General features: G+C 72.0%; 48 protein-coding genes (1 of these 48 only partly in view). 20 read left to right on the plus strand and 28 right to left on the minus strand.

The annotated features are described in order from the left end of the window. Nucleotides 1-796 precede the first annotated feature (796 nt). The 4 genes from Mam01_RS06850 to Mam01_RS06865 form a co-directional block, all read right to left on the minus strand. Complete coding sequence (locus tag Mam01_RS06850; protein WP_204284548.1) at nt 797-1,537, minus strand: hypothetical protein; 741 nt, start codon at nt 1,535-1,537, stop codon at nt 797-799. Continuing rightward, nucleotides 1,530-2,663: a DUF559 domain-containing protein gene (locus tag Mam01_RS06855; RefSeq protein WP_204284549.1), complete on the minus strand. Its 1,134-nt coding sequence runs from the start codon at nt 2,661-2,663 to the stop codon at nt 1,530-1,532. The genes Mam01_RS06850 and Mam01_RS06855 overlap by 8 nt, the downstream gene beginning before the upstream one ends. 120 nt (nt 2,664-2,783) lie before the next feature. Further along, nucleotides 2,784-3,482, minus strand: coding sequence for a hypothetical protein (locus Mam01_RS06860; RefSeq protein WP_204284550.1), 699 nt, complete (start codon nt 3,480-3,482; stop codon nt 2,784-2,786). A 176-nt stretch (nt 3,483-3,658) separates the two neighbouring features. Beyond that, nucleotides 3,659-5,422: a bifunctional metallophosphatase/5'-nucleotidase gene (locus tag Mam01_RS06865; protein ID WP_204284551.1), complete on the minus strand. Its 1,764-nt coding sequence runs from the start codon at nt 5,420-5,422 to the stop codon at nt 3,659-3,661. Between the two features lie 121 nt (nt 5,423-5,543). Here Mam01_RS06865 and Mam01_RS06870 point away from each other — a divergent pair, with 121 nt between their 5' ends. Beyond that, complete coding sequence (locus tag Mam01_RS06870) at nt 5,544-6,548, plus strand: DNA polymerase ligase N-terminal domain-containing protein (RefSeq protein WP_239101098.1); 1,005 nt, start codon at nt 5,544-5,546, stop codon at nt 6,546-6,548. Nucleotides 6,549-6,583: 35 nt separating this feature from the next. After that, nucleotides 6,584-6,979: a hypothetical protein gene (locus tag Mam01_RS06875; protein WP_204284553.1), complete on the plus strand. Its 396-nt coding sequence runs from the start codon at nt 6,584-6,586 to the stop codon at nt 6,977-6,979. On the opposite strand, the gene Mam01_RS06880 is transcribed toward Mam01_RS06875, so the two are convergent. Both Mam01_RS06880 and Mam01_RS06885 read right to left on the minus strand, forming a co-directional pair. Next, nucleotides 6,976-7,572 carry a sigma-70 family RNA polymerase sigma factor gene (locus tag Mam01_RS06880; protein WP_150935231.1) on the minus strand — a complete coding sequence of 199 codons (597 nt, stop codon included), beginning with the start codon at nt 7,570-7,572 and terminating at the stop codon, nt 6,976-6,978. The two genes, Mam01_RS06875 and Mam01_RS06880, sit on opposite strands and share 4 nt — an antisense overlap. A gap of 185 nt (nt 7,573-7,757) precedes the next feature. Further along, nucleotides 7,758-9,047, minus strand: coding sequence for a site-2 protease family protein (locus tag Mam01_RS06885; protein WP_204284554.1), 1,290 nt, complete (start codon nt 9,045-9,047; stop codon nt 7,758-7,760). Nucleotides 9,048-9,328: 281 nt separating this feature from the next. Here Mam01_RS06885 and Mam01_RS06890 point away from each other — a divergent pair, with 281 nt between their 5' ends. Next, nucleotides 9,329-10,852 carry an extracellular solute-binding protein gene (locus Mam01_RS06890; RefSeq protein ID WP_204284555.1) on the plus strand — a complete coding sequence of 508 codons (1,524 nt, stop codon included), beginning with the start codon at nt 9,329-9,331 and terminating at the stop codon, nt 10,850-10,852. A gap of 80 nt (nt 10,853-10,932) precedes the next feature. Here the strand turns inward: Mam01_RS06890 and Mam01_RS06895 are convergent, their stop codons facing one another. Then, complete coding sequence (locus Mam01_RS06895; protein WP_204284556.1) at nt 10,933-13,239, minus strand: rhamnogalacturonan lyase family protein; 2,307 nt, start codon at nt 13,237-13,239, stop codon at nt 10,933-10,935. A 451-nt stretch (nt 13,240-13,690) separates the two neighbouring features. On the opposite strand from Mam01_RS06895, the gene Mam01_RS06900 reads away from it, so the two are divergent. Then, a complete protein-coding gene (locus tag Mam01_RS06900; protein ID WP_204284557.1) occupies nt 13,691-15,007 on the plus strand; it encodes an NAD(P)/FAD-dependent oxidoreductase in 1,317 nt (438 codons plus the stop codon). Here Mam01_RS06900 and Mam01_RS06905 read toward each other — a convergent pair. From Mam01_RS06905 to Mam01_RS06925, 5 genes are all read right to left on the minus strand, one after another. Continuing rightward, nucleotides 14,998-19,392 carry a HAMP domain-containing hybrid sensor histidine kinase/response regulator gene (locus Mam01_RS06905; protein WP_204284558.1) on the minus strand — a complete coding sequence of 1,465 codons (4,395 nt, stop codon included), beginning with the start codon at nt 19,390-19,392 and terminating at the stop codon, nt 14,998-15,000. The genes Mam01_RS06900 and Mam01_RS06905 overlap by 10 nt on opposite strands. A 145-nt stretch (nt 19,393-19,537) precedes the next feature. Beyond that, on the minus strand, nt 19,538-19,960 hold the full coding sequence (locus Mam01_RS06910; RefSeq protein WP_204284559.1) for a DUF6098 family protein: 423 nt from the start codon (nt 19,958-19,960) through the stop codon (nt 19,538-19,540). A gap of 57 nt (nt 19,961-20,017) precedes the next feature. Further along, entirely contained in the window at nt 20,018-21,427 is a 1,410-nt protein-coding gene (locus Mam01_RS06915; protein ID WP_204284560.1) for a M1 family metallopeptidase, read from the minus strand. A 71-nt stretch (nt 21,428-21,498) separates the two neighbouring features. Next, on the minus strand, nt 21,499-22,230 hold the full coding sequence (locus tag Mam01_RS06920) for a BPL-N domain-containing protein (RefSeq protein ID WP_204284561.1): 732 nt from the start codon (nt 22,228-22,230) through the stop codon (nt 21,499-21,501). 26 nt (nt 22,231-22,256) lie between these two features. After that, complete coding sequence (locus tag Mam01_RS06925) at nt 22,257-26,321, minus strand: Pls/PosA family non-ribosomal peptide synthetase (protein WP_204284562.1); 4,065 nt, start codon at nt 26,319-26,321, stop codon at nt 22,257-22,259. A 198-nt stretch (nt 26,322-26,519) separates the two neighbouring features. Here Mam01_RS06925 and Mam01_RS06930 point away from each other — a divergent pair, with 198 nt between their 5' ends. Next, the gene (locus Mam01_RS06930) at nt 26,520-27,677 is read left to right on the plus strand and encodes a lactate 2-monooxygenase (protein WP_307819882.1); all 1,158 of its coding nucleotides are present in this window, start codon (nt 26,520-26,522) and stop codon (nt 27,675-27,677) included. A gap of 11 nt (nt 27,678-27,688) precedes the next feature. Here Mam01_RS06930 and Mam01_RS36410 read toward each other — a convergent pair whose 3' ends face one another. The 5 genes from Mam01_RS36410 to Mam01_RS06950 form a co-directional block, all read right to left on the minus strand. Continuing rightward, nucleotides 27,689-28,054 carry an MFS transporter gene (locus Mam01_RS36410; protein WP_239101099.1) on the minus strand — a complete coding sequence of 122 codons (366 nt, stop codon included), beginning with the start codon at nt 28,052-28,054 and terminating at the stop codon, nt 27,689-27,691. Next, the gene (locus Mam01_RS36415) at nt 28,051-28,677 is read right to left on the minus strand and encodes an MFS transporter (RefSeq protein ID WP_239101100.1); all 627 of its coding nucleotides are present in this window, start codon (nt 28,675-28,677) and stop codon (nt 28,051-28,053) included. The genes Mam01_RS36410 and Mam01_RS36415 overlap by 4 nt, the downstream gene beginning before the upstream one ends. Before the next feature lie 39 nt (nt 28,678-28,716). After that, nucleotides 28,717-29,181, minus strand: coding sequence for a MarR family winged helix-turn-helix transcriptional regulator (locus Mam01_RS06940; protein ID WP_204284563.1), 465 nt, complete (start codon nt 29,179-29,181; stop codon nt 28,717-28,719). Nucleotides 29,182-29,339: 158 nt separating this feature from the next. Then, nucleotides 29,340-32,258 (minus strand): beta-galactosidase, encoded by a 2,919-nt coding sequence (locus Mam01_RS06945; protein WP_204284564.1) that lies wholly within the window; start codon nt 32,256-32,258, stop codon nt 29,340-29,342. 98 nt (nt 32,259-32,356) lie between these two features. Continuing rightward, nucleotides 32,357-32,806, minus strand: a complete 450-nt coding sequence (locus Mam01_RS06950) for a nuclear transport factor 2 family protein (RefSeq protein WP_239101101.1) — start codon at nt 32,804-32,806, stop codon at nt 32,357-32,359. A 230-nt stretch (nt 32,807-33,036) separates the two neighbouring features. Between Mam01_RS06950 and Mam01_RS06955 the strand changes: the two genes are divergently transcribed. Then, nucleotides 33,037-34,140, plus strand: a complete 1,104-nt coding sequence (locus tag Mam01_RS06955) for a mechanosensitive ion channel family protein (RefSeq protein WP_204284565.1) — start codon at nt 33,037-33,039, stop codon at nt 34,138-34,140. Nucleotides 34,141-34,219: 79 nt separating this feature from the next. On the opposite strand, the gene Mam01_RS06960 is transcribed toward Mam01_RS06955, so the two are convergent. Further along, the gene (locus Mam01_RS06960) at nt 34,220-34,525 is read right to left on the minus strand and encodes a DUF6401 family natural product biosynthesis protein (RefSeq protein WP_111700919.1); all 306 of its coding nucleotides are present in this window, start codon (nt 34,523-34,525) and stop codon (nt 34,220-34,222) included. Between the two features lie 96 nt (nt 34,526-34,621). Beyond that, nucleotides 34,622-35,635 carry a LacI family DNA-binding transcriptional regulator gene (locus Mam01_RS06965; protein ID WP_204284566.1) on the minus strand — a complete coding sequence of 338 codons (1,014 nt, stop codon included), beginning with the start codon at nt 35,633-35,635 and terminating at the stop codon, nt 34,622-34,624. 398 nt (nt 35,636-36,033) lie between these two features. Here Mam01_RS06965 and Mam01_RS06970 point away from each other — a divergent pair, with 398 nt between their 5' ends. After that, on the plus strand, nt 36,034-37,677 hold the full coding sequence (locus Mam01_RS06970) for a GH1 family beta-glucosidase (RefSeq protein ID WP_204284567.1): 1,644 nt from the start codon (nt 36,034-36,036) through the stop codon (nt 37,675-37,677). A 150-nt stretch (nt 37,678-37,827) separates the two neighbouring features. Continuing rightward, complete coding sequence (locus Mam01_RS06975) at nt 37,828-38,634, plus strand: SAM-dependent methyltransferase (protein WP_204284568.1); 807 nt, start codon at nt 37,828-37,830, stop codon at nt 38,632-38,634. 25 nt (nt 38,635-38,659) lie between these two features. Here the strand turns inward: Mam01_RS06975 and Mam01_RS06980 are convergent, their stop codons facing one another. Then, nucleotides 38,660-39,844, minus strand: coding sequence for a globin domain-containing protein (locus tag Mam01_RS06980; protein WP_204284569.1), 1,185 nt, complete (start codon nt 39,842-39,844; stop codon nt 38,660-38,662). A gap of 74 nt (nt 39,845-39,918) precedes the next feature. Next, nucleotides 39,919-40,347: an RrF2 family transcriptional regulator gene (locus Mam01_RS06985; RefSeq protein ID WP_150935217.1), complete on the minus strand. Its 429-nt coding sequence runs from the start codon at nt 40,345-40,347 to the stop codon at nt 39,919-39,921. 131 nt (nt 40,348-40,478) lie between these two features. Here Mam01_RS06985 and Mam01_RS06990 point away from each other — a divergent pair, with 131 nt between their 5' ends. Together Mam01_RS06990 and Mam01_RS06995 are read left to right on the plus strand one after the other, a co-directional pair. Then, nucleotides 40,479-41,039 (plus strand): cysteine hydrolase family protein, encoded by a 561-nt coding sequence (locus Mam01_RS06990; RefSeq protein ID WP_204284570.1) that lies wholly within the window; start codon nt 40,479-40,481, stop codon nt 41,037-41,039. A 116-nt stretch (nt 41,040-41,155) separates the two neighbouring features. After that, on the plus strand, nt 41,156-41,833 hold the full coding sequence (locus tag Mam01_RS06995) for a protein-L-isoaspartate(D-aspartate) O-methyltransferase (RefSeq protein ID WP_239101102.1): 678 nt from the start codon (nt 41,156-41,158) through the stop codon (nt 41,831-41,833). Nucleotides 41,834-41,852: 19 nt separating this feature from the next. Here the strand turns inward: Mam01_RS06995 and Mam01_RS07000 are convergent, their stop codons facing one another. Further along, the gene (locus Mam01_RS07000; RefSeq protein ID WP_204284571.1) at nt 41,853-41,993 is read right to left on the minus strand and encodes a hypothetical protein; all 141 of its coding nucleotides are present in this window, start codon (nt 41,991-41,993) and stop codon (nt 41,853-41,855) included. A 192-nt stretch (nt 41,994-42,185) separates the two neighbouring features. On the opposite strand from Mam01_RS07000, the gene Mam01_RS07005 reads away from it, so the two are divergent. Then, nucleotides 42,186-43,049 (plus strand): aldo/keto reductase, encoded by an 864-nt coding sequence (locus Mam01_RS07005; protein WP_204284572.1) that lies wholly within the window; start codon nt 42,186-42,188, stop codon nt 43,047-43,049. A 35-nt stretch (nt 43,050-43,084) separates the two neighbouring features. On the opposite strand, the gene Mam01_RS07010 is transcribed toward Mam01_RS07005, so the two are convergent. Together Mam01_RS07010 and Mam01_RS07015 are read right to left on the minus strand one after the other, a co-directional pair. Further along, nucleotides 43,085-43,924 carry an ACT domain-containing protein gene (locus tag Mam01_RS07010; RefSeq protein ID WP_204284573.1) on the minus strand — a complete coding sequence of 280 codons (840 nt, stop codon included), beginning with the start codon at nt 43,922-43,924 and terminating at the stop codon, nt 43,085-43,087. A 100-nt stretch (nt 43,925-44,024) separates the two neighbouring features. After that, complete coding sequence (locus Mam01_RS07015; protein ID WP_204284574.1) at nt 44,025-44,420, minus strand: VOC family protein; 396 nt, start codon at nt 44,418-44,420, stop codon at nt 44,025-44,027. 152 nt (nt 44,421-44,572) lie between these two features. On the opposite strand from Mam01_RS07015, the gene Mam01_RS07020 reads away from it, so the two are divergent. After that, complete coding sequence (locus tag Mam01_RS07020) at nt 44,573-45,400, plus strand: SAM-dependent methyltransferase (RefSeq protein ID WP_239101103.1); 828 nt, start codon at nt 44,573-44,575, stop codon at nt 45,398-45,400. Between the two features lie 125 nt (nt 45,401-45,525). On the opposite strand, the gene Mam01_RS36420 is transcribed toward Mam01_RS07020, so the two are convergent. From Mam01_RS36420 to Mam01_RS07035, 3 genes are all read right to left on the minus strand, one after another. Further along, on the minus strand, nt 45,526-46,167 hold the full coding sequence (locus Mam01_RS36420; protein WP_239101104.1) for a TetR/AcrR family transcriptional regulator: 642 nt from the start codon (nt 46,165-46,167) through the stop codon (nt 45,526-45,528). A 16-nt stretch (nt 46,168-46,183) separates the two neighbouring features. Beyond that, on the minus strand, nt 46,184-47,809 hold the full coding sequence (locus tag Mam01_RS07030; RefSeq protein WP_204284575.1) for an MFS transporter: 1,626 nt from the start codon (nt 47,807-47,809) through the stop codon (nt 46,184-46,186). A 98-nt stretch (nt 47,810-47,907) separates the two neighbouring features. Continuing rightward, entirely contained in the window at nt 47,908-48,855 is a 948-nt protein-coding gene (locus Mam01_RS07035; protein WP_204284576.1) for a DNA polymerase domain-containing protein, read from the minus strand. A gap of 129 nt (nt 48,856-48,984) precedes the next feature. On the opposite strand from Mam01_RS07035, the gene Mam01_RS07040 reads away from it, so the two are divergent. From Mam01_RS07040 to Mam01_RS07050, 3 genes are all read left to right on the plus strand, one after another. Next, nucleotides 48,985-49,797: a class I SAM-dependent methyltransferase gene (locus Mam01_RS07040; RefSeq protein WP_204284577.1), complete on the plus strand. Its 813-nt coding sequence runs from the start codon at nt 48,985-48,987 to the stop codon at nt 49,795-49,797. Nucleotides 49,798-49,914: 117 nt separating this feature from the next. Beyond that, on the plus strand, nt 49,915-51,039 hold the full coding sequence (locus Mam01_RS07045) for a CapA family protein (RefSeq protein ID WP_204284578.1): 1,125 nt from the start codon (nt 49,915-49,917) through the stop codon (nt 51,037-51,039). An 11-nt stretch (nt 51,040-51,050) separates the two neighbouring features. Then, nucleotides 51,051-51,656, plus strand: a complete 606-nt coding sequence (locus tag Mam01_RS07050) for a CBS domain-containing protein (protein ID WP_204284579.1) — start codon at nt 51,051-51,053, stop codon at nt 51,654-51,656. Here the strand turns inward: Mam01_RS07050 and Mam01_RS07055 are convergent. Continuing rightward, the gene (locus Mam01_RS07055) at nt 51,649-52,128 is read right to left on the minus strand and encodes a MarR family winged helix-turn-helix transcriptional regulator (RefSeq protein WP_204284580.1); all 480 of its coding nucleotides are present in this window, start codon (nt 52,126-52,128) and stop codon (nt 51,649-51,651) included. The genes Mam01_RS07050 and Mam01_RS07055 overlap by 8 nt on opposite strands. Nucleotides 52,129-52,224: 96 nt before the next feature. On the opposite strand from Mam01_RS07055, the gene Mam01_RS07060 reads away from it, so the two are divergent. The 5 genes from Mam01_RS07060 to Mam01_RS07080 all read left to right on the plus strand — a co-directional run. Beyond that, a complete protein-coding gene (locus Mam01_RS07060; RefSeq protein WP_150935203.1) occupies nt 52,225-52,995 on the plus strand; it encodes a pirin family protein in 771 nt (256 codons plus the stop codon). A 24-nt stretch (nt 52,996-53,019) separates the two neighbouring features. Continuing rightward, nucleotides 53,020-53,355, plus strand: a complete 336-nt coding sequence (locus Mam01_RS07065; RefSeq protein WP_204284581.1) for a GNAT family N-acetyltransferase — start codon at nt 53,020-53,022, stop codon at nt 53,353-53,355. Continuing rightward, a complete protein-coding gene (locus tag Mam01_RS07070; protein ID WP_239101105.1) occupies nt 53,352-54,329 on the plus strand; it encodes a pirin family protein in 978 nt (325 codons plus the stop codon). The genes Mam01_RS07065 and Mam01_RS07070 overlap by 4 nt, the downstream gene beginning before the upstream one ends. A gap of 195 nt (nt 54,330-54,524) precedes the next feature. After that, nucleotides 54,525-55,601 (plus strand): polyprenyl synthetase family protein, encoded by a 1,077-nt coding sequence (locus tag Mam01_RS07075; protein WP_204284582.1) that lies wholly within the window; start codon nt 54,525-54,527, stop codon nt 55,599-55,601. A 184-nt stretch (nt 55,602-55,785) separates the two neighbouring features. Then, nucleotides 55,786-57,168, plus strand: partial view of a family 2B encapsulin nanocompartment shell protein gene (locus Mam01_RS07080; protein ID WP_239101106.1) — the 5' portion only. The gene runs 18 nt beyond the window's last position; only the first 1,383 of its 1,401 coding nucleotides appear in the window; its start codon is at nt 55,786-55,788; the stop codon falls past the right edge of the window.

Below are 57,168 nucleotides of genomic sequence, written 5' to 3' on the forward strand. Positions count from 1 at the left end.
TTTTTATGTTCCGGATCCTCAGCGGCGCTGCTCCCCGTCCTTGCCATGGACTGCGCGATGAGGGTGTCGATCTGGTCCACAGCGATAAGGGAGGGTCCGGTCAGGGCGAGCAACCGGGAGAGGTCCCTGACGATCTCTTGCGGTGACTTGTCCGAGCGGTGAAAACCCCAGCTCGCCCGCTCACCGATATTGCCTTCGCGCGTGGTAGCGAGATAGGCGTCACCGACATCCTGCGCCGCCAAGTCGCAGGATGTCCGCAACACGAGTGCCCGTGCGACGTCCTGAACACTGCGTCCGGTGTCGGGGTCGTAGCGCCGAAGGGCGGCGATGAAGAAGTCCAGATCGCTTCTGGTCACGGGGGTCTCGCCGATTACAGATCGCCGTGTCGCTTCCGGCACTTCGGCCAGCACGCACAGGCGCCACAACAGTTCCTTGGATTGGCTCCACGCGTCCGGCAGAGGCCGGGAGAGACTGTCGAGCATCGAGAGCAACGTGCTTTCCCAGAAGGTCCTCGCGTCGAGCAGGTTCACCAGGAAGAAGTAACCATCCTCTTCCTGCACCTTCTGGCGGACCCAGCCGAGAAGGTGCGTTTTGCCCGCGCCCCGCTGGCCCTGGACCACTACGCCGATCGGGCTCGCTCCCGCGCTCTCCTCCGCCTCGATGAAACCGTCGAGAATCGTCTGCAGGGTGTGTCGGTGCAGCGCTTCGACATGGAACGGCGATACGCGCCACACGTCCTCCGCTGCGCGGACATAGTCGAATCTCAGCGCGGTGAGGGCCTTGAGCTGCTGGTCCGTCATCGTGCACCAATCATGATCAGGTGCTTGGACTGGTCACCGATGACGACAGAGGCATTCCTGTCATCGTCCGTGAGCGACTTCTGGTTCGATTCGGGGACGATGTGCACGTCGGGCTGGGCGATCATCTGGCGGAGCGTGGCGTCGACCTTGTCTCTGGGGGCGTCGCCGAGGAGCGGGCGCAGCCGGGTCAGACTGACCCAGACGTTCGGCTTGTCGGCGAGCTGCGCGTACTCCTTCCTGATCATCGTCTCGATGTCGTCGAGGGAATAGGCGGAGGCGTTCACAGCCGGTGCGGGCGTGACCGGGGCCGCCGGTGCGGCGTCCGTACGTCCTACTGGGGTGGATGGCGTCTGCTCGGTGGGGGCCGCACCGGCCGGTTCCCGGCCGAAGATGTCGGTGGCACGACTGCCGTTCCGCTGCATGTGCCGGTTGAGGCCGGAAACCATCGCTCTTACGACCGCCTCGAGCACTCGTGGCGCGAGAACGATGGACATGGGGATGCCCTCCGAGAAAAGCGTGTTTGCCCTCTTCCAACCGTCTTCGGTCAGCGTGTGGGTGAACGACCGCCCCCGCTTTCCGACGGCGATGAATCCGAGCTGCTGCAGGCGCTCTCGCTCCGGCTTTTTGATCTCGAAACCGTACTGGTCTTCCAGTTCCGGGTTGGTGAACTCGCGGGCCTCGGCCATGAGCAGCAGGAGGATGGCCGTCTCGCGCTGGGAGAGGGGTTTGTCAGGCATGGGGGGACCCTTCGAACGTTCCATTGCGGCGGGTGTGGAGGAAGTGCTCGATCTCGGCCAGGACGGTGCCGATGTGGCCGAGGACCTGGTCGTTGGTGAAGCGGCGTACGGCGTAGCCCTCCCGCTGGAGGCGCTGATCGCGGCGCAGGTCGGTGGCGCGGCGGATCGGGCGGAGGTGTTCGGGCCCGTCGATCTCGACGACGCACCGTTCGGCCCGCCAGAGCAGGTCCACCCGGATGGGGGTGCTGAGCGGGCCCGACTGGTACGTCTGGTTCCAGGCTCGTCCCGCCGCCCATGCGCAGGACGTCAGAGCGGTCTCCAGACGTTTCTCGGCGGCGCTGCCGGGGTGCGGCAACCCGGCGATGGGCGGATAGGCGAGCACCGGCCGCGGTTGGTCGTCCGCGGGACTGCGGGAGCCGTCCCGGTGGTCTCCAGGACCGTCGGAAAAACCGGAGCCGGCCAGTTCCCGGGCGAGGGCCGCCACCTCGTCCGGGATCGGGGCGGTCATGCTCTCGACGCGATCGACCGTCCGCAGGGGCGGCCCGGTGAGCCAGACGCCGAACCCGCCGTGGTGGGCGAGCCATTCGAGCGCGGCGACCAGCACCTCCTCCCCGTCCGGGGAGAGATTGCCGCGCACCTGGACGAGGATCGCCGCCTCCGGACGCCGGTAGCCGTCGCGGAGCACCCGGGCCAGCCCGGCGGCGCGGACCTCGGGCGGGAAAGCCCTGGTCCGGCCCGCCGTACGGTCACCGGCCGTGACCCCACTCGCGCCGGCCCGCTCACACAGGGCCCGTTCGGCGAGGTGGGCGAGGTACGGCGCGAAGTGCCGGGTGGCCGAGGCCGTACGCAGGGCGAGCGCCCGGACGGCGGGGACGGCCGCGCCGCCGGGCCCGGTGATGCCGCCGGCCTCCGGCAGCCAGGCGGGGAACATCGCCAGCGCCGCGGTCTCCAGCTCGCCCAGCACGTCGGCCACGAGGTCCGCGGGGGTCCGCGCCGGGCGGGGCCTGTACGCGATCAGCGCGGGCGCGTCCTCGGGGAGAGGTTCGAGCGCGAGGGCCACCGCCTCGGCGTCGTCGTGCAGCCGCACGACCCGGCCGGTGGGAAGCTCCTTCCAGGACCGCGCCACGCCGTTCCCGCCTGTCGTTGAAGATCCAGCAATCTCGACCCGGCAGAGGTTATCCGGCGGCGGCAGGCTCGTGCATGCAATCCGGAATTTCCCGATAAAGGGCGAGGCCGGTACGGCGGATCAGGCGGTCTCGGATCTGATCAGGCGGAGGAACGCCTTGATGCCCGACAGGACTTCCTGGTTGTCGGTGAGACGGCTGAGAGAGTCCTCGAACTTCCTGCCCACCGCGTCGAGGCGGCGGTCGAGTTCGTCGGCGCGCGCCGTGGCCGCGTCCAACCCGGCGCGTGTCTCGGGGACGAGGACGTCGAGGCGTTCGGCCAGTTCGGTGGTCCGGGCCTCCAGCGCCGCGACGCGCTCGGCCAGCGCGACGGCGTCCTCGCGGGGATAGCGGACCTCCTCCAGCATCGTGGTCATCCGGCCGCGCAGGTGGGCGAACCACGCGCCGGCGGGCCTGAGGAACGTGGCGAGCAGGTAGAAGACCGCGAAGTAGTAGCCGACCGTCTCACCGGAGAAGTACGTGATCAACGCGAGGAGGGCGGCCGACACCAGATGGGCCGCGATGGCGGCCCGGCGCATGCGGACCGCGATGCGGCGGGCCTCGGCCTCCCGTTCCGGTGAGATCGTCATCCCGCGCTCGCGGCTGACCCGGATCTCGTGGATCAGCGCGTGGGCCTGGAAGTAGACGTTCCACGGAAGCGTCAGGAGCACGATCAGCCAGATCAGGCACAGCGCCCCGAATCCGAGGGAGACGACCACCGGCAACGGGACGTCCACCACGTAGACCAGGACGATCCCGGCGATAGTCGAAATGATCGTCAAAAAGACGATTCCGCTTCTGCTCACAATTGCCCTTCCTTCGGTGTTCGGGCGCCAGTGTCGCACCCGGACCGCGGCACGGGCATGAGCATGATCACTCGGATCGTCTGAGTAGGACGGCTCAATGAGGAGGGGGTGGCCCGGAATACCTCGGGCCACCCCCTGACGGGAAGGAGGGATCAGAAGACCGGGACTCCGTCGCGGACGAGCTTCCAGTTCGCCTCGGCGAAGGTCGCCGGGTCGATGGTGCCGGTCGCGGCGGCGTACTCGATCAGCGCCTGGCGGATCTCCACCTGGGCGTTGTAGACCACCGGGGCCGTGCTGACGTGCGGGAACCCGCCGCCGCCCGACTGGCGGTAGTTGTTGATCGCCACGACGAACTGCTGGTCGGCGGTGACCGGCTTGCCCTGGTACGACAGGCCGACGATGCGCTGGCCGACCGGCTTGGCGATGTCGATGTCGTACGAGACGCCGGAGAGCTGGTCGTAGTTGTAGTCGGGCGTGCCGCCGGCGTTGGTGAGCGTGGCGAGGTCGATCGGCGCGCCGGGGGCGATCTGGGCGAAGTACTTCGCCGAATACTCCAGGAAGTCCTTGATCTGGGCGCCCGTCATCCTGACGCCGAGCAGCGTGTTGTCGTAGACGTAGAGCCCGGCCATGTCGCGGACGCTGACCGGGCCGGCCGGGAAGACGGCGGTGCGGCTGAACGGCGCCGCGATGGACAGCACGGGCAGCGAGGCGTCGGCGGTGCCCGCGATGCCCTCGCCGACCAGGTCGGTCTGCACCTTCTGGATGTAGTCGAGGATCGGCGTGTCCTTGTACGGCGACTCGGCCGCGGACAGCTGCTCCTTCGACTGCGCGATCACCTGGTTGACGTAGCCGACGGTCTTGTCGTGCTGCTTCTTCATCAGCGCGACGATCTTCGGGTCCTCGGCCACGCTGTTGGTGTTGAGCGTGGTGGACGACTTGCCGGTGACCGTCCACTTCCCGCGCTCCTTGGCGAGGGTGAAGTCGACGACGCTGAGGCGCTGGCCCCACTTGCTCGGCTCGGTGAGCAGCACCTGCCGCCCGGTGGCCTTGTTGGTGACGAACCGCTGCGGCACGTCGTTGTGAGCGTGCCCGAACAGCACGGCGTCGACGCCGGGCACCTCCTCGGCGACCATGGCGGCGGCGTTCTCGACCGGCAGGTCGGAGCCGTACGACGACAGGCCGTTGTCGCCCGCGTGCGCGGTGACCAGGACGACGTCGGCGCCGAGGCCGCGGATGACCGGCACCCACTTCTTGGCGGTCGCGACGAGGTCGAGGAACTTCAGCTTGCCCTCGACGTTCGCCTTGTCCCAGATCGCGACACCGGGGTTGGTGAGGCCGAGCACCCCGACCCTGATGGGCTTGTCGCCCTTGACGTTCATCGTCTTGATGACGAACGGCTGGTAGGCCGGGAGACCGGTCCTGGCGGAGACGGCGTTCGCGCCGAGCACCGGCGCCTTCATCTGCTTCACCCACGCGCCGAGCAGCGGCAGGCCGTAGTTGAACTCGTGGTTGCCGAGCGTCACGGCGTCGTACCCGATGGCGTTCATGGCCTTGGCCATGGGGTGGGTCTCGCCGGTCGAGGTGATCGGCTCGACCTTGGCGTAGTAGTAGTCCAGCGGGGTGCCCTGGAGGGTGTCGCCGGAGTCGAAGAGCAGGGTGTGGCCGGCGCCGCGGTCGGCCCTGATCTGCGAGACCATCGTCGAGATCTTGGCCAGGCCCACGTCGTTGTGCGCGCTGTCGTCGTACTCCGCGTTCTTGTAGTAGTCCCAGTTGACCGCGTTTCCGTGGATGTCGGAACTGGCCATGACCGTGATTTTCACCGTCTTGGCGGGTGCCGCCGAGGCGGCGGCGCCGGGCAGGAGGAGACCGAGGGCCACGGTGGTGGCGCCCGCGGTCAGCCTGATCGCTGAACTCATGACGCGTGACGATAACGCCGCGCAATTACCAGCTGGTCACGAAGTTCTTAACCGGACATGTCGCTACAAGGTGGCACGCTTGTCACTCAGGCCGTGCCGTGGCCGGGGTAGGACCGATGAGGTGGCCGACAAACTCGAGACGTACCGGGCGAAGCGCGACCCCGCGCGCACCGCCGAGCCCATCCCCGCCGACGGCCCGCTGCCGCGGGGTGAGGACGACACGTTCGTGATCCAGGAGCACCACGCCCGGTCCCTGCACTGGGACCTGCGCCTGGAGCGCGGCGGCGTTTTGGTCTCGTGGGCGATCCCCAAGGGCCTGCCGCCCAACCCCGAGACCAACCACCTCGCCGTCCACACCGAGGACCACCCCATGGAGTACGCCCGATTCGAGGGCGAGATCCCCAAGGGCGAGTACGGCGGCGGGACGATGACGATCTGGGACCGCGGCCACTACGCGACCGAGAAGTGGAGCGACCGCGAGGTGAAGATCGTGCTGAGCGGCTCCCGGGTGGCCGGACGCTACGTGCTCTTCCGGACCCGCGGCCGCGACTGGATGATCCACCGGATGGACCCGCCCGGCGACGGGTGGGAGCCCCCGCCGGCGTCGCTGGCGCCCATGACCCCGGTGAGCCGGGCCCGCGTCCCCCGCGACCCCGGGCGGTACGCCTGGGAGTTCTGGTGGGGCGGGCGGCGGGGGCTCGCGTACGTGGAGGGCGGCAGGCTCACCCTGCGCGACGCGGACGGCGCCGACGTCACCGCCGGGCACCGCTGGCTGCGCCCGATGGCCGAGTCGCTCGGCAGCCGGGCCGTGGTCCTGGACGGTGAGGTGGCCGCCCTGGGGGCGACCCTCGTCTACGTCTGCTACGACCTCCTCCACGACGACGGGCGGTCGTTGCTGGACGAGCCGTTCGAGCGCCGCCGTACGCGCCTGGAGGCGCTCGCGCTGAACGGGCCGCGCTGGCAGACCGCGCCGTCCTGGCCCGGGGAGGTGCACGCGGTACGGCGCGCGGCGGCCGAGCAGGGCCTGCCGGGTGTGGTGGGCAAACGGCTCGACTCGGCGTACGCGCCGGGCGAGGAGTCCGCGGCCTGGGTGCGCCTGCCGGGTAAGGGGGACGGCGCCGGGTAGGTGCGGGGTAGGCGCCGGCAGGGGGAGGTGCGGTCATGGGCGGTGCCAGTGGGAGCGGGGGAGCGGCCGGGCGGCGGCACCCGGTCACCGGCGAGCACAAGTACGAGCAGGAGATCACCTCGGCGGACGAGCACGAGGAGCGGCCGGGCCGCAGCCTGGTGACGACCGACCACGAGGTGATCCGGCGATGGGCCGAGGACCGGGACGCCACGCCCGCCACCGTTCCCGGCACCGAGCGTGAGGGCCGTCCGGGGGTTCTCCGCTTCGACTTCCCGGGCCACGGCGGCGAGGACCTGAAGCGCGTCTCGTGGGACGAGTGGTTCGGGACGTTCGAGGAGCGCGGGCTCGACTTCGTCTACCAGGAACACCGCAAGGACGGCAGTCCGAGCAACTTCTTCCGCCTGGAGAACCCCGGCAGGGAGGACGCCTAGTTGCTTCTCGCGGAGCGGACGAACCCGAGCTCGGCGGCGTAGTCCTCGAGCTTCGCCCGCAACTGGCGGCGTCCCCGGTGGAGGCGCGACATCACCGTGCCGATGGGCACTCCCATGATCTCCGCGATCTCCTTGTAGGCGAAGCCCTCCACATCGGCGAGGTAGACGGCCATCCGGAAGTCCTCCTGCAGTTCCTGGAGCGCCTGCTTCACCCGGGAGTCCGGCAGGCTCTCCAGCGCCTCCACCTCGGCGGACTTCAGCCCCGTCGAGGTGTGCGAGGCCGCCTCGGCGAGCTGCCAGTCCTCCACGTCCTCCGTCGCGGCCCGCTGCGGCTGGCGCTGCTGGCGCCGGTAGGTGTTGATGTAGGTGTTCGTCAGGATGCGGTACAGCCAGGCCCGGAGGTTCGTGCCCTCGCGGAACTGGTGGAAGTTGCTGAACGCCCGCATGTAGACGTCCTGCACGAGGTCCTCGGCGTCGGTGGGGTTGCGGGCGAGCCGTAGGGCCCCGGCGTAGATCTGGCCGATGTACGGCAGCGCGTCCCGCTCGAACCGCAGCCGCCGCCGTTCGACCGCCGTATCGTCGACGATCGTCATTTTCCCCACCTCCTTGAGGGCCTGCTTTATAGTTACGACCGCTTTGTCCGATCCGGTCGCACGGTTCGCCTACCCATGGTCTCCGTTTCAACACGGCTTGCCACCGGTTTTCGGTACGGGCGGGCGGGCGGCCCCCGGCCCGCGCCTCGAGGCGCTCGGCAGGGCAGCCCGAGGGCGGCCGGTTCTCAGGCCGCGTCGCGGCGGCCGGTGGACCGGACCGTGCCGCTGGAGGCGGGGCCGCCGGAAGAGGGGCCGCCGGAGGTGGGATCGCCGGGCCGGGAATCACCGGCGGACGGGCCGCCGGGAGGGTGCGGGGCGAGATCGGCCCCGCGCGGGGTCCGGTACGGCTCGCGCGCCCGCAGGTCCACGGTCTGGATGGTCCGGCTGATGTCGCTGGGCGTCACCAGGCCGACGATCCGGCCGTCGTCCAGCACCACCGCCCGGCCGTCGGTGGAGCCGCTCATCCGCTGGAGCAGCTCGGTGAGGAGGTCGTCCGGCCGGGCCGACGGCACGTCCGGCGGCGGGCACGCGATCTCGCGGAGCGCCGTGGCCTCCCTGCGGGCGGGGTCGACGGCCCGGATGCGGCCCAGGGTCACCAGCCCCGCGAACCGGCCGTCGTCGTCCACGAGCGGATAGGTGGACAGGTGGTGGCGGAGCACGAGCCGGTCGATGAGCCCGGCCACCGTCTCGTCCGGCTGGGCGGTGATGGGCTGGCGGGACATGACCTCCGCCACCTTGATCCCGTGCAGCGCGGCGTCGATCTGCGTCTGCTGCTCCTCCGCGCTGGCGGCGTTGACCAGGAACAGGCCGATGAGCGCCAGCCAGAGCCCCTGGAAGCCGAGGCCGGAGACGAGGTTGAGGAACCCGAGGATGATCAGCGTGTAGCCGAAGACCCGCCCGGCCCGGGCGGCGGCCACGGCGGCCCGCAGGCGGTCGCCCCAGCGGGCCCACAGGAAGGCGCGCAGCACCCGGCCGCCGTCCAGCGGCGCGGCGGGGATGAGGTTGAACACCGCCAGCAGCACGTTCACCACGGCGAGGTAGCCGAACATCCCGCTGACCAGCGCGGGCCCGCCGACGGCGGAGACCCCCCAGGTCACGAGGGCGAAGAAGCCGCCCAGCACGACGCTGGTGAGCGGGCCGACACCGGCGATCTTGAGGTCCGCGGCGGGGGAGCGGGGCTCGCCGCGCAGCTGGGCCACGCCGCCGAGCAGCCAGAGTGTGATGCCGGTGACCTCCACGCCGTGCCGGCGCGCCACGATCGCGTGGGCGAGTTCGTGGGCGAGCAGCGAGGCCAGGAAGAGCACGGCCGACACCAGCGCGGCCAGCACGTACGCCGCGGTCGGCAGGCCGGGGAAGGCGATCGGGAACCGCCCGAAGGCCAGCCCGACGACCAGGATCACGACGATCACGAGAACGCTGACGTTGAGCCCGACCGGGACCCCGCCGATGCGGCCGAGACTGATCGACGATCGCATCCTGCCTCCCCTCGTCCCCGTGACAGGCCTACCCACAAAGGCGCAGGTCACGCGGCCTGCGGCGGCCGGGTCCCGGTCGGCCCCGTCGGCCGGCCGGTCTCGGAAATGGAATATGGATATATCCGGATAAAAACCGGTTTTCGCTGTTCCCGAAACCGCTCCGTCACGCGACGAAGCGCTTCGTGTGCACGCCGGAGGTAGCATCATTCGCGACAACACATTGCCGAAATGGGAAAGCGCGGCCCGCCAGTCCGGAACGACACCGGAACGAGGAGACGGTGATGAACGACCGGAACCCTCCGCTGAGAATGCCTTATCGCATTCTTCTGATCGCGGCGGCGGTCGTCCCCGTCGTCCTCTCGACCGCGGCCGGGTCGGTGCTGGTGAACGCGGAGGAAGGCTTCCCCGACGACGCGTGGGAGTGGGGAAAGCTCTTCCTCGGCGCGGCCCTGCTCGTGTTCGCGGCCTGTGCCCTGACCTTTCTCGGATGGATGGCCAGGGTGCTTCTCCGGCGGCCGGAGAACGAGGACGAGCTCCGCTTTCTCGAATTGCTGAACCGGGTGGGCACCGCCTTCAGGAAGCCGACCAGGGTCATCGCCACCCTCGTCGCGCTCATGGTCCTCGCCCCGATCGCGTGGCTGGTCCCGAGTGACGGGCTGGAGCCGGGCGAACTGCTCATCATGAGCGCCCGGGACGAGAGCGGGGCGGCCAACGCCCGGAGGATCCTCGTCCAGCAGTGGAACCAGGCCCACCCGGACAACAAGGTGAAGTTCATCGACGTGGGCACCGAGCCCGACCAGCAGCACACGAGGATGGTGAGCGACGCGAGGAAGGGCGGCGCCCACGAGGCGGACGTGTACGTCCTCGACGTCGTCTACATGACGGAGTTCATCGCCAACGGCTACATACGCGCGCTCGACGAGTCCAGGCGGTCCCCCGAGGGGAAGAGCGACGACTTCCTCGACAACGTCCTGAGCACCTGCCAGGACATGAGCGGGAACCGCGAGGGGTTATGGGCGCTGCCCTTCAACACCGACGCGGGGCTGCTCTACCGGAGCTCCGGGGCGCGGGAACCGGCGAGCTGGCAGGACTACTTCCCCCGCTCCGCCAACGCGGCCCACCTGGTCGGCTCGGAGAGCCTGACGGTCACCGCCCTGGAGGCGATCTGGGCCCACGACGGCGAGGTGGTGAACCACGACGGAGGGCTCGTGCTGACGCCGGACAGGAGCGCCGTCGACTTCGACCAGAACGCGCGCGAGGCCCTGCGTGACCTGGCCGACTCCTACCGGGGCAAGGACCCGGAGGACTCGGTCGACGCCGAGGCGGCGGCCCTCGACGCGTTCCGCGGCGGAAAGGCCGGCGTCATGCGCAACTGGCCGGTGGCCTACGACAAACTGGCCGCGACCGCGGGCGGCCCTCCCTCTCTCAAGGTCACCCAGCTTCCGCACGAGAGCGTGCTCGGCGGGCAGAACCTGGCCGTCTCCGCCTGGACGGACAAGCCCCGGGCGGCCCAGGCGCTGATCGAGTTCCTCACCAGCCCGTCCAGCGAGCTGATCCTGTTCGAGGTCGGGGGATTCGCCCCCACCCGGGAGTACGCGTACATGTACGCCACCCGCCCCTACCGGGACGAGCTCAGAGCCGCCGTGAAGAGAGCGCGCCTCCGCCCGGTCACCCCGCACTACACCGAGTTCAGCGCGACGTTCCGCGAGGGCGTCCTGTACGCGATCAGCAACAAGGGGCGCTATCCGGCCGACTTCCCGCGCAAGCTCGCGAGCGTCGTCGCGACCGGGTCGCACGACAACTGACGCGATCACTGATCGAGGCATGCCCCGTGACGGCCCCCGGGCAGGACGGCTGCCCGGGGGCGGTCACGAGAGCGGGCGGCTCAGCGGAGGTAGATGTTCGGCCTGGCGGGGGTCGCCATGCCGTCGCCGAGGAAGAAGCCCGGGTGGGGCGGCTGGTTGTAGGCGGTGTTCTGCCAGGCGATCGCCAGCCGGTACGTCGGGTCGTGCATGAGCGTGTGGATCTGGCGGGTGGTCGCCGTGGTCGTGCTGTAGATCCGCAGGGCGGTGTTGTCGCTCGTCGGCCAGACGACCTCCTCGCGCCAGTCGCCGAACAGGTCGGCCGACAGCGACGGGGTCGACTTGGTGCCGTTGTTGGAGTGGACCCCGTTCGCCGTCAGCAGCCGGGTGTCGCCGCCGGTGCCGTACTTGTCGATGTGGGTGCCGTCGAGCAGCTCCCGCACGGGGTCGGCGTCCCACCAGACGAGGAAGTTCGTCGAGCCCGGCTTGCGCCCGACGTTCTGCCCCCGGGTGTTGTAGACGCCGGAGACCGCGGACGACCACGACTCGGCGCCCGGGCTCCCGGCCCAGATGTCGCCGGAGACGCCGCGCCCGTTGTCGCAGCCGCAGGAACCGTTCGTCCAGAGGATGGAGCCGGTGCGGGCGTCGGCCATCCACGCCGCGGGCTTGCTGGTGTCCTCGTCGACCTTGAACACCTCCAGCCCGGCCCGGGACGGGTCGAGGTCGCCGACGTGCAGGGCGTCGCCGTGCCCGTTGCCGGTGTTCCACAGCGGCGCGCCGTTGTCGTTGATCGCCATCGCGCCGAAGACGATCTCGTCCCTGCCGTCGCCGTCCACGTCGGCCACCGCCAGGTTGTGGTTGCCCTGGCCGGTGTACTGGCTGCCGCTGGAGTTGGAGTCGAAGGTCCACCGCTTGGTCAGCGAGCCGTTGCGGAAGTCCCAGGCCGCGATGACCGTACGGGTGTAGTAGCCGCGCGACATGACCAGCGACGGGCGGGCGCCGTCGAGGTAGGCGGTGGCGGCGAGGAAGCGGTCCACCCGGTTTCCGTACGAGTCGCCCCATGACGACACGGTGCCGCGCGGCGGGTCGTAGTTCACGGTGGACATGGCCTTACCGGTCTGGCCGTTGAACATGGTCAGGTACTCAGGACCGGACAGCACGTAGCCGGAGGAGTTGCGGTAGTCGGCCGAGGAACTGCCGATGACGACGCCGGTGCCGTCCCTGGTGCCGTCGGCGGTCTTCATCGCCACCTCGGCCTTGCCGTCGCCGTCGTAGTCGTACACCTGGAACTGCGTGTAGTGCGCGCCCGCGCGGATGTTGCGGCCGAGGTCGATCCGCCACATGCGGGAGCCGCCCAGCCGGTAGGCGTCGACGAAGACGTTGCCGGTGTACCCGGACTGGGAGTTGTCCTTGGCGTTGGACGGGTCCCACTTCAGCACGAACTCGTACTGGCCGTCGCCGTCGAGGTCGCCCACACTCGCGTCGTTCGCGCTGTAGGTGTAGGAGACCCCGTCGGGCGTCGTGCCGCCGGACGGCGGCTGGATGGGCACGTCGAGATAGTCGCCGCCGGTGAAACGCAGCGACGACGGCGACGCCGCCTGCTCGGCGCCGTCCACCACGGCCCGCACCGTGTACGACGCGTCGGCGGCGGCTCCGGAGTCGACGTAGTTCGTGGAGTTGATGATCGGCGAGGAGTTCAGCTTCGTCGATCCCCGGTAGACGTTGAACCCGGTGCCGATGTTCTCGGTGCCGAGCAGCCGCCAGGAGACCAGGTTGCCGTTGCCGGACCGCACGCTGATCAGGCCGCGGCCCAGGTTCTCCATCTGCCGCGCGCCGGCCGGGATGGTCGTGGGGGTCGCCGACGGGCTCGGGGAGGGGCTGGGCGACGGGCTCGGCGACCGCGTCGGGCTCGCGCTGGCACTGGGCGACGCACTGGGGCTGGCGCTGGGGCTGGCACTCGGGCTGCTCGTGACCCCGCCGGTGCAGGCGGTGCCGTTGAGCGCGAAGTTCGCGGGCACGGGGTTGGCGGAGTCGTTCCACGAGCCGTTGAAGCCGAACGACGCCGTCCCGCCGGTGGGGATCGACCCGTTGTAGCCGGCGTCCTTCGCGGTCACCTGCGCGCCGCTCTGGGTGACCGTCGCGTTCCACGCCGTCGTCACCGTCTGCCCCGCGGTGTACGACCAGGTGAGCGTCCAGCCGTTGACCGCGTCGCCGAGGTTGGTGATCGTCACGGATGTGCCGAACCCGCCCTGCCACTGGTTCGTCACCTGGTAGTCGACCCGGCAGCCCGCCGCCGCCGACGCGGGGAGGGCGGTCAGCGCCCCGGCTCCCGCGAGGGCGGCGGCCGAGGCCACGGCGGCGATCGACGCGAATCTTCGTCGTGTGGTCATCCAAACTCCAGACGAGGGTGCCGGGTGGTGCCGGCAGGGCCGCGACGGCGTCCGGGACGCACCGCGCCGGCCGGTCCACGCGAGGCCTCCGAGAGCTGAGGACCCGGTGGCCGGACGCGACCCGGGCGGGCCATGCCGGGGTGCCGCGTCATCACAACGTGAAACGGGCGCAATGGTCAAACAGTCGCGATTCACCCATGTGGACGCGGGCGCCCGACGCGTCCCCGGACGGCGGCCCGAGCAGGTGAGAGCGGTCGCTGACGGGCCCGGGCCGGGCGTCCCCGCCCTGCCGGCCAACAGTGATCACTGAAAATTTCACCTGCCGGGCACCGCCGCCCTGGGAACGTTCACAGCCGGTTCCCCGGCGGGCCGCTGCATCCGCCGCCTCCGCCGGGCTCGAATACCGATGCGAAGACGTACGGGCAAGTCACGGCAAGAGGGGGAGCGGTTCATGCCACAGCCTGCCACGGTGATCGTCGTCGGCGCGGGACTCGCGGGTCTGGCCTGCGCCGTCCACCTGCACAGGGCGGGGGTGGCGGTCCGGGTCCTGGAGGCCTCCGACGGCGTCGGCGGCCGGATCCGCACCGACCTCGTGGACGGCTTCCGGCTCGACCGCGGATATCAGGTCTTCAACACCGGCTATCCGGAGGCCGCCCGGGTCCTCGACATCCCGGCGCTTCGCCTGCGTCCCTTCACCTCGGGGGTGATCGTCTTCCGCGACGGGCGGCACGAGCGGGTGACGCTGCCGTGGCGGCATCCGCGCCAGGCGCTCAGCGGCCTGTTCGCCCGGGTGGGCACGCCGGTGGACAAGGCCGTGCTCGCCGCGCTGACCACCCGCGACCTGCTGCTGCCCGACTCCCTCGTACGGCGGCGGGGCGGCGCCGAGCGCACCACCGAGGAGGAACTGCGGCACTGGGGCGCGTCCCCGGAGGTCGTCGAGAACCTGTTCCGGCCCTTCCTGGCGGGTGTGGTCCTGGAACGGGAGCTGGAGACCTCCGGCCGGATCTTCCACCTGTTCTGGCGGTCCTTCGTGCGGGGCACCATCGGCCTGCCGGCCCTCGGCATGGGGCGGATCCCGGAGCAGCTCGCCGACCGCCTCCCGCCGGACGCGGTCCGCCTGGAGACCTCCGTCGGCGCGCTGACCCCCACCGGCGTCGCCCTCGACGGCGGGGGTGGGATGGGCGGCGAGATGGAGGCGTCGGCCGTGGTGGTCGCGGCCGACCCGGCCACGGCGGGACGCCTCCTGCCCGGTCTGCCGGTGCCCGCGATGCGGCCGGTCACGACCTTCTACCACGCCGCTCCCGCGTCGCCGCTCGGCGAGCCGACGCAGATCGTGGACGCGGAGGGCGTGATCACCGACACGATCGTGGTCACCGACGCCGCGCCCGAATACTCCTCCGACGGCCGCGCGCTGATCTCGACCTCGGTCCTCGGCGTGCACGGCGACCGGGACGAGCCCCGGGTGCGGGACCGGCTCGCCCGGATCTACGGCGACACCTCGTCGTGGGAGCACGTCGCCACCTACGCGATCGAGGCGGCCCTGCCCGCGATGCCGCCCCCGATGCCGCTGCGCCGCCCGGTGCGTCTCCCGGCGGAGGGCCCCGGCGCGCGGCGCTACGTCTGCGGCGACCACCGCGACACCGGGTCGATCCAGGGCGCGCTGGTGTCCGGGCGGCGGGCCGCCCGGGCGGTGCTGGAGGACCTGCGCGCGCGCCCGGCGGCGGCCGGGGAGGGCCCGGCCGCCCGCGACCGCGCCGGTCAGGCCTGAGCGGCGGAACCGCCGCCGGAGCCCTCGCCGGATTCCGCGCGGGGGCCGTCGCCGAGCAGGTCCAGCCAGTGCTGCATGCAGACGATGAGCTCCTCGGCGTCGACGGGCTTGGTGACGTAGTCGCTCGCGCCGGACGACAGCGTCTTCTCCCGGTCGCCGTGCATGGCCTTGGCGGTCACCGCGATGATCGGCAGTTTGGCGAAGCGCGGCATGGACCGGATGGCGGCGGTGGCGGCGTAGCCGTCCATCTCCGGCATCATGATGTCCATCAGCACCAGATCCACGTCGTCGTTGCTCATCAGGACGTCGATGCCCTTGCGGCCGTTCTCCGCGTACAGCACCTCCATGCCGTGCAGTTCGAGGATCGTGGTGAGGGCGAAGACGTTGCGCACGTCGTCGTCCACGACCAGCACCTTGCGGCCGACCAGTGCGCTGTCCACCTTCCCGGTCTCGTGCGCGCCCTCCTCGGCGGGCGGCTGCACGAGCGGCAGCACGTCGCCGGGCTCGTTCGCCGACAGGTGCAGGGTGATCCGCTCACGCAGCTCGTCCAGGCTGGGCAGGCGCTCCAGCGGCTGGTTGCGGGAGCGCACCTGCAGCAGGTCCTCCTGCGGACGTGACAGCTTGCGCGAGTGGTGCGCGAGCACCGGCAGCGTCCGCAGGGCGGCGTCGCGGTCCAGGCCTCTCAGGAAGTCGGCCACGACGTCGTGGGGCATGCCGAGGTCGAGGACGATGCAGTGCACGCTCTCCCGCAGCAGCAGCGACAGCGCCGAGTCCGGGTCGTTCGCGGTCGACACCTCCACGGGCCCGTGGGTGTCGCGCAGATCCGCCGCGACGCTCTGCGCCAGCATCGACAGCAGGCCGCCCGGCTTGGGCTCGACGACCAGCAGGCGGGGGCGCGCCCTGCCGTCGCTCCTGCCGTTCCCCTTCTGGCCGCCCTTTCCGCCCCTCTTCTCGCGGCCCCTCTCGCCGTTCCCGCGGTCGGGCGCCACGTCTGGAGCCGCCGCGAGGGCGCCGGCCACCGGCGCCGGCGCGACCGGCGCCCGCTCCGGCTGCGGCACGCGGACCTCGGGCTCGTCCCGGTCCGCCTGGTTCTGGGCGGTGAAGTGGGCCAGCGGGAGATAGAGGGTGAACGTGCTGCCCTCGCCCAGGGCGCTCGTCGCGTGGATCTCGCCGCCGAGCAGGGTGGCGATCTCCCGGCTGATCGACAGGCCCAGGCCGGTGCCGCCGTACTTGCGGCTGGTGGTGCCGTCGGCCTGCTGGAAGGCGTCGAAGATCTGCGAGAGGTTCTCCGGGGCGATGCCGATGCCGGTGTCCACCACGTGGAAGGCGAGGACCTCCTGCCCGGCGGCTCCCGGCAGGTCCGCGCCGGGCGCGCGTTCGATGCGCAGCTCCACCGAGCCCGCCTCGGTGAACTTGACCGCGTTCGACAGGAGGTTGCGCAGCACCTGCCGCAGCCGCTGCTCGTCGGTCATCAGGCGGGCCGGGACGCCGGAGGCGACGGTGACGCCGAAGCGCAGGCCCTTCTGGGTGGTCAGCGGCCGGAAGTTGGCCTCCACGTAGTCGAGGAGCTGACGCAGGCTGACCGGCTCCGGCGAGATGTCCATCTTGCCGGCCTCGATCTTCGACAGGTCGAGGATGTCGTTGATGAGCTGCAGCAGGTCGGTGCCGGCCGAATGGATGACGTTGGCGTACTCCACCTGCTTCGGCGTGAGGTTGCGGGTGGGGTTCTGCGCGAGGAGCTGGGCCAGGATGAGCAGCGAGTTGAGCGGGGTGCGCAGCTCGTGGCTCATGTTGGCGAGGAACTCGCTCTTGTACTTCGAGGCCAGCGCGAGCTGCTGGGCGCGGTCCTCCAGCTCCTGACGGGCCTGCTCGATCTCGGTGTTCTTGGTCTCGATGTCGCGGTTCTGCTGGGCCAGCAGCTCGGCCTTCTCCTCCAGCTCGGCGTTCGAGCGCTGCAGCTCCTCCTGCCGCACCTGCAGCTCGGTGGCGAGCCGCTGCGACTCGGCGAGCAGTGCGTCGGTGCGGGCGTTGGCCACGATCGTGTTGACGTTGACGCCGATCGTCTCGACGAGCTGCTCCAGGAAGTCGCGGTGGGCCTTGGCGAAACGGCCCAGGCTGGCCAGCTCGATCACGCCGAGCACCTGGTCCTCCACCACGATCGGCAGCACGACGAGGTTGACCGGGCCCGCCTGCCCGAGGCTGGACGACACCGTCAGGTAACCCGGCGGGATCTCCTCCACCAGGATGGTCCGCCTGGCCTGCGCGGCCTGGCCGACCAGGGACTCCCCGAACGCGTGGCGGCGGGAGACCTCCCGGTGGCCGTAGCAGCCGACCACCCGCAGCTCCGCGCCCGCCGGGGCCTCCTCGGCGAGCAGGAAGGTGCCGTGCTGGGCGTTCACCAGCGGCGCCAGCTCGTTCATGACCAGCTCGGCCACCGCCGACAGGTCGCGATGGCCCTGCATGAGCCCGGAGATGCGGGCCAGGTTGGTCTTGAGCCAGTCCTGCTCCTGGTTGGCCCGGGTCGACTCGCGCAGCGACTCCACCATGGAGTTGACGTTGTCCTTGAGGTCGGCGAGCTCGCCCTCCGCGTCCACCGTGATGGAGCGGGTGAGGTCGCCGGAGGTCACGGCGCTGGTCACCTCGGCGATCGCGCGCACCTGGCGGGTGAGGTTGCCGGCCAGCTCGTTGACGTTCTCGGTCAGCCGCTTCCAGGTGCCCGAGACGCCCTCGACCTCGGCCTGGCCCCCCAGCCGTCCCTCGCTGCCCACCTCGCGGGCGACGCGGGTGACCTCGGCGGCGAACGACGAGAGCTGGTCGACCATCGTGTTGATGGTCGTCTTGAGCTCCAGGATCTCGCCGCGGGCGTCGACGTCGATCTTCTTGGTCAGGTCGCCCTGGGCGACCGCCGTCGTGACCTGGGCGATGGACCGCACCTGGTTGGTCAGGTTGTCGGCCATCGAGTTCACGTTGTCGGTGAGGTCCTTCCAGGTGCCGGCCACGTTGGGCACCCGGGCCTGCCCGCCGAGCTGGCCCTCGGTGCCGACCTCACGGGCGACGCGGGTGACCTCGTCGGCGAAGGCGCTGAGCGTGTCGACCATGGTGTTGATGGTCTGGGCGAGCGCGGCGACCTCGCCCTTGGCCTCGACGAGGATCTTCTGGGAGAGGTCGCCCTTGGCGACTGCGGTGGCGACCTGCGCGATGGACCGCACCTGGCTGGTGAGGTTGGACGCCATCACGTTCACCGAGTCGGTGAGGTCCTTCCAGGTGCCCGACACCCCGCGTACGGTCGCCTGGCCGCCCAGGCGGCCCTCCGTGCCGACCTCCCGGGACACCCGGGTGACCTCGTCGGCGAAGGACGAGAGCTGGTCGACCATCGTGTTGATGGTCTCCTTCAGCTCCAGGATCTCGCCGCGGGCGTCGACGCGGATCTTCTGCGACAGGTCGCCGCGGGCGACCGCCGTCGTCACCTGGGCGATGCTGCGCACCTGGTCGGTGAGGTTGTCGGCCATGACGTTCACCGACTCGGTCAGCGCCTTCCAGGTGCCGGAGACGCCCTTCACGTCGGCCTGGCCGCCGAGACGGCCCTCGGTGCCGACCTCCCGCGCCACGCGGGTGACCTCGTCGGCGAAGGCGCTGAGCGTGTCGACCATGGTGTTGATGGTCTGGGCGAGCGCGGCGACCTCGCCCTTGGCCTCGACGGTGATCTTCTGGGAGAGGTCGCCCTTGGCGACGGCGGTGGCGACCTGGGAGATGTTGCGGACCTGGCTGGTGAGGTTGCCGGCCATGAAGTTGACGGAGTCGGTGAGGTCGCGCCAGGTGCCGGAGACGCCCTTCACGTCGGCCTGGCCGCCGAGCTGTCCTTCGGTGCCGACCTCGCGGGCGACGCGGGTGACCTCGTCGGCGAAGGACGAGAGCTGGTCGACCATGGTGTTGACGGTGTTCTTGAGTTCGAGGATCTCGCCGCGGGCGTCGACGGTGATCTTCTGGGAGAGGTCGCCCTTGGCGACGGCGGTGGTGACCTCGGCGATGGAGCGGACCTGGCTGGTGAGGTTGCCCGCCATCGCGTTCACCGAGTCGGTGAGGTCCTTCCAGGTGCCGGAGACCGCCGGCACCTCGGCCTGGCCGCCGAGCTGGCCCTCGGTGCCGACCTCCCGCGCCACCCGGGTCACCTCGGAGGTGAAGAGGGAGAGCTGGTCGACCATCCCGTTGAAGACGGTCGCTATCTCCTGCAGCAGCCCGTCGCCGTCCTCCGGCAGCCGGGTGCCGAAGTCGCCGTCCCGTACGGCGGTCAGGCCGGCCAGGAGTTCCCGCAGATCCAGTTCCGGATCGCCGCCGGCGGCGCGGGACGTTCTCGCGCGCTTGACGGTGCCCGCTCTCTCGACCATGTCCACCCTCGCGATCCCGTTTGACCAGGGAAAGAAAGCATATAAAGCACCGCTGGACGCGTCTTCCCGCGGCGCCCGAATGGTACATCTCGCCGGGTGTGAACGCGCCCCCTCCCCGGGCGGCCGGGGAGGGCTCGGCACCGGCTCAGCCCGTGGAGTCGCGGCCCGCGTCGAACGCCTTCTCGTAGTGGTCGCGGGCCTGCTCGACCACCGAGTCGTCGATCCACGCCACCGGCTCGACGTGGTCGATGAGCGGCTCGTGGTCGGGACCCCGCCCCGCCACGCGGCCGGTCAGCACCCAGGCGTGCCGCTCCTCGTCCTGGTCCGCCAGATGCGTGTACTTGCACATCTGGCGGGCCAGCCAGTCGTGGGTCGATCTCGTCCACCAGTGCTCGGCGTCGAGCACGGTCACCGACAGGCCGGGCAGCTCCAGGCCACTCTCGTAGTCGACGCTGGGCTTGCCCTCGTCGGCGTCCGGCCCCTTCGAATACCGCAGGTAGAGGCCGGGCCGGCGTTCGACCAGCTCGGTCAGCTCGTCCAGGCTCTTGATCGTCGGCAGTCCGCCCACCTCGCCCCTCCCGTGTGGTCGCGTCTCCTCCCCCCGCGTGAACAGGGCAAACCCGTCTTATTCCGCCGGCGTCGAGCGGAACACCGACTGCGGCGGCTTCTTGGACTGGTAGAGCCACGCGTCGAAGAAGGAGCCGAGGTTCTGCCCGCTCAGCCTCTCCGCGAGATCGACGAAGTCGGACGTGGTCACCGTGCCGTACTTGTGCTCCTGCGCCCAGGTCTTCAGCAGGGTGAAGAACACCTTGTCGCCGATCTTCTCCCGCAGGGCGTGCACCGTCATCGCGCCCCGCAGGTAGATCGCGTTGTCGTCGAACATGTGCGCCTGGCCGGGGTCGCCGGTCTTCAGGTTCCAGAAGGCGCCGTCCTTCCGGTAGAGCCGGTCGAAGGTGTCCCTGGCGGACGGCCCGTCGTGCTGCTCCTGGTAGAGCCATTCCGCGTATTTCGCGAAGCCCTCGTTGAGCCAGATGTCCCGCCAGCTCCGCACCCCGACGCTGTTTCCGAACCACTGGTGGGCGAGCTCGTGCACGATCTCGGAGTCGTCGGTCGGGCCGCCGCTGTAGACGGGCCGGCCCTGCGTCTCCAGCGCGGTCACCGAGCCCCGGCCGTCCGCGACCCCGCCGGTGGAGGAGAACGGGTAGGGGCCGAAGAGCGACGACTCCCACCTGACCGCCTCCGCCGTCAGATCGTGCAGGCGCTTGGACTTCTCCGCCAGCGCCGGGTCGTACGCCGTCACGTTCGGGATGCCGTCGACGGTGCCCTCGCTGACGACGAAACGGCCGATCGCGAGCATGGCGAGGTAGGGCGCCATCGGCTGCCGCATCTCCCACCGCGCGGTCCGATAGCCGTCAGAGCCGGTCGTGTCGTCCGCGCCCGCGCGCTCGCCGTTGGCCAGCACGGTCAGCTCCTCGGGCGCGGACACCCGGAAGCTGAAGGTGGCCTTGTCCGCCGGGGTGTCGTTGGCGGGGAACCAGCTACGCGCGCCGTCCGGCTGGGACGCCACGAACGCGCCGTCCTTGGTGTTGATCCACCCCTGCTGCCCGGTGTCGTCCGAGACCGCCGTGAGCTTCCCGGCGTAGGAGACCACGACCGTGAACGTGGTCCCGGCTCTCAGTCCCGCGGCCGGGGTGATCACCAGTTCCTGGCCGTCGCGGCGGTAGCCGGCGCGGGCGCCGTCCACCGTCACGCTCTTGATCTCCGGTCCCGAGAAGTCGAGGTCGAACCGGGACAGGTTGTGGGTGGCGGTCGCGGTGATCGTCGCGGTGGCGTCCGCGGTGTGGTCGGCGGGGTCGAACCGCAGCCGCAGATCGTAGTGGCCGACGTCGTAGCCGCCGTTGCCCTGAAGGGGATAGTACGGATCGCCGATCCCCGGCGCGCCGGGAAGGAACGCCCCCGGCTCCGCGAGCGCGGGAACGGCCGGAGACGTGACCATCATGACACTCGCGGCCAGAGCGGCTAATTTACGCACCATGTTCCCATAATGGGGATTTTCAGGAGAAAGCGGTAATTCGTCACATTCTTCGCATCAATCTCGAAATCACCTCAGGTGCCGGCCATCACCTCGTCCACCAGGTCGAGGCCGAGGTCCCGCGCCCGCCGGACCGGCAGATCGGCGTCGGCGAACCAGTCGTCGGTCGCCTCCGGGTGCGGGCCGACCACCGCGACGCTGCCTGCGCCGTACGGGGTGACGAGGGCGGCGACGGCGCCGTTGGGATAGGTGGCGAGGACGGTGGCCCGGTTGCCGGGATCGAGCAGGAAGCAGGGGCCGTCCTGGAAGAAGACGCTGCGGTCCCGGCCGCGCCATCGCACGTCGACGAGGGTGTCCTCCTCGTCGTCCACGGTGGCGCCCGGCGTGGCGATGTACTGGTCGGTGTCGCCCGGCAGCAACGCGAAACCGGGGGTCGCACCGGCGAGATAGCCGCCCAGGCAGAAGCCGAGATACCGGCCGCCTCCGGCGACGTAGTCGCGCAGCGGGCCGCGGAGCCGCTTGAGGTGACGGTAACCCCGGGACAGGTCTCCGCCGCCCGGCTGGGCGTACACCGCGGCAACGGCCAGCGACTCCGCCGTGAGCGGCACCTTCTCGTTCGGGCCCGTGTAGCGCACGTCGAAGCCCCAGCGGCTCGCCTCCAGAAGCCCGGCGACCGCCTCGGAGCATCCGGAAACCGAGGCCGGGCCCCGGTAGACGAGCGCGAGCGGCCGGCCGGAAGGCCGAGGCGGGGCCGCCTCGGAGCGGAAGGCGCGTTGTACGGCGCCGAGAATGCCGTCGAATCTCATGTGTTCCTCCACCGATCCCATGCCGCTCACATGTCCGGGATGGGAACCTGCGCCGGGATGCCGCGCCAGCTCGTCCCCGGGGTGAGCCGTTCGCCCTTCATCAGCAACGACAGGGCGCCGAGCGAGACGTCCTCGCCCACCACCGAGTCGTAGAGCACCACGGAACGGGCGCCGACGGTGGAGCCGGACCGGACCGTGACGGCCGACATCTTCATGACCCGGTCCTCGAACAGATGGGTCTGCAGCGACACCCCCGGCCCGATCGCGACGTCGTCGCCCACCTCCACCAGGTCGAACTCGGTCAGATAAGTGGTCGCGATCCAGGCGCGCCTGCCGATGCGGGCCCCGAACCAGCGCAGCACGCCCGGCAGGAACGGGGTTCCGGCCAGGAGAGCGACTCCGGCGGGCACCGCGGCGGCCTCCCACAGCCCGGTGACGAACTCGGTGCGCCGGACGAACCTGCTCCACAACGGCTCCACTCTGGGCCGGTACGCGCCGATGAGGCGGCGTTTGCACGCGACGCAGCAACCGATCACCCCCAGCGACGCGGCGCAGGCGACGAGCGGCGCCGCGGCCACCACCACGGGCAGGGGCAGGAGGCGCGCGAGCGCGTGCACGCCCAGGAGGTGGAGGTAGAGCCCGGCGCCGAACAGCGTCGCCGGGAGCGTGGCGCGGAAGAACTCGACGCCCAGGCGGTGCAGCACCAGCAGGCGTGGCGGCCGGAACGTACGGTCCTCGGGAAACGCGCCGCTGTCCTGCCGCACGGGAAGGTGCATCGCGGGCGAGCCCAGCCACGAGGTGCCCTCCGGCACGCCGTCCGGCGGCGGGACGGTGCCGACGCCCACCAGGGAGCCCGGCCCCATCCGCGTCCCGGCCGGGACGACCGCGGCGTTGCCGACGAACGCGCGCCTGCCGACCTCGGTGGGACACAGAGCGACCTGGCCACGGGCGAAGCTGGCCGCGCCGACACCCGCCATGTCGGCGACGAAGCTCTCCTCGCGCAACGTGAGCAGGTCGGGGTCGAGCTGCGCGGCTGTGGACACCTCGGCCCGGCGGCCGACCCGCGCGCCGAGCAGCCGCAGCCACGGCGAGGTGTACAGCGTGCCGTAGAGCGAGTTGGTCAGCGTCAGGCTGGACTCAAGGAGCTTGTCGGCGGCCCACTTGCGTACGCCGAGCCAGGAACGCGCCGGATGGATGCCGGGCGGCGCCTTCGGCAGCACAAGACGCTTGCCGGCCGCCACCACCGCGCAGACGACGACCACGAACAGCGGGCCCGCCAGGAGGACGGCGACCGGAGCGGCCGGCGGGCCCCAGGCGGTCACGATCGTCCAGATGACCAGGACACTCGGCATGATCGTGGCGAGCAGGATCGCCTCGATGCAGACGAGGCCGGCCACGGCGGCGGCCACGTGGCGTGCCTTCCAGCTCCGGGGGCCGGCGGGGGCGCGCAGCATCGCCTCGACGGCCGGCCCCACGGACTCCACGGGGTTCGGCGGCGACCCGGCCCAGCGCCCTCCCCGCGGCACCGTCTCGCCGTACGTCAGGGCCGACTGGTCGCCGAGCGCGGCATGGCCGGCGACCCGTGCGCCCGGCCCGAGCACCGCGCCGTTCCCGACGAACGCGTGCGGCCCGACCTCCACCGGGGCGACGACCACCCACCCGTCCTCCACCAGCCAGGCGTGCAGCGAGGCCCGGTAGCCGACCGAGGCCCCCTCGCCGATCCGCAGCATCGCCGGGAGGTTGACGTCGGCGGTCGCGATGGCGGTGGCGGGTCCGACATCGGCGCCGAGCAGCCGCAGATAGGCGGCCATCATGGGGGAACCGCTCAGCGTCGGCAGCGGAGAGAGGGACAGCAGCAGGTTCGTCGTCCACAGCCGCAGGTAGGTCGCGCCCCACAGCCGGTGACGACCCGGCCGTACGCCGGCCGACAGAGGTCGCACCAGCAGCACCGGCAGCACCCAGCGAACCCAGAGGTACGCGGTCGCCGCGGCCAGCGCCAGCGCGCCGACCAGGCCGGTCCCCGTTCCCGGGAGGAGCAGCCATCCCTCCTGCGGCCTGTGGCCGCCGGAGATCGGGCCCGTGTGGGGCGTGGTCCAGGCGTACAGCGTGACGGAGACCGGCAACGTGACCATGAGGAGAAGCAGGTAGACGACCGCGCTCTGCGCGGCCCCGGCCGCCGCGACCGCCCGGCCGCCGTGCCGCAGGGGCCCCGGGCGGGTACGGGAGGCCGGTGCGCGTACGCTCCCGAGACCCCCGTGCGCGGAGAGGTGTGCGGCGAGGCGGCGTACGGTCGGGTTCGCATAGAGGTCGCGCACCGCGAGCCCCGCGCCGATCTCGCTCGTACGCAGGAGTGACACGATGCGTGCCGCCAGCAGGGAGTGGCCGCCGAGGTCGGTGAAGAAGTCCGCCTCGACCGAGAGCGACTCGGGGTCGAGCCCGAACTCCTCCGCCCACACGGCGCGCAGTCGTGTCTCCAGTGCGCCCTCGGCGGGCGCCACCGGCCCGGAGCCGACCAGGCGGCGGCCGGTCGGCCGCGGCAGCCGCCCGCGGTCCACCTTGCCGCTCGGCATGGTGGGCAGGGCGGCCACGACGTCCAGGAACGACGGCACCATGTAGGCGGGCAGCCGGCGGCTCAGACGATCGCGCAGCCGTCCGATGAGCGCCTCGTCGCCGGCCCCGCCGTCCGCGGGCACGATGTAGGCGGCCAGTTCCCCGTCCGGTCCGTCCACACCCGGCGCGGGCGTCAGGGCGGCCACGGCCTCGGAAACGCCGGCGTCCTCCAGCAGCACGTTCTCGATCTCGCCCAGGTCCACCCGGTGCCCGCGAATCTTCACCTCGGCGTCGGAGCGGCCGAGATATTCGAGCTCCCCGGTCGCGGTCACCCGGCCGAGGTCCCCCGTGCGGTACAACCTGCCGCCGGGGGGCGCCAGCGGATGCTCGACGAAGCGATCGGCGGTCAGGTCGGGACGGCCGACGTAGCCGCGGGCGACGCCGGGACCTCCGATGCAGATCTCGCCGACCTCGCCGTCCGGCACCGGGTCGCGCCGTTCGTCGAGCAGCACGACGGTGTAGGTGGGCAACGGCCTGCCGATGGTGACCTGCCGTCCCGGCAGCAGTTCGGCGCAGGTCGCGGTGACCGTCGCCTCGGTCGGCCCGTACGTGTTGAGCATCCGCCGCCCCGGCTTGCTCCACCGCTCCACCAGAGGCGCCGGGCAGGGCTCGCCCCCGACGAGGATGGTGCGCAGGGACGGCACGTCACGCGGGAGCGTCGCGAGCAGTGTCGGGACGCAGTACAAAATCGTGATCTTGTGCTGGTCCAGGAAGTCCGCCAGCTCCGCGCCGAGCTGCCGGGAGCCGGCCGGGCCGGCGACGAGGACCGCGCCGGCCGCCCAGGTCGGCCAGATCTCCTCGACGGAGAAGTCGAAGGAGATGGACATTCCCTGGTAGACGCGGTCGGCCGGCCGCACGTCGTACAGCTCCGGCACCACGCCGAGGAAGTTGCAGATGCTCGACTGGGCCACCTCGACGCCCTTCGGGCGCCCGCTCGACCCGGAGGTGTACATGACGTACGCGGCCGGGTCGTCGTCCGCGGTGCCATCGAGCGGGCCGGGACCCGGGCGGGTGGCGGGGGCCGCCGCGATCAGGTCCGCGGAGGCGTCGAGGGCGAGCACGCGGCGGCCCGGCGCCCTGACGTCCGGAGCCCGTGCGGACGTCGTGAGCACGAGGTCGGCGCCGGCGTCGCCGATGATGTAGCCGGCCCGGTCAGGAGGCGACCGCGGGTCGAGCGGCACGAACGCTGCGCCCGCCTTCCCCACCGCGAGCAGCGCCAGGTAGGTGTCCGGCGACCTCGGCAGCAGGATCGCCACCCGGGAGCCGCATCCGGCCCCCAGGTCGCGCAGGAGGTGCGCGAGCCGGTTCGCCCGAGCGTCGAGCGCGGCGTACGTCCAGCGCAGCCGCCCGCACTCCAGAGCCGTCGCCGACGGCGTCAGGTCGCAACGGGATTCGAAGACGTGGTGCAGGCGACCGGGCGACCTCCCGGGCAGGGCCCGCGAGGCGTCGGCCTGTGCTGTTCGAGCTAAGTAACCCGGCATGATCACCCTTTGGCCGATCGCGTACGCGCTCTCCAGGGTGTGCCCCTGCCGGGGCCGCTCCTTGGCAGGGCTCCCGCACAATCCCGGTAAAGAACCGCCTTTTGTGGGGCGTGTGTGGTCTCAGTGACCCCTTCCGTCCCTCTATCGACGCATCGGTTCCGGTAGCGTGCCGTACGGCAGTGATCGAATGGAGGCGCGGTGAGCTGGGCGGACTTCCAGTACGAGATCTACCTCAACGGCATGTCGGGCGTCGTGCCGCGCCTGCCCACGGATCTGACCCGGCTGGAGGAGATGGCCGAGCGGCGCCTGGGTCCCGGGCCGGTCGGCTACGTGGCAGGCAGCGCGGGCGGCGGGCGCACCGAACGGGCCAACCGCGAGGCGCTGGACCGCTGGCGCATCGTGCCGCGGATGCTGCGCGACGTGCGCGGGCGCGACCTGTCGGTGACCGTGCTCGGCCGGAGGCTGCCCGCGCCGCTGGCGCTCGCGCCGATCGGCGTGCTGTCGATCATGCATCCGGACGCCGAACCGGCCGCCGCCCGCGCCGCCGCGGCGCTGGGCGTGCCCTTCGTGCTGTCGTCGGCCTCCAGCACGCCGATGGAGGAGGTCGCCGCGGCCATGGGGGACGGCGAGCGGTGGTTCCAGCTCTACTGGGGCCGGGACCGCGAGGTCACCCTCAGCTTCCTCGCCCGGGCCAGGGCGTCGGGGTTCAGCGTGCTCGTCGTCACCCTCGACACACCGCTGCTGGCCTGGCGGCCCCGCGACCTCGACCAGGCGTACCTGCCGTTCCTGCGCGGCGTCGGCACCGCCAACTACTTCACCGACCCGGCGTTCCAGGCCGGGCTCGCGCGGCCGGTGCACGAGGACCCGAACGCCGCCGTCCTGCACTTCGTCGGGCTGTTCGGCGACCCCGGCAAGACCTGGCCGGACCTCGCCCTGCTGCGCGAGCACTGGGACGGCCCGATCGTGCTGAAGGGCATCCTCCATCCCGACGACGCCCGGCTGGCCGCCGACGCCGGGATGGACGGGGTCGTCGTGTCCAACCACGGAGGGCGCCAGGTCAACGGGTCGATCGGGGCGGCCGACGCGCTGCCGGCCGTCGCCGACGCGGTCGCCGACCGGCTCACCGTGCTGTTCGACGGCGGCGTCCGCAGCGGGGACGACGTCGTCAAGGCCCTCGCGCTCGGCGCGAGGACCGTGCTGCTGGGCCGGCCGTACGCGTACGGGCTGGGCCTGGACGGCCAGGCGGGGGTGGAGCACGTGCTCCGCTGCGTGCTGGCGGAGACCGAGCTCACCTTGGCCCTGTCCGGCTGCGCCGGGCCCGCCGCGATCACCCCGGCCATGGTCGCCCGCTTCTGACCCCGGCGCGCTCAGGTGGCCGAGCCGAGGTCCTCGGCGAGGGCCGACTCCTCCAGCCTCTCCCGCCGGGCGGTGACGGGGCCGGCCGCCGCGAGCTCCGCCGCCTGGGCGCGCTCGGCCTCGCCGAGCTGCCGGTGCGCGGCGGTGAGGATCACCGCGCCGAGGAGGACGGCCGCGGCCCCCAGGTAGAACGGCGCGTGCTGACTGTCGAAGTGCTCGGCAAGCCTGCCCGCGACGAAGGGCGCGAGACCGCCGCCGATGAAGCGGACGAACCCGTAGGAGGCCGAGGCGACCGGCCGCTCCACCGGCGAGACGGTCATGACCGCCTGGGTGGTGACCGTGTTGTTGACGCCGATGAAGACACCCGCGACGATCACTCCGCAGCGGGGGCGGGGGTGGGCCGGACCAGGGTCACGGTGGCGACCAGGGCGATCGCCATCAGCACCGCGACGCCGTAGAACGGGCCGCGCCAGCTGATGCCGCCCAGGGTCCCGCCGAGCAGGGGGCCGACCGCGATGCCGACGCCGAGCGCGGTCTCGTACAGGATGATCGCCCCGGCGAAGCCGCCGCTGCCGGAGGCGACGATGACCGCGAGGGAGGTGGCGATGAACAGCGCGTTGCCGAGGCCCCAGCCGGCCCGGAAGCCGACGATGCCGCCGATGCTCCCGGACGCGCCGGCGAGCGCGGCGAACACCACGATCAGGGCCAGACCGGCGATGAGCGTGCGCTTGGCGCCGATCCGGCTGGAGACCCATCCGGTGACCAGCATGGCCACCGCGGTCACCACCAGATAGCTGGTGAACAGCAGCGAGACCTGGCTGGGCGTGGCGTGCAGCTTCGAGCTGAGCGCGGGCAGGATCGGGTCCACCAGCCCTATCCCCATGAACGAGATCACGCAGGCGAAGGCGACGGCCCAGACCGCCCTCGGCTGCTTGAAGGGGCCGGCGGCGGGGGCATGAGCGCCGGTGGTATGAGAGACGGGGGCATGAGCAGAGCTCACCGGACCTCCTGGGGGTAGCGAGGGGGAGCGCCCTGGTCCCTACTCGCCGGCCTCGCTCTGGAGCAGGCGGCGGAGCAGGGGGAGGAACTCGCCGGCGATCCGCGTCAGGTCGCGCAGCTCATCGGGGGAGAGCGTGCCGAGCAGCTCGGTGAGCCGCTCCCTGCGCAGACGGCGCCGCTCGGCGAGCAGCGCGCGGCCGGCGTCGGTGACGGCGACCCGCACCGCCCGGCCGTCGAGGTCGTCGGCCGACCGGTCCACCAGCCCCTCGCGCTCCAGGCGCCGCACGAGCTGGGTCATCGACGGCTGGGTGACGGCCTGCCGCGAGGCGAGGACGCTCAGCCGCTCGGGGCCGTTGCGGTCGAGGTACGACAGGGTGGCCGCGGCCGTGAGGCTGAGGTCGCCCTGCGCGGACAGCCGCCGTACGGCGAGCACCGCGAGGTCGTCCAGCACGGCGGCGACCGCGGGGGAGTCCTCGCCGGGATCGGCGTTCGGGACGGTGGACACGGAGTTCCTCCGGACGGGTGACGGAAATTACATAGGGAGCTTATGCAACTGCTAGGAATGCTCCCTTACAGGGGGTCTGCCCGGGGCCGTCCGGAAACAGAGCCGCCCGCGTACCGGCCGGAAACCGGTACGCGGGCGGCCCGCCGCTGACGCGGCGCTCAGCGGGTGAGGGGGTACGACGGCCCCGGGACGTCCGGGACGGGCACCCCGCCGCGTACGGCTCCGTACGCGAACAGGCCGATCGGGCCGGGCCCGCCGGTGGCGGCCGCGGTCGAGGTGACGGCCAGGGCGAGGGTGTTGCGGCCGTGCTCGCGCAGCAGCCCGGCGGGCAGCACGAACTCCTTCTGCGGCCCGATGTCGCCGCCGTACTGGCCGATGTTCCAGCCGTTGAGGTAGACCATCGTCCGGGAGCCCGCCGGGACGGCGCCGCCGAAGCGCAGGCCCACGGAGACGTCCTGGCCCCCGGGCAGGTCGAGCCCGAATTCGGTGCGATACCACGTGACGCCGGGCGCGAGCGGCCGTGCGGCCGGGGCGGCCACCTCCTTCCAGGAGCGGTCGGGGTAGCCGGGCAGGTGCCAGCCGGAGCGCTCGCCGTACAGGCCGCCGGTGTTGAGCGGCCCGCGCACCGGGTCGGTCAGGTCCTCGCCGCCGCGGGCGCCCTGGATCTTCCAGGCGACCGTCGCGGGCGACCCCTCCACCGAGGCGGCGACCAGGCCGCGCGGCTGCTTGAAGCGGTTGTCGTCGGCCGTCCAGTCGTCGTTGTGCCCCATGTTCTGCACGAGGACCGCCAGCGTTGCGGTGCGCCCCGGCTTCAGCAGGCCCGCGGGGACCGTGAATCGGCCCGGCCCCGGATCGGGGTTCGCCGCGTCGACGTCGGCCTGGGTGCCGCCCGCGGCCGAGCCGAGGTAGCGCCCGTCGAGCCAGACGAGGTAGCGGCCGCGTCTCCCGGTGATCGCGTTCAGCGCCACGGTGGTCTCCGCGCCCGTCGCGGTGAAGCGGCCGCGATACCAGACGTCGCCGTAGTGGAAGCCGTAGTCGTCGGCGTACAGCACCGGCCCGGCCTTCGGCTTCATCGGGCTCTCGGTCGTGGTCCTGTCCGCCGTCCGCCAGGACGAGTCGTCGAACCCGGGCGCGGCCTCCGGCGCCTCGTCGTGGACGCGCCACCCGGTGAGCGCGGGCAGGCGCGCCGCCTCGCGTGGACCGGGCACCCGGCCGAGCAGCGACCCGCTCGGCGTCCGGGTGACGCGCACGTCCGTGTCGCCCGCGCCGCCGGCGAGGCGCAGCCGGGAGGCCTGCACGTCGGCGAAGACCTCCACCTCGCCCGCCTGGGCGGTGTCGGCGGTGAGCCGCACGGTCCCGCCCTCGACGGCGGCCGACCGGACGAGGGATGTGCCCCGCACCAGCACCGGGGCGGCGTCGGTGCCCGCCCGCCAGAAGGTCGCGGCGGTCTCGTCGGTGCCCAGCAGGAGCAGCAGCGGCCGGCGCCCGCCGCCCGAGACCAGCACGCGGGCGAGGCCCCGGTGGGTGTAGTCCAGCCGGAGGTCGCCGCCCGCGAACGCCCAGCGGACGTCGCCCTCCAGCACCCTCACCTGGGGTTTCGCCGGGTAACGCAGGATCGTCGCGCCCGGGGAGCCCGCCGTGCCGTACAGCACCGCGACGTCCCGGCCGCCGATGTGGGCGTGGGTCATGATCTCCGAACTGGACGCCGCCAGGCGCTGGCCGCCCAGGTCGTACGCGCCGACCAGGACGTGCGCGTCCCGTCCCGCGACCTGGACGGGCAGGGCGTACGTGCCGTCCGGGACGGTCCACGAGAGCGTGGCCGCGTCGGTGGTGGTGGCGGCGCGGTCGGCGTGCCGGACGAGCGCGAACCGGGTGCCGGTGTCCGGGTTCGTCCGGGCGACGACCCCGATGGCCGGGTTGTCCGTCGTGGGAGCCGCCGCCGGGTCGGTCTTGGCCAGAGGGGCGACGGACTGCAGGAAGTAGCCCTGCCGCTTGAACTCGTCGTACTTCGTGGTCGGCTGCCTGGCCTCGGTGAGGGCCGCGCCGTAGTCGTAGGAGGTGTAGACGTCGTTGGGCTGGGCGAGGAAACCCCAGTTGGTGCCGCCGAAGCCCATGTAGTAGTTGAACAGCGTCGCGCCGCTCACCATCAGGTTGGACTTGTAGAAGTACTTCATGTACGCCGGGCCGGTCAGCGCCCGGCACCGCTCGTAGCCCGCGTTCTCCAGGTCGATGGACCCGGCCTGGTACTCGGCGGCGAAGACCGGCGCGTCGTCGCGCAGCCGCTCGGTGACCCCCTCGCCCCACGGTCCCCACACCGTCTCGGCGTTCGGGCAGTCGAAGGACTGGGGGTAGTCGTCCACCCCGGGCATCTGGACGGCTCCCGGGCCCGTGGCCCAGGTAGAGGTCCAGTCGGCGGCGTCGCAGCAGTCGTTCGTGGTGATCGGCACGTCGATGCCGTCCGCCCGCGCCTGGTCCTGGATGTCCTGCATGTACGCCGCGTCGGTGTTGGCGGCGTACTCGTTCTCCGCGTTGTAGAGGATCACCGACCCGCCGCGGCCCACCTGGTGCCTGGCGATGATCGGGTTGATGTGGTGGAGCCAGTCGCGGTAGGCCTCGGTGAACCCGGGGTCGCTGCTGCGGCCCCGGCCGGGCACGTTCTTCAGCCATCCGGGGAACCCGCCGCCGGTGGTCTCCGCGTTGATGTACGGCCCGGGGCGGGCGACGACGTACAGGCCCGCCCGCTCGGCCGTACGCAGGAAGCGGTCGACGTCGCGCACCCCGGTGAAGTCGTACACGCCCGGCTTGGGGGAGTGGTAGGCCCAGTCGAAGTAGACGGAGACGGCGTTGAACCCGCCGGCCCTGATCTTCTCCAGCACGTCCCGCCAGAGGCCCGGGCTCGGCAGCCGGAAGTAGTGGATCTCGGCGGCCTGCACGACGACCCTCCGGCCGTCGATCATGAGCGAGTGGTGGTCGTAGGTGACCCGGGACGCCGCCGGGGCGGCCGCCGCCGGGCCCTGGAGCGGCACGGGCAGGAGGACGAGCAGTGCCGCGAGCACGGCCAGGACCTTGCGCACCATTACCGGCCTTCCGATCGTCGGGGCGGGGGTGTCTCCTCGTGCGATCTTTCCGGATTAGTTTGACTACCGCCCCAACAAACGTCAACGGCCGGTCCGGGTCAGCCGCGTCTGGCGGGCGGCCAGCCGTGGCCCCAGCCGCCCTGCGCCATCGTCTGGAACGCCCACCCGTCCTCGGTGCGGACCAGCAGGTCGCCGTAGCGCATGCGCTCCCTCCGTCCCTCGATCGTCATCGTCGCCGTGGTCTCCACGAAGACGAGGTTGGGGCTGAGGAAGTGCGGCGTCCTCGACGACTCCAGGTCGAGCCCCGCCGTTCCGCCGCCCATCGCCTCCCGCATCGCCTCGACGTACTCGGCGCGCGTCCACTGCCGGACGGCCGCGAACCCGCCCGGCACGTCGGTGGCCAGGTTCATCGGGAAGACCGCCAGGTCGGCCAGCTCCTCGATCGCCCCCTGCTCGGCGAGCGCGTCGTACCGGGTGAACCACTCCTCGACGCTCTTGCGCTCCTCGTCGCTCGGCTCGTACACCGATTCGCCCCTCTCCTGTCGCACGTCCGTCTTCCCGTCGATCGTGCCGCGCGCCGGGGCGAAGCGCGCGGGACGAATTCGGGGGAATTTCGGCGGTGTCCTCCGCCCGGTGTGACCTGCGTCATCGCCGGAGAAGGCGGTCGCCGTGCGTGCGGGGGCGGACACCGGCCGCGCATGAGGCGCCGATCACCGGGTAGCTGCCGCCCTCGTAGGTCCCCGCCCCCGGCGGTGGAAGGCTCTGAACAGGAGGACTTATGGCCGCTCCGGTCGACTGGGGAAGAGGAGTGGCCGACGCCTGGTCGTCGGTCGCCACCTTCGTCCCCAAGTTCCTCGCATTCGTCGTCGTCCTGGTGGTGGGCTGGCTTGTCGCCAAGGCCCTGCGCAAGGTCGTCGACGCCGTGCTCGAACGCGTCGGGTTCGACCGCTGGGTCGAGCGCGGCGGCGTCGGACGGGTGCTCGCGCGCAGCAAGTACGACGCGTCCGACCTGCTGGCGAAACTGGTCTACTACGCGGTCCTGCTGGTGACGCTGCAGATCGCCTTCTCCGTCTTCGGCCCCAACCCGGTCAGCGCACTGCTCGCCGGAGTCGTGGCCTGGCTGCCCAAGGCCGCCGTGGCTATCGTGATCATCGTGGTCGCCACCGCCATCGCCAGGGCCGTGAAGGACATCGTCACCGCGGCGCTGGGCTCCCTGTCGTACGGCAGGACGCTCGCCACGATCGCCTCGGTCTTCATCATCGGCCTCGGCGTCATCGCGGCGCTCAACCAGATCGAGGTCGCGACCACCGTCACCACGCCGGTGCTGATCGCCTTCCTGGCGGCCGTCGCCGGAGTCGTCATCGTGGGCGTCGGCGGCGGCCTGGTGCGGCCCATGCAGCAGCGCTGGGAGCACTGGCTGAACCGTGCGGAGGCCGAGACCGAGACCATCCGCGCCCAGGCGGCCGCCTACAGCCAGGGCCGCTCCGACGCGATGGAGACCGTCCACGTGCCGCAGGAGGCCATGCCGCGGGAGGCCTACCCGCGGCAGACGGCCGGCGCCTTCGCGCAGCCGGCGCACACCGCGTACCCGCAGACCGCCGGAGCCCCGCAGGCGCCGGTGTCTCCGCAGCCGATGTCCCCGGAGGGTCCGGCGGGGGCCACGGGATACCCGCAGGGCACGGCGTACCCGCAGGAGGGCGCGCCGGCCACTCCGGGTGCGGCGACCACCCCGATCAGCCCGGCGGCCCCGGACGCGCGGCGCGCGGACGGCCCTGTCGGCCCGGCCGGACAGCCGGCGCCCGGTCAGGTGGGTCGCGGTGAGCCGGGTCCCGACCCCTCGTGGCCCACGCCGCCGGAGGAGCCTCCGCCGCCGGTCCGCTGACCGTCGTCTCCTCCGCAGTGTTTCGCGGGGCGTCCCGTCCAGGGGCGCCCCGCACCCGTATGTACCGGGTGGGGCGTTGTCAGGCGGGTTCGGCGGCGGTGTCGAGCAGCAGGCAGACCGCGGTCATGCGCAACACGGCGAAGTCGAGCGGCTGGTCCGGCCCGGGCGTCCGCCAGCCCTTCTCCTGGGCCCCGTCCCAGAAACCGATCAGATAGGCGAGCAGTGAGGACGGCCCGACCCGCTCGCCGAGGCCCGAGATGGCCTGCCGTACGGCGGCCATGTGCTGGTCCAGCGAGGCGAGGACGCCCGGGTGCTGGTGCCGCAGGTCCAGCACACGCTGCGCGAACTCGGCGCGGATGCGGACAGGCCAGGAGTGCTCGGACACGTGTGTCTCCGGGGGTGAGGCAGATGGATGCCCCATCACGATAAGCGGCTCCGGCGGGGAATCCGCCCGAAACTGCTCATTTCGCCGGGGGCCGTGTCAGATCGAGGGCGTGCTGGAGCCCCGCACGACGAGTGTGGTCGGCAGGATCCGGGCCGGCGGGGCGTCGGCGCCGTTGATCATGGAGACCAGGGCCTCCGCGGCGGCCGCGCCGAAACCGTCCTTGTCCTGGGCGATGGTCGTCAGGCCGGGCGGCACGAGCGCGGCGACCTCTATGTCGTCGAACCCGACGACCGCGATGTCCTCGGGCACCTTCAGGCCGGCCTCGGCGATCGCGCGCAGCGCGCCGACGGCCATCTCGTCGCCCGCGACGAACACCGCGTCGGGCCGTTCGTCCGTCTCCAGCAGCCGCCGCATCGCGGCCTCCCCGCCGGTGACGTAGAAGTCGCCCTCGGCCACGTGCTCCGGCCGGTAGGGCAGGCGCAGCAGAGCCAGCTCCTCCTGGTAGCCCTGCAGGCGCTCCGCGCCCGGCCGGGTGTGCGCGGGCCCGGTGATCGTGGCGATGGCCTGCCGCCCCTGCTCGTGCAGGTGCCGTACGGCCTGGCGGGCGCCGCCCACGTTGTCGGAGGTCACGTACGTGGCCCGGGGACCCTGTACGGGACGGTCGAGGCTGACACAGGGCACCCCCGACTCGGCGAGGTGCCGCAGCGACGGGTCGGAGGTGCCGCTGTCGATCATCACCACGCCGTCGAGGTTGTGCCTGCGGGCGGCCCGCACGTACGCGTCGTCGGTGTGCTCACCGCTGGTGGCGAGCATGAGCAGGTGGTATCCGCGCCCGCTGAGCGCCGTCTTCAGGCCGATCAGGATCTCCTGGAAGAACGGATGGCGCCAGCCGGGCCGGCGGTGGTCGGTGTCCCACAGCAGGCCGACCATGAAGGACTTCTTGGTGGCCAGCGTGCGCGCCGACTCGTTGGGCAGGTAGCCGATCTGGCGGGCCGTCCGCAGGACCTGCTCCCTGGTTTTCGCGTTGACTACCTCGGGATTGTTGAACACTCGGGAGACGGTCGCCGGGGACACGCCGCACAGGCGCGCCAGCTCTCTGATCGTTGCCACGGACCAAACGCTATCGCATCTCGCTGTAACCGGTTTCATGGACCGTTCTCACAAAGTACGTACTTCCTGGGGAACTCGCAACCCGTAATCGAAATTTCCCACAGTTACGTTTCTGTGACTTGACACGTCCCCTTCTTCTTATGTGTGATGTCGGGCATCGGCCGACGCTGCTTCGTTGCCACGGGCTCGGCCGCTGTCGCCATCTCGCAGCCGCATCCCTTCTCCTGTGAAGGAGTCCAGGTGTCCGCTGCGAAACTCCGCCTGCCCGCGCGTCCGGTCGCCGCCCCGTACGGCGATACCCGCGGCTTACGGAGGAACGGATCCATCGCCCGCACGGCCGGTTTCGGCGCGTTGGCCGATAACTCGTGCGCGGGCGCCGAGTCTGGAGCGATCACAGGATGACGGCGATCGAACACCGCCCCTCCGGGCCGCGGGTCTTCCCCGCCGGCTTCGTCTGGGGCACTGCCACCGCGGCGTACCAGATCGAGGGGGCCGTCGACGTCGACGGCCGGGGGCGCTCGATTTGGGACACCTTCTGCAGGATGCCCGGCGCCGTCGCGCGGGGCGAGTCAGGTGAGATCGCCTGCGACCACTATCACCGCTGGCAAGAGGATGTCGATCTCATGAAGGAGCTGGGGGCGGCCGCCTACCGATTCTCCGTGGCCTGGCCGCGCGTCCTGCCGGACGGGCGCGGGCCGGTGAATCGGCGCGGCCTCGACTTCTACCGACGCCTCGTCGACGCCCTGCGCGAGGGCGGCATCGAGCCGTACGTCACGCTGTACCACTGGGATCTGCCCCAGGCGATCGAGGACCGCGGGGGCTGGCGGGTCCGCGAGACGGCTGAACGTTTCGCCGACTACGCGGAGGTGATGTACGACGCGCTCGGCGACTCGGTGTCGAACTGGATCACGCTGAACGAGCCGTACTGCTCGTCGATCGTGGGGTACGGCGAGGGCCGGCACGCACCGGGCGCCACCGAGGGGCACGGCGCGCTGGCCGCCGCCCACCACCTGTTGCTCGGTCACGGCCTCGCCGTCACGCGCCTGCGCGCGCTGGCCCGGCCCGGCCAGCGCGTCGGGGTGACGCTCAACATGTCGCCCACGGTGCCGGCGACCACCTCGCCGGAGGACGCCGCGGCCGCGCGGCGGATGGACCTGCTGGTCAACCGGCAGTTCACCGACCCGCTCTTCGGCGGCTCCTACGCGCCCGACATGGCCGAGACGTTCGGCCGGATCACCGACTTCTCGTTCCGGCGGGACGGCGATCTGGAGACCATCGGGACGCCGGTGGACTTCCTCGGGGTGAACTACTACTACCGGCTGCACGTGGAGGCCGCGCCGTACGAGGAGGCCGACCCGGGCCGCCGTACGGCGTTCGACCTCGGCGTGCGCACCGTCACGCCGGAGGACGCGCGCACCAGCGGGCTGGGCTGGGTGGTGGAGCCCGAGGGGCTGTACGAGACGCTGGTCGGCCTGACCACCCGCTATCCGGACCTGCCGCCGGTCTACATCACCGAGAACGGCTACGGCGACGACGGCGTGCTGGAGGACACCGGGCGCGTCGACTACCTGCGCGACCACCTGGCCGCGACCCACGACGCGATGACGGCGGGGGCCGACGTGCGGGGCTACTTCGCCTGGTCGCTGATGGACAACTTCGAGTGGGCCCGGGGCTACTCCGCGAGGTTCGGGCTCGTGCACGTGGACTACGAGACCCAGGAGCGCACGCCGAAGTCCAGCTACCGCTGGATGCGCGAGTTCATCGCCGACCCGGTGCTCGCCGAGCCGCCGGCCGGTGAGGAGCTGTTCATCGATCCCGTGATGACCGACCCGGTCATCGCCGGGCCCGTCATCGGCGATCCCGGCGTGGTCGCGTACGGCACGGGCGGCTACGGGAGGGCCCACTACGGCACGGGTGGCTACACGGGTGCGTACGGCCTGGACGACTTCGACGTCGCCGATCCCGTCGTCGCCGGTGCGCCCGTCGACGTCCTGGTCGCGGGCACTCCCCGGGGCGACCGCTCGGGAGGCGAGCTGGGCTGAGGCCGCGGCGGGATCAAGGGCGGGATCGAGGGCGTCATGTCGCCCGACATGGGTCAAGCATGTCGGTCAATTCCCATTTTGGTGCGCCGAATCCCGGTTTGTCGGCTACCTTGGTGATCAACGTACGGCACGGCCATCAGGGGCAGCACGATGAACTTGGAGCAGGGGCCGCCGGGGATCGACGTCACGGTCCCCAGCGTCGCCCGGATCTACGACTACCTCCTCGGCGGCAAGGACAACTTCGCCGTCGACCGGGCGGCGGCCGAGAAGCTGATCGAGCTGACTCCGAACGCCCGTGAGGGGGTCCAGAGCAACCGGCGCTTCATCCGCCGCGCCGTGACCCTCATGGCCGGCCACGGCATCCGCCAGTTCCTCGACATCGGAGCCGGGCTGCCGACGCAGGAGAACGTCCACCAGGTCGCGCTGCGTGCCGCCCCCGGCGCGCGGGTGGTGTACGTGGACAACGACCCGATCGTGCTGACCCACGGCCGGGCCCTGCTCGCCGACAACACCACGACGATCGTGGTGGACGGCGACCTGCGCGACCCCGAGGGCATCCTCGGCGACCCCCGGATCAACGAGCATCTCGACTTGAGTCAGCCCGTGGGGCTGCTCATGGTCGCGGTGCTGCACTTCATCCCCGGCGCCGACGCCGGGCGCGTCGTGGCCGCGCTGCGCGACCGGCTCGCGCCCGGCAGCGCGATGGCCATCAGCCACCTGTCGTACGGCGACCTCGACGAGGAGAAGATCCGCGAGGGGCGCGAGCTGTACAAGAACACCTCCGCCGCCGGCGTCACCCCGCGCACCCACGCCGAGCTCCTGCGGTTCTTCGACGGGTTCGACCTGGTGGACCCGGGCCTGGTGGTGACCGAGGACTGGCGTCCCGAGCCTGACGAGCCCCGGCTGCCGAGGATTCCCGGCGTGGACGGCTACGCGGGCGTCGGCCTCCTCCGCTGAACCCCGATCCTCCGCTGAACGCCGGTCAGTCCCCGGCGATCCACAGGTCGGGGCCGAACACCTCGTAGCGGATGTCGGAGGCGGCCACGCCGCGCGCCGTCAACTGCGCGCGTACGGCCCGCATGAACGGCAGCGGCCCGCACAGGCATGCCGTGACGCCCCCGGGCAGGTCGACCGCCGACAGGTCGGCCCGCCCGGCGGCCGGAGCCGGGCCGCTCAGCTCCTGTGCCGGCAGGTCCTCGTACCACCGGTGCAGGGTGGCGCCGGGCAGGGCCGCGACCAGGTCCGTCAGCTCCTCGCGGTGGACGTGGTCGCCGGGGGAGCGGTCGGCGTGGACGACCACCACCCGCCGGGCCGACCCGGTGACGGCGAGATGGTCGAGCATCGACAGCACGGGGGTCACCCCGATCCCCGCCGAGGCGAGCAGCAGCGGGCCGTCGCCCTCCGGGAGGGTCAGATCGCCGAACGGCGCGGAGACGTCGAGCACGTCGCCGGCCCGGACGTGCTCGTGGAGCCAGGTGGAGACCTCGCCCTCGGGCGCGCTCTCGCCGCGCACCCGCTTCACCGTGATCCGCCAGTCGCCGCGCCCCGGGGCGTTCGACAGGCTGTACTGCCGGATCTGCCGCGCGCCGTCGGGCAGCGTGACCCGGACGCTGACGTACTGGCCCGGCAGGAACGACAGCGGGACGTCCGGGCGCAGGAGGAAGGAGGCGGCGTCGGCCGTCTCGTCGCGCCGCTCGGTCACCGTGGCCCTCGTCCAGCCCTGGCCCGCCTCGCGGTAGAGGTCGCGCTCCAGGCCGATCAGCGTCTCGGCCATGAGCCAGTAGACCTCGTCCCACGCCTGGGCGACCTCGGGCGTGACGGCGTCGCCCAGCACCTCGCCGATGGCGCCGAACAGATACTTGTGCACCACGGCGTACTGCTCCTCGGTGACGCCGAGGGAGGCGTGCTTGTTGGCGATCCTGGACAGCATCGTGCCGGGAAGCCCGCCCGGGCGGTCCACCAGCGCGGTCGCGAACGCGGCGATCGAGCCCGCCAGCGCGACCCGCTGCTCGCCGTTGGCCTGGTTGCCCCGGTTGAACAGGTCGCGCAGCAGCTCGGGGTTGTCGGCGAACAACGTGTCGTAGAAGCGGGCGGTGATGTCCTGGATCGCGCCCGCGATCACGGGCAGGGTGGCGCGGACGGTCGTGGCCGACTCCGGAGAGAGCATGACATCCTCCAAATTGGTATCTAGTATGCAAATTTAACGCCGTGGATCTGCCGGATTCTTCCTGGGCGTGCGGGTCAGGAGAGACCGAGCAGCACCGGTCCCGAGGGCGCGGAGACCAGCTGGTCGACGGTGATCGGATCGAGGGAGGCGTAGAAGGCCTGCTGTGCCGCGCGCAGCGCGCCGCGCAGGCGGCAGGCGGCCCGCAGCGGACAGGGGATCTCCCCCTCGCAGGTGACGACCTCCTCCTCTCCCTCCAGCTCGCGGACCAGCCAGCCGATCGACGCCGTACGGCCGAAGCCGGTCAGCTCCAGGCCGCCCCCGCGCCCCCGGCGCGCCTCCACGACGCCGAGGTGCTGCAGCCGGGCGATGGCCTTGGCGGTGTGGTTGTAGGGGATCGCCATCGCCTCGGCCACCTGGCGGGTGGTGAGCGACGCCCCCGGATCCAGGACCGCCAGGCGCATCGTCACCCGCAGGGCCAGGTCCGTGAACTTCGTCAACCGCACGTCTCGAACACTAGCAAATCGGTATTTCACACTCCAATTTGGGTGAGCCCGACGTTCCGGTCCGGCGAAAATGTCGGTGGCCGGACCTAGGGTGGGGCGCCACAGGATCCGCGAAGAGACGGGGAACATCCATGACCACCCTGGCCGACCGCCCGAACACCGCGCTGCTCGTCATCGACGTCCAGAAGGGGGTGGTGGCGGGCGCGCACGACCGTGATGCCGTGATCGCGAACATCGACACCCTGATCGGCAAGGCCCGCGCGCAGGACATTCCGGTGATCTGGGTGCAGCACTCCGACGGGCACGAGTTGCAGCGGGACAGCGAGGCCTGGCAGTACGTGCCGGAGCTGGTGCGGCGCGACGACGAGCCGGTCGTCCACAAGATCTACGGCGACTCGTTCGAGGACACCGACCTGGAGGCGCGGCTCGCCGAGCGCGGGGTGGGCCGGCTCGTCGTCACGGGCGCCCAGACCGACGCGTGCATCCGCTCGACCCTCCACGGGGCCTTCGTCCGGGGATACGACGTGACGCTGGTCGGCGACGCGCACACCACCGAGGACCTCACCGCCTACGGCGCGCCGGTCCCCGAGCAGGTGATCACGCACACGAACCTCTACTGGCAGTACCAGACCGCCCCCGGCCGCGGTGCGGCGACCGTCCCCACGGCGGAGGTGGACTTCGGCACGGCCTGAGCCGGCGCGGCCGTCGCCGGTGTTCCAGGGCCGGTGTTCCAGGGCCGCTCAGGGGGCATCACCGGGGGGAGAGCGGGCCGCCGGAGCGGAGGCGCGCTCGGTGTCGAACGTGAGCCGTGGAACGTGAGCTGTCGAACGTGAGCGTGGGGGACGTGACCGCAGCCGCCTGTCCCGAAGACCTCGTCCGGGCCGTCCGGGCGGCGGGGGTCCGTGACGAGCGCGTGCTCCGGGCGGTGCGCGCGACTCCGCGGGCGGGTTTCGTCCCGGCCGCGCACGTCGCGCACGCGTACGAGGACGTGCCGATCCCCATCGCGCACGGGCAGGTGACGACGCAGCCGTCCCTGTCGGCGACGATGATCGAGGGACTGCGGCTCACCGGCGTGGAGCACGTGCTGGAGGTCGGCTCCGGCCTCGGATACCAGACCGCGCTGCTCGCCCGCACGGCCCGCGACGTGGTCGGCGTCGACCTGTGGCCCGACCTCGTGCGGGCGGCGCGGCGCAACCTCGCCCGGCAGGGCATCCGCAACGCGGAGGTGCGGGTCGGCGACGGCGGCCAGGGCGTGCGTGAGCACGCTCCCTACGACGCCGTGATCGTCTCGGCGGCGTTTCCCACGGTTCCCGCGCCGCTGGTCGAGCAGTTGCGGCCCGGCGGGCGGCTGGTGCAGCCCATCGGCACCGGCGGCCGGGAGGAGGTCGTGCTCTTCGAGCGCACCGTCATCGGCCTGGAACCCCGGCAGGTCCTCACGCTGGCCAGCTTCGTCCGCCTCCACGGCCGTTTCGGCTACCCCTCCTGAGGGGTGTGGAGGCGGGCCGTCAGGCCTCCGGCTCGCCCTCGTGCGCGTGGTAGGCCCTGGTCCAGGAGGCGCCGCAGTGGCAGCGGGTCAGCTCCAGCAGCCGGCCGTCCTCGGTCACGGCGAGCCCGTCGTCGAGACGGACGTGAACATGCACGCTCATGGTCTTGCCTCTGCTGTCGGCGATCCCCGGCAACGAACCCGAGACCTCTTGGGTGCTTTATCCCAATATAGGGTGTTTTGTTGGTGAATCATCCCACTAGGGAAGATAAGGCGATCTTCGGGTAAGGGGCTTGATACGGGACCGGCCGGATAGGAGATACGTCTCTGTCCCTTTTCGCAAGGAGGATCTTCTATGCGAACTCGCCGCATCGGCGAACTCGGGGTCGGCGCGATCGGTCTCGGCGGCATGCCGATGTCGATCGAGGGGCGGCCCGACGAGCAGCGCTCCATCGCGACCATCCACGCGGCGCTGAACGCCGGAGTGACGCTGATCGACACCGCCGACGCCTATCACCTGCACGCCGACGAGGTCGGCCACAACGAATCGCTGATCGCCCGCGCCCTGGCCGGCTACGACGGCGACACCTCGGACGTGCTGGTCGCCACCAAGGGCGGCCACCTGCGCCCCGGCGACGGCTCCTGGACCCAGGACGGCTCGCCCGAGCACCTGAAGGAGGCGTGCGACGCCTCCCTCAAGCGGCTGGGCGTCGAGGCGATCGGCCTCTACCAGTTCCACCGGCCCGACCCGGAGGTGCCGTACGAGGAGTCGATCGGGGCCCTGCGCGACCTGCTCGACGCGGGCAAGATCCGCTACGCCGGCGTCTCGAACGCGAACTCCGAGCAGATCCGCCAGGCCGGTGACATCCTCGGCGACCGGCTGGTGAGCGTGCAGAACCAGTTCTCGCCCGCGTTCCGCTCCAGCGAGGCCGAGCTCGAACTCTGCGCGCGGATGGGCATCGCGTTCCTGCCCTGGAGCCCACTGGGCGGCATCTCCAAGGCCGGCGAGCTGGGGTCGCGCTTCGCCCCGTTCGCGGAGGTCGCGAAGGCCCACGAGGTGAGCCCGCAGCAGGTGTGCCTTGCATGGATGCTGGCCAAGGCGCCGGTGGTGATCCCGATCCCCGGATCGTCGCGGCCGGAGACGATTCTCGACTCGGTCAGGGCGGTGGACCTGGAGCTCACTTCCGAGGAGCTGGGCCGCCTCGACGCCGCCGGCTGAGCGCCGCCCCGCTCGCGGGTCCTGTCCAACGGGTCCTATTCGGCGGGCCAGTCGTCGGCCCACTGACGGTGCCGGGCCGCCGCCGCGAGCGCGGCGGCCCGCGCCGCCTCCGTCGGCGTGAACGGCAGGTCCCGTCTCGTCACCACGAGGACGGCGCCGGGATGCACCGGAACCGTCATCACGGCGCCCGGCGTCCTGTCCGCGGCCGGCTCACCGGGCTCCCGCCACCGGACGTCCGCCGTACGCAGCAGTTCCGTCATGGCCGGGAGCAGCTCGCCCGGATCGTCCCGTACGCGCTGACCCAGCAGCAGCGCCTGGATGCCGGGGTCGATGAGGTCCTTGACCTGGGCGGGGACGACGACGGCGTCCGCGCCGCCGGCCCGGTCGACGGCGCGCCACAGGTCCTGCGGGGTGAGCGAGGCCGGGGCCTCGACGACGAACTCGTCCAGGGCGTCGCAGCCTCCCCGCGTCATCGCAGCGCTGCCGGCCGGGGCGATCTGCAGGGAGAGGATGTTGCAGCCCAGCCGGGCGAAGGCCCCGGCGAGCGCGGCGAGGCGGCCGGGACGCTCGGCGACCCTGGCCCGCACCCGCCACAGGCTGGTCGCGTGACCGGTCCCCGGGCGGACGCGCCCGCGCACGGCCCCCGGGACCGACAGCCTCTTGTGCACGGCCGAGCCGACGATCAGGGCCATTCCGATGGCGACGAGCACCACCGGGCCGGGGTCGCGGTGGCCGAGCAGGGTGGCGAGCACGTGGGCGAGCCCGACGGCGAGGAAGAGCGCGGCCAGTTCCGCGATCTCCCGCTGCCAGGACCGGGCGCCGTGATGCCGGTGAAGCGGGCCGGGAGCCGGATGGTCGTTTCTCGGTTCGCTCATGCCCAGAAGTCTGACCCGGCGCCGTTACGCGGTCACCGTCCGTGGGGTGTCGTCCGCATTAATCCACTCTCACCGGGCCGCCGCGCGCATCAACGGATCTTCACGGCTCCGGTATGGAGCCGTCCGTCCTGATCCAAAGGCAGAACGGATGGCCCGCGGGGTCGAGGAGGACCCGCACGTCGTCCTGGGGCTGGTGGCCGGCGAGCGTCGCCCCGGCGCCGGTCGCGTGCGCCACGGCCGTCTCCAGGTCGTCCACCTCGATGTCCAGGTGCAGCATCATCCGCTGGTCCCCCGGCCCGGCGGGCCAGACCGGCGGCACGTACTCCTTCTCGGTCTGGAACGACAACCCGGTGCCGCCTCCGGGCGGGTGCATCGTCACCCAGCCGGGCTCGTCGGCGTCGATCGTCCAGCCCAGCAGCCGCTGGTAGAAGGCCGCGAGCTCCCGGGCGTCCGGTGCGTCGAGCACCGCCGCCGACAGGGTGAGTCGTGGCGTCATGCGTCCTCCGGAGGTCGTCCCGGCATCGCCGTCGTGCCGCTGCCCTCCGCACCGTTCTCCAATCGCGGAGTGATGACCCCAGGGTGATGATCTTCGACCGCCTCCTCGCCTACAATGCGATGAAAGCGGTTCCATAGGCGAGGGGCAGACGCTTGGACGACTCGAGGCGGGCGCCGGAGGGCGTCGATCCCACCATCCCGAACATCGCCCGGATGTACGACTACTACCTGGGCGGCAAGGACAACTTCGCCGCCGACCGGGAGGCCGCCGAGAAGATGCTCGCCATCGGGCGGCAGATGGGCAACGACGGCCGGGAGGTCGCCAGGGAGAACCGCGGCTTCCTGCGGCGTGCGGTGCGGCACCTGGCCGAGTCGGGGATCACGCAGTTCGTCGACATCGGCGCGGGCCTGCCGACGCAGGAGAACGTCCACCAGGTCGCGCGGCGGCACGCCCCCGGATCGCGGGTGGTCTACGTGGACAACGACCCGGTGGTCCTCACGCACGCGCGGGCGCTGCTGGCCGACAACCCCGAGACGATCGTGGCGGCCGGGGACCTGCGGGACCCGGACGCCGTCTTCGACGACCCCGGGGTGCGCGCCCACATCGACTTCACCCGGCCGTTCGCGGTGCTGCTCGTCTCGGTGCTGCACTTCGTGACCGACGACGAGGACGCCGACCGGATCACGGCCCGGATCCGCGAGCGGATGGTCCCGGGATGCCACCTGGTGCTGTCGCACATCCGGACGAACGACGAGGTGGCCGAGGAGGCCGTCGTGGAGAGCAAGAAGGTGTACGCCGCCACCTCCTCCGGCGGGCTCGTGGGCAGGCCGTTCAAGCGGATCGAGTCGTTCTTCGACGGCCTGGAGATCCTGGAGCCCGGCCTCGTGCCCGTGCAGGCGTGGCGGCCCGACGTCCCCTGGGACGTGCCGGTCGACATGGACAGGACCGGCATCTTCGGGGCGGTCGGCCGCATGCCCTGACCGGAGCCGTCCCCGGCTCCGGCCCCTTCGACCGTCCCTCCCGTCGTCATGCGTCCGCTCCCGTCTCTGGGCGGAGGTCCGGAGACGACGGAGCCGGTGGACAGGGGGTCAGTCAGCGGCACGGGTCAGCACAGCGCCCGGGTGAGCATGTCGAGGGTGAGTTCGACGATCCTCTCCGGAGGCTCCGCGCCGGAATCTTCGGAAGGATCTCCGGCGGGATCTTCGCCGGGCGCCGTCTCGCGCCCGGCGATGTCCGGCGCCAGATGGCGGGCCCCCGCGCGGACCACGCCCCAGGCCAGGTCGGCCCGCAGCGCGGGGTGGTCCATCCCGGCCTCGCGCAGCGCGTCCGCGAGCGGCGCGGTCAGCTCGCCGTGCAGTTCCTCCACCCTGGCCCGGCACTCGGGCGGCAGCCCGATCGTCTGCAGCGCCGGGATCAGCGCGTAGTCAGGGCTGCCGACGAAGTCGAGCGCCGCCCTGCCGTACGCGCGGATCCGGTCCGGCAGCGGGCCGCCCGCGGGCGCGACGGCGGCGCGCAGGCGCGCGGACCAGCGGGGAAAGGCGTCCTCCACGAGCTGGGCGAGGATGTCGGCGGTGGAGGCGAAGTAGCGGTAGACGCTGGAGCGGGCCAGGCCGATCCGCGCGCCGACGGCCGCCGGAGTGAGCGCCTGCACGCCCTCGGCGGCCAGGATCTCCCGCGCCGCGTCGAGCAGGGCGGCGTGCTGGTTGGCCCGGTGGTCCGCGACGGTCGCCGCGCTGATCCTCGGCATCTCCCCTCCAGGGCTGTCACATGTCCGGCTCGCGACCTCCAGTATCCGGCCCTCCGGCAGCGACCTGCTCCGGAGACTCGTCCCGCACGACCGGCGTACGGGGGAGCAGGAGGGTGATGCCGACCCCGGCGAGCAGCGCCAGCGCCGTGATGAAGGTGACCCTGCGGGTCGCCTCGGCGGCGGCCACGACCGCCGCCGCGTGGATCGCCGGGTCCCGGAGCGCGGGGATCGCGGCGCCGGCGCTCTCCTCGACCACGCGCGCCGCGCTCGTGCGCACCTGCTGGGGCCGGTCGGAGAGCCCGCGCTCGACGGCCGAGCCGAGTCCGGACACCAGCACCCCGCCGAGGATGGCGACTCCCAGCGCCGCGCCGAGCTGGCGGACCGTGCTCTGGAGCGCGGACGCGCCGCCGGACAGACGCGCCGGCACGTCGGCCATGAGGACGCCGGTGAGCTGCGCCGTGGCGAAGCCGATGCCCGCGCCGTAGAGGAGCAGCCACGGCACCGGCCGCCAGGCGCCCATGTCCGGCGCGAGGGACAGGCCGATGCCGGCCGCGCCGGCGGCCTCCAGGGCCAGGCCGATCCGCACGATGGACCGCGGGGACAAGGTCTTCGACAGCGGGGGGACCAGCCCGCCCGCGAGGAAGGTGCCGAGGGCCAGCGCGGCGATGACGAGACCGGCCTGGAAGGCGGTGTAGCCGAGCGCGGACTGCAGGAAGAGCGGCAGCACGAGGATCATGCCGAACTCGCCGAGCGCCACGATCACCGCCGTCATCGAGCCGTAGCGGAAACTCGGCAGCTCGAACAGCGTCAGGTCGACGAGCACGGGCAGGCCGGCGCGCTCGCGCCGCCGTTCACGCACGATCAGAGCGACCAGCGCGAGCACGCCGACGCCGAAGGCGAACGGCACGGGGGAGACGCTCTCGAACCGCAGGCCGAACAGGTCCGCGGTCCGCCGCGGCTCGAACCAGCCGTACTTCTGGCCCTCGATCAGCGCGAAGACGACGCCGGTCGTGCCGAGCACGGCGAGGACGAGCCCGGCCAGGTCGCCGCCCGTCGCGCGGCCGTCCCGGGACTCGGGCACCCGCAGCGAGCCGAGCAGGAGCAGCGCGCCGATGGGCAGGTTGACCCAGAACGCGGCGCGCCAGCCGTACTCGGTGACCAGCCAGCCCCCCGCCAGCGGGCCGGCGGCGGCCATGCCGCCGATGATGGAGCCCCACACGGCGAAGGCGATCACCCGCTGACGGCCCACGTACACGCGGTTGATGATCGCGAGGGTCATCGGGACGGCCATCGCCGCCCCCACGCCCTGCACGGCTCGGACGCCGATGAGCATGGGCCCGTTCGCCGACATCGCCGCCAGCACGCTCGCCACCAGGAAGACCGCGACGCCGAGGGCGAACAGGCGGCGCCTGCCGTACCGGTCGCCGGCCCGGCCGAACGGGATGAGCAGTGCCGCGAACATCAACGAGTAGATCGAGTTGACCCACTCCACGTCCGTGGCGCCGAGGCCCAGGTCGGCGATGATCGCGGGTACCGCCACGTTCACGATCGTGGCGTCGATGACGACCATCGACACGCCCGTGGCGAGCACGACGAGAGGGACCCAGCTTTGGCGTGTCGGGCCCGATGTTGGCGACGTCATGTCGCGAACTATAGCAACGCCCTGTCGCCAACCTGGCAATCCCGCCCGGAAGCCGGGCGGGGACCGGTGCGGACCGGCGGCGAACCCCTCCGGGACGGTTAGCCGCGGCGGGCGCGGGCGCGGCGCTTTCCCTCGTGCATGGCCTGCACGCGGGCGACCGGGATCGTGTGGCCCTCCTCGACCAGGTCCCGGGGAAGGCGCTGGGGCTCCGGCATCAGGTCGGCCCAGGGGTCGCCGTCGCGCAGCAGGCGCGCCGCCGTGCGCACGGTGAAGTCGCCGGGCGTGATCCGGTCCAGGTCGTCCCAGGCGACCGGGAAGGAGACCGGGACGCCGGGCCGTACGCGCGGGCTGTAGGCCGCGACGACGGTCGCCCCGCCGGACCGGGTCGAGTCGACGAACACCCTGTCTCCCCGGTCCTCCCGGATGAACGCCGTCGTGGCGAGGGCGGGGTCGAGGCGTTCGGCCCGGACGCCGAGCGCGCGGGTGGCGGCGGCCACGTCCTCCGTGGTCTCGCCCTCCAGCGGCACGAACACGTGCAGGCCCTTGGCGCCGCTGGTCTTCACCGCGCCCGACAGCCCGGCGTCGGCGAGCGCCCGGGCGACCAGGCGGGCGGCGCCGACGGCCCGGGGGAACGCCTCGGCGGACGGCGGGTCGATGTCGAGCACGAGGTGGGTGGGCCGGTCCCAGTGGCCCGCGTGGACGAGGGCGGGGTGATACTCCACCGCCCGCTGGTTGGCGAGCCACAGCAGGGTCCGCCGGTCGTCGCACAACGCGTACGACACCCGCCGCTGGGAGGACTCGGCCCACACCGTCACCGTCCGCACCCAGTCCGGGGCGTACGACGGCACGTTCTTCTGCATGAACGGCGCCTGGCCCTGCCGGACCCGCACGACGGACAGCGGCCGGTCGCGCAGCACCGGGACGATCCGGTCGCGTACGGCGTCCAGGTAGTCGACCAGGTCGCGCTTGGCCGCGCCCGAGCCGTCGAACAACGGCTGGTCGAGGTTGGTCAGCGTGACTCCGTCGCGAACCTCATCGCTGGTCATCCGATCACCATGCCCGCGACCGGCGGCGGAAATCAACGCCGGCCCCGCGTTCTCCAGCGCCTCACGCGTTCTGTCTCTACATGTGAGACGATATTGCTCAAATCGCGAGACGTGTGGAATCTTGACGGCATGGCACACGAATCGGCCGTCTACACACACGGTCATCACGAGTCCGTCCTGCGCTCCCACCGCTGGCGCACCGCCGCCAACTCCGCGGCGTACCTGCTGGGCGCGCTGAAACCCCACATGCGCGTCCTGGACGTCGGCTGCGGCCCCGGCACGATCACCGCAGACCTGGCCGCGTACGTGCCGGAGGGCGAGGTGGTCGGCGTCGACAACGCGCCCGCCGTGGTGGAGCAGGCCCGGGAGGAGGCGGCGCGGCGCGGCGTCGGCAACGTGAGCTTCACGACCGGCGACGTGCACGCGCTCGGCTCTCCCGACGCCTCCTTCTGTGTCGTGCACGCCCACCAGGTGCTCCAGCACGTCGGCGATCCGGTGGGCGCGCTGCGCGAGATGCGGCGCGTGACGAAGCCGGGCGGCATCGTCGCGGCGCGCGACTCCGACTACGCCGGCATGATCTGGTATCCGCTGGTCCCCGCGCTGGACGACTGGCTGGACCTCTATCACCGGGTCGCCCGGGCCAACGGCGGCGAGCCCGACGCCGGGCGGCGGTTGCGCTCCTGGGCCGGGGAGGCCGGCTTCGCCGAGATCACCTCGTCGTCGTCCACCTGGTGTTTCGCCACTCCGGAGGACCGGGCGTGGTGGAGCGGCCTGTGGGCCGACCGCACCCTCCAGTCGTCCTACGCGAGCCGGGTGATCGAGGGCGGCCACGCCACCCAGGACGACCTGCGGCGGATCTCCGACGGCTGGCGGGAGTGGGGCGCGAGCGCGGACGGCTGGTTCAGCGTCGTGCACGGCGAGATCCTCTGCCGGGTGGGCTGACCACCCCTCCCCGCTGTCGTGGCGCGGCCGGTCACGGGGAAGGATCGGGGTGTGACCCGCGGAGGACGGGGCCTGCCCGGTCATCAGGGGGTCGTGAGGGGCCATCGGGGGGTTGGCATGCGGTCGGCGGCGGGGGATCCGGTCACCCTGTTCCTGTGCGGGGACGTCATGCTCGGGCGCGGCGTCGACCAGATCCTCCCGCACCCGGGCGATCCCGCCCTGCGGGAGCCGCACATCCGGGACGCCGGGGCGTACGTCGATCTGGCGGAGGCGGCGAACGGCCCGATCCCGCGCCCGGCCGCCTGGTCCTGGCCCTGGGGCGACGCGCTGGAGGTGCTGGACGAGGCCGCTCCCGACGTCCGCGTGCTCAACCTGGAGACGAGCGTCACCCGGTCCGCCGACTTCGCGCCGGACAAGGCCGTGCACTACCGGATGAACCCGGCCAACCTTCCCGCGCTGACCGTGGCCCGGCCGGACGTGTGCGTGCTGGCCAACAACCACGTGCTCGATTTCGGCGTACGCGGGCTCGCCGAGACGCTCGACGTCCTGGCGGAGGCGGGGCTCGGCCGGGCCGGGGCGGGCCGCGACGAGGACGAGGCGTGGCGGCCCGCGGTCGTGCCGCTCCCCGGCGGCGGCCGCGTGCTGGTGTTCGCGGTCGCGATGCCGTCCAGCGGCGTCCCGGGCGGGTGGGCGGCCCGGCAAGACCGGCCCGGGGTGGCCTTCCTCCCGGCGCCGTCCCCCGAATGCGCGGCCGAGACCGTCCACCGCGTACGGCGGGTCAGGCGCCCGGGGGACGTCGTGGTCGTCTCCGTCCACTGGGGGTCGAACTGGGGCTACGAGGTCGGCGACGACCAGGCCGGGTTCGCGCACGCGCTCGTCGACGGCGGCGTCGACCTCGTCCACGGCCACTCCTCGCACCACCCCCGCCCGGCGGAGGTGTACCGCGACCGGCTGATCCTCTACGGCTGCGGCGACTTCATCGACGACTACGAGGGCATCACCGGCTATGAGGAGTACCGCGACGACCTGCGGCTGCTGTATTTCGCGACGGTGGAGGCCGCGTCGGGGCGGCTGCGCGAACTGCGGATGGCGCCGATGCGGGCCGTACGCATGCGGCTGCGGCACGCCGGTGACGAGGACCGCGAGTGGCTGCGCGGGACCCTCGACCGGATCGGCCGGAGGTTCGGCGCGCGGACCGGACCGGCGCCCGGCGGGACGCTCGTCCTCGCGCCGGCCGGGTAGGAGGTGATCAGATGCTGGTCCACGAGATCATGACGGCGCCGGTGGTGACGGTGCGGCGCACGGCGACGATCAGGCAGGCCGTCCGCCTGCTGTACGAGCAGGACATCACGGCCGCGCCGGTGGTCGAACGGCCGGGCCGGATGGTCGGCATCGTCAGCGAGATGGATCTGCTGCGCGGCGAGTTCGAGACCGATCCCCGGGCCTTCCTGCGCCCCGAGGCCCTGCCCACCGGCAGGCCGCCCGCGCTCGTCGAGGAGGTCATGACGCCGCGCGTCGCCACCGTGGGCGACGGGGCCGACGTCATGGACCTCCTCGACCTGATGATCACCACCGGGGTGAAGAGCGTCCCGGTGGTGCGCGACGACGACCTCGTCGGCATCGTCAGCCGGCGCGACCTGATGGGGCTGCTGGTCCAGGGGGACGAGCGGATCCGCGACGACGTGCTCGCGGCGCTGCGCGACTGCGCCGAGACGGCGGCCTTCGGCGCGGCCGTGCGGGGCGGCGTCGTCGAGTTGTACGGCCCGGGCGACGAGCGGGCGGCCCGCATCGCCGAGATGGTCGTGAGGACCGTCCCCGGCGTCGCCGGCGTCGTCTTCCCCGAGGGGCTGGTCAGCTGAGATCGGGGCCGGGGGTGTCGTCGTCGAGGCGGGCGAGCACGTCGGCGGCCAGCCGTTCGAGCGCGGCGACCTGGTCGCGGGTGAGCCCGTCGAAGAACAGGCGGCGTACGGTCTCCACGTGCCCCGGGGCGGCGGCGGCGATGGCGCGGCGGCCCTGCTCGCTGATCACGACGAACGCGCCCCGGCCGTCCTCCGCGCACTCCTCGCGGCGGACGAGGCCCCGGCGCTGCATGCGGGTCAGGTGGTGGGACAGGCGGCTCTGCTCCCACTGGAGGCCGCGCTCCAGCTCGAACGGCCGCAGCCGCCCGTCGGCGCGGTCGGTGAGGTGCACGAGGACCTCGTAGTCGGCCAGGGAAAGGCCGGAGCCGGCCTGCAGCTCCCGGTTGAGCCGGGCCGTGAGACGACCCTGCATGCGCAGGTAGGCCCGCCAGGCGCGCTGTTCGTCCGGGTCGAGCCAGCGTGGGCTGTTCATGCCGTCCAGGCTATCGGGAATCAATGACTCGTCATCTATGTTGTGGGGCACCAGTAGATGATGCATCATCTACAAGGCGACGAGGAAAGGGTTCCGATGACCACGACCAGGCTGACCCCCCGTGTGGACGTCCGCAGGGCGGCCGAGCGCTTCTCCACCCGTATCTCCTGGCTGGATTCCAGGCACTCGTTCTCGTTCGGCGGCCACCACGACCCCGGCAACACCCACCACGGCCTGCTGCTGGTGAACAACGACGACACCGTCCACCCGGGCACCGGGTTCGAGACGCACCCGCACCGGGACATGGAGATCGTCACCTGGGTGCTCCGGGGCTCCCTGGTCCACCAGGACTCCGAGGGCCACTCCGGGGTCATCTACCCGGGGCTCGCCCAGCGCATGAGCGCGGGCACCGGCATCCTCCACTCGGAGAAGAACGACTCCTGGCGGCTGACCGGCGGCGGCGCCCATGACGAGCCCGTCCACTTCGTCCAGATGTGGGTGGTCCCCGACGAGCCCGGCATCACCCCCGGGTACGAGCAGCTGGAGATCGAGGGCGACCTGCTGGCCGGCGGCCTGGTGCCGGTGGCCTCCGGCATGGACAAGCACGACGGCGCCGCGGCCATCCGGATCAAGAACCGGTACGCCGCGCTCTACGCCGCCCGCCTGGAGACCGGCCAGTCCGTGGAGCTGCCCGAGGCGCCGTTCCTGCACCTGTTCGTGCCCCGGGGCGCCGTCGCCCTGGAGGGTGCGGGCATGCTGGAGACCGGCGACGCCGTACGGTTCACCGCCACCGGCGGGCAGAAGGTCACCGCGACCGAGCCCGCCGAGATCCTCGTGTGGGAGATGCACGCGACCATCGCCGCGTGACGATCTGGGAAGGACAGACACCTGATGGAGCAGACAGACCCGAAGGTCGCCGACAACCCCGAGGCGCGCCGCTTCGAGATCACCGCTGACGGCGTCCTCGCCGGGTTCGCCGCCTACGGGCTCGACGGGCAGACGATCTCCTTCACCCACACCGAGATCGACTCCGCGTTCGAGGGCCGCGGCCTCGGCTCGACGCTGGTCCGCGCCGCGCTCGACGCCGCGCGCGACGCCGGGCTGTCGGTCCTGCCGTACTGCCCGTTCGTACGGCGGTACATCGCGCGGCACCGGGAGTACGTCGATCTGGTGCCGGCCGACCGGCGGGCCCGGTTCTCGCTGGACGGCGACGAGGCGGCCGGGTGACCGCCGGCCCGATGAGCCGGGGGGAGCCCGCCCTCTACGGCTGTGAGATCGCCGCGGAGGCGATGCCGGAGAGCGTGCTCCTGCCCGGCCACGACGTGCCGCTCGGCCGCTACACGACGGTGCGCCGGCTGCTCCCGCAGCGCCCGCGCCGGATGGTCGGCGCGTGGTGCTTCGTGGACCACTTCGGCCCGGACGACGTGCGCGGCCGGCCGGGCATGCGGGTGCCGCCGCATCCGCACACCGGACTGCAGACGGTCACCTGGCTCGCCGAGGGCGAGATCCTGCACCGCGACAGCCTCGGCAACACCCAGCCGATCGTGCCGGGGCAGCTCAACCTGATGACCGCGGCCCACGGGATCGCCCACTCCGAGCAGTCGCCGCCGGACCACCCGCCGGAGATGCACGGGCTGCAACTGTGGGTCGCGCTGCCGGAGGACGCCCGGCACGGCGAGGCGCGGTTCGAGCACCACGCCACGCTGCCCGTGCTGCGCGACGGGAACGTCACGGTCACCGTCGTGGTGGGAGAGGTGGGAGCGGCCCGGTCGCCCGCGCGGGCGCACACCCCGCTGCTCGGGGCCGAGGTGCTGTTCGGCGGCCCCGGCCGTCACCGCCTGCCGGTCGACCCGGCCTTCGAGACGGCGGTGCTGGCCATGTCCGGCACGGCGGAGGTGGCCGGGGTGGCGCTGTCGCCCGGGTCGCTGCTCTACCTCGGGCAGGGCCGCGCGGACGTGCCGCTGGAGACCACCGGGCCCGCGCGGCTGTTCGTGCTGGGCGGGGCGCCGTTCGAGGAACCCCTGGTGATGTGGTGGAACTTCGTCGGCCGCACGCACGAGGAGATCGCGGCGGCCCGCGACGACTGGGCGCGCGGCGCCCGCTTCGGCGTCGTCCCCGGCGGCCAGGAGTCGCTGCCCGCGCCCGAGATGCCCACCGTACGGCTGAAGGCCCGCGACCGCCACGGCCACCGCCTGGCCTGACCCCTCCCGCAACCCGGCCGGTGGATCGGCCGCGAGGACCGGCGCCGCTTCGCGGAGCCGGTTTTTCGCGTGATGCGACGGATCACGGCGCGGGCCGGTGAGAAGTTCCGACTATCGGAACGCGTGGTTCTACTTTGCGTGCTCATTAAGTAACTTTCCGCAGGGGAGACCGGCGCGCCGACGAGGAGGCCGACCATGACGGCGGAGATCGTGGACACGTCCATCACCGGCATCACCGGCCGGGTCCGGAGACGTGTCGACGAACTGCTGTCCGACTTCCTCGACGCGCGGCGCCCTCCGGTCGGCGACCATGACGTGGCCGAGGGATACCGCCTGCTGCGTGAGTTCGTGGTCAAGGGCGGCAAGCGGGTCCGGCCTCTGCTGTGTTACTGGGGCTGGCGGGGCGCCGGCGGTGAAGAGCTTCGCGAGGCGGCGGTTGTTGCCACCGGCGCGGCGCTGGAGCTCTACCACGCCGGTCTCCTCATCCACGACGACCTCATGGACGGCAGCGAGCTGCGCCGGGGGCGTCCCACCATCCACCGGGGGCTCGCGCGGCCGGGGCGGTTCGGGGCGGCCGAGCAGTTCGGCCAGTCCGCGGCGATCCTCCTGGGCGTGCTCGCCCAGGCCTGGGCCGAGGAACTGCTCGCGGACGCCGGTCCCGCCGACGTGCGGGCCCGCGCGGCCCGCGACCTCTTCAACCGCATGCGCACCGAGGTCGTCACCGGTCAGTACCTCGACCTGCTGGCGCACGCGCGGGGCGACGACGGGGTCGAGCAGGCGCTCACGGTGATCCGGTACAAGACGGCGCGCTACACGGTGGAGCGCCCGCTGCAGATCGGCGCGGCGCTCGCCGGGGCCCCGCCGAGCCTGCTGGACGCCTACTCCCGGTTCGGCCTGCCGCTGGGGGAGGCGTTCCAGCTGCGCGACGACGTCCTCGGCGTCTTCGGCGACCCCTCGGTCACCGGCAAGCCCGTCCTCGACGACCTGCGCGAGGGAAAACGGACCGTGCTCATGGCGTACGCCTCCGCGCGGGCGCGCGGGCCGGAACGGGACCTGCTGCGCACCTGGCACGGCGATCCCGCCCTGGACGAGGCGCGCGCGGCGGAGCTGCGGCGGATCATCGTGGACACCGGCGCGCTCGACCGGGTCGAGGAGCTGATCGCCCAGCGGACCGGCCAGGCGCTGGCGGCGCTGCGCGACTGCCCGATCACGCCGGAGGCGGCCGAGGCGCTCGCGGTGCTCACCGAGCGGCTCACGCGTCGCGTCCGGTGAGGCGCGCGAACGGCACACCCGCGTCGTCAGCGGCTTCCCGCACATCCCGCACCGGGGCCGGTCCGGCGGCTCGCGGCCCACCGGGCGCCGCCCTTCCGACGCCTTCCCCTCCACCGCTCGGCGACGAGCACGACCTGTTAGCGGACAACCGGCCGCCGGCCGATCAGAAGATGGGTGATGTGCTGTGACCGAAACGACCCCGCAGACCAGCGCGCCGAACGACAGCAGGCTCAGCCTGAGCACCAGGGCCGCGCGCAACCTGGCCACGACGACCAAGACCCCGCCGCAGATGCAGGAGATCACCTCCCGGCACCTGCTGCGCGTGCTGCCCTGGATCGAGGCCATAGGCGGCGTCTACCGGGTCAACCGCCGGCTGACCTACCAGGTGGCCGACGGGCGCGTGACGTTCGTCTCGACCGGCGCGGAGGTGCGGGTCATCTCCGCCGAGCTGTGCGAGCTGCCGGCGCTGCGGGGGTTCGGTGACGCCGACGTGCTGGCGTCGCTGGCCGACCTGTTCACGCAGCGGGAGTACGAGGCGGGGCAGGTCATCGCGGCGGCGGGCGCTCCGATGGAGGAGGTCGTGCTGCTGGCGCACGGCAAGGTGGACAAGATCGGTGAAGGGGCGTACGGCAACGAGACGCTGCTGGGGGTGCTGGCCGACGGGGAGTACGTCGGCGAGCAGATGCTGGTGCATCCCGACGCGCGGTGGGAGTGGACGGTGCGGACGGTGACGCCGTGCACGGTGCTCGCCCTCACCAGGGACGCCTTCGAGCGCCTGCTGGCGTTGTCGGAGAGCCTGCGCGAGCACGTGTCGGCGTACCGGGAGGACCCGGACGGCCCGGTGAACCGGTACGGGGAGGCGGAGATCGCGCTGGCGGCGGGGCATGTGGGTGAGGCGACGCTGCCGGGGACGTTCGTGGACTACGAGCTGGGGCCGCGTGAGTATGAGCTGAGTGTGGCGCAGACGATTCTGCGGGTGCATTCGCGGGTGGCGGATCTGTACAACGAGCCGATGAACCAGACCGAGCAGCAGTTGCGGCTGACGATCGAGGCGTTGCGGGAGCGGCAGGAGCACGAGCTGGTCAACAACCGCGATTTCGGGTTGTTGCACAACGCCGATCTCAAGCAGCGCATCCACACCCGGTCGGGCCCGCCCACCCCCGACGACCTCGACGAACTGCTGACCACGGTCTGGAAGAACCCGACCGTCATGTTCGCCCATCCCAAGGCGATCGCGGCCTTCGCCCGGCAGTGCAACAGCCGGGGCATCTATCCGCAGACCGTGGAGTTCAACGGCCAGAAGGCGCCCGCCTGGCGCGGGGTCCCGCTGCTGCCGTGCAACAAGATCCCCGTCAACGGCCAGGGTGTCAGCTCGATCATGGTCATGCGCCTGGGGGAGAAGGACCAGGGCGTCGTCGGGCTGCGCCGCACGGGCCTCGTGGACGAGTACGAGCCCGGGCTGTCGGTGCGCTTCATGGGCATCGACGACAAGGCGATCATCTCCTACCTCGTCACCACCTACTACTCGGCGGCCGTGCTGGTCCCCGACGCCCTCGGCATCCTGGAG

It is taken from the genome of Microbispora amethystogenes, from assembly GCF_016863015.1.
Lineage (GTDB): Bacteria > Actinomycetota > Actinomycetes > Streptosporangiales > Streptosporangiaceae > Microbispora > Microbispora amethystogenes.

Coding starts and splice junctions, on each gene's coding strand:
- Mam01_RS06970 (WP_204284567.1), top strand. CDS start 36,034: ATGACGGCGATCGAACACCGCCCCTCCGGGCCGCGGGTCTTCCCCGCC.
- Mam01_RS07045 (WP_204284578.1), top strand. CDS start 49,915: ATGCGGTCGGCGGCGGGGGATCCGGTCACCCTGTTCCTGTGCGGGGAC.
- Mam01_RS07075 (WP_204284582.1), top strand. CDS start 54,525: ATGACGGCGGAGATCGTGGACACGTCCATCACCGGCATCACCGGCCGG.
- Mam01_RS07065 (WP_204284581.1), top strand. CDS start 53,020: ATGGAGCAGACAGACCCGAAGGTCGCCGACAACCCCGAGGCGCGCCGC.
- Mam01_RS06850 (WP_204284548.1), bottom strand. CDS start 1,537: ATGCCTGACAAACCCCTCTCCCAGCGCGAGACGGCCATCCTCCTGCTG.
- Mam01_RS06975 (WP_204284568.1), top strand. CDS start 37,828: ATGAACTTGGAGCAGGGGCCGCCGGGGATCGACGTCACGGTCCCCAGC.
- Mam01_RS07010 (WP_204284573.1), bottom strand. CDS start 43,924: ATGAGCGAACCGAGAAACGACCATCCGGCTCCCGGCCCGCTTCACCGG.
- Mam01_RS07005 (WP_204284572.1), top strand. CDS start 42,186: ATGCGAACTCGCCGCATCGGCGAACTCGGGGTCGGCGCGATCGGTCTC.
- Mam01_RS07055 (WP_204284580.1), bottom strand. CDS start 52,128: ATGAACAGCCCACGCTGGCTCGACCCGGACGAACAGCGCGCCTGGCGG.
- Mam01_RS07015 (WP_204284574.1), bottom strand. CDS start 44,420: ATGACGCCACGACTCACCCTGTCGGCGGCGGTGCTCGACGCACCGGAC.
- Mam01_RS07000 (WP_204284571.1), bottom strand. CDS start 41,993: ATGAGCGTGCATGTTCACGTCCGTCTCGACGACGGGCTCGCCGTGACC.
- Mam01_RS07040 (WP_204284577.1), top strand. CDS start 48,985: ATGGCACACGAATCGGCCGTCTACACACACGGTCATCACGAGTCCGTC.
- Mam01_RS36420 (WP_239101104.1), bottom strand. CDS start 46,167: ATGCCGAGGATCAGCGCGGCGACCGTCGCGGACCACCGGGCCAACCAG.
- Mam01_RS06990 (WP_204284570.1), top strand. CDS start 40,479: ATGACCACCCTGGCCGACCGCCCGAACACCGCGCTGCTCGTCATCGAC.
- Mam01_RS06980 (WP_204284569.1), bottom strand. CDS start 39,844: ATGCTCTCTCCGGAGTCGGCCACGACCGTCCGCGCCACCCTGCCCGTG.
- Mam01_RS06905 (WP_204284558.1), bottom strand. CDS start 19,392: ATGGTCGAGAGAGCGGGCACCGTCAAGCGCGCGAGAACGTCCCGCGCC.
- Mam01_RS06865 (WP_204284551.1), bottom strand. CDS start 5,422: ATGAGTTCAGCGATCAGGCTGACCGCGGGCGCCACCACCGTGGCCCTC.
- Mam01_RS06915 (WP_204284560.1), bottom strand. CDS start 21,427: ATGGTGCGTAAATTAGCCGCTCTGGCCGCGAGTGTCATGATGGTCACG.
- Mam01_RS07035 (WP_204284576.1), bottom strand. CDS start 48,855: ATGACCAGCGATGAGGTTCGCGACGGAGTCACGCTGACCAACCTCGAC.
- Mam01_RS06900 (WP_204284557.1), top strand. CDS start 13,691: ATGCCACAGCCTGCCACGGTGATCGTCGTCGGCGCGGGACTCGCGGGT.
- Mam01_RS06880 (WP_150935231.1), bottom strand. CDS start 7,572: ATGACGATCGTCGACGATACGGCGGTCGAACGGCGGCGGCTGCGGTTC.
- Mam01_RS06895 (WP_204284556.1), bottom strand. CDS start 13,239: ATGACCACACGACGAAGATTCGCGTCGATCGCCGCCGTGGCCTCGGCC.
- Mam01_RS07030 (WP_204284575.1), bottom strand. CDS start 47,809: ATGACGTCGCCAACATCGGGCCCGACACGCCAAAGCTGGGTCCCTCTC.
- Mam01_RS06890 (WP_204284555.1), top strand. CDS start 9,329: ATGAACGACCGGAACCCTCCGCTGAGAATGCCTTATCGCATTCTTCTG.
- Mam01_RS06945 (WP_204284564.1), bottom strand. CDS start 32,258: ATGGTGCGCAAGGTCCTGGCCGTGCTCGCGGCACTGCTCGTCCTCCTG.
- Mam01_RS07050 (WP_204284579.1), top strand. CDS start 51,051: ATGCTGGTCCACGAGATCATGACGGCGCCGGTGGTGACGGTGCGGCGC.
- Mam01_RS06920 (WP_204284561.1), bottom strand. CDS start 22,230: ATGAGATTCGACGGCATTCTCGGCGCCGTACAACGCGCCTTCCGCTCC.
- Mam01_RS06875 (WP_204284553.1), top strand. CDS start 6,584: ATGGGCGGTGCCAGTGGGAGCGGGGGAGCGGCCGGGCGGCGGCACCCG.
- Mam01_RS06885 (WP_204284554.1), bottom strand. CDS start 9,047: ATGCGATCGTCGATCAGTCTCGGCCGCATCGGCGGGGTCCCGGTCGGG.
- Mam01_RS06925 (WP_204284562.1), bottom strand. CDS start 26,321: ATGCCGGGTTACTTAGCTCGAACAGCACAGGCCGACGCCTCGCGGGCC.
- Mam01_RS07060 (WP_150935203.1), top strand. CDS start 52,225: ATGACCACGACCAGGCTGACCCCCCGTGTGGACGTCCGCAGGGCGGCC.
- Mam01_RS06955 (WP_204284565.1), top strand. CDS start 33,037: ATGGCCGCTCCGGTCGACTGGGGAAGAGGAGTGGCCGACGCCTGGTCG.